44 protein-coding genes, 2 tRNA genes, 2 rRNA genes, 3 pseudogenes and 1 riboswitch (2 of these 52 running past the window's edge) are annotated in these 48,234 nt (G+C 56.5%); of the genes and pseudogenes, 24 read left to right on the top strand and 27 right to left on the bottom strand.

The annotated features are described in order from the left end of the window. The 8 genes from LKE65_RS01455 to LKE65_RS01420 all read left to right on the top strand — a co-directional run. Nucleotides 1–1,073: ribosomal RNA gene (locus LKE65_RS01455) — 23S ribosomal RNA — on the top strand (it extends 1,668 nt beyond the left edge of the window). 112 nt (nt 1,074–1,185) lie between these two features. Next, nucleotides 1,186–1,301, top strand: a 5S ribosomal RNA gene (gene rrf / locus LKE65_RS01450). A gap of 54 nt (nt 1,302–1,355) precedes the next feature. Beyond that, nucleotides 1,356–1,432, top strand: a tRNA-Met gene (locus LKE65_RS01445). A 255-nt stretch (nt 1,433–1,687) separates the two neighbouring features. Continuing rightward, entirely contained in the window at nt 1,688–2,824 is a 1,137-nt protein-coding gene (locus LKE65_RS01440) for a DUF1176 domain-containing protein (protein ID WP_278740167.1), read from the top strand. 542 nt (nt 2,825–3,366) lie between these two features. Next, nucleotides 3,367–3,657: a hypothetical protein gene (locus LKE65_RS01435; protein ID WP_278740166.1), complete on the top strand. Its 291-nt coding sequence runs from the start codon at nt 3,367–3,369 to the stop codon at nt 3,655–3,657. Beyond that, nucleotides 3,654–4,400, top strand: a complete 747-nt coding sequence (gene exbB, locus LKE65_RS01430; protein ID WP_278740164.1) for a tonB-system energizer ExbB — start codon at nt 3,654–3,656, stop codon at nt 4,398–4,400. The genes LKE65_RS01435 and exbB overlap by 4 nt, the downstream gene beginning before the upstream one ends. A gap of 5 nt (nt 4,401–4,405) precedes the next feature. Next, the gene (gene exbD / locus LKE65_RS01425; protein ID WP_278740161.1) at nt 4,406–4,894 is read left to right on the top strand and encodes a TonB system transport protein ExbD; all 489 of its coding nucleotides are present in this window, start codon (nt 4,406–4,408) and stop codon (nt 4,892–4,894) included. Between the two features lie 392 nt (nt 4,895–5,286). Beyond that, complete coding sequence (locus LKE65_RS01420) at nt 5,287–6,900, top strand: ISL3 family transposase (protein ID WP_278739923.1); 1,614 nt, start codon at nt 5,287–5,289, stop codon at nt 6,898–6,900. Between the two features lie 277 nt (nt 6,901–7,177). Here the strand turns inward: LKE65_RS01420 and LKE65_RS01415 are convergent, their stop codons facing one another. The 7 genes from LKE65_RS01415 to LKE65_RS01385 all read right to left on the bottom strand — a co-directional run bounded on the left by LKE65_RS01415 (nt 7,178) and on the right by LKE65_RS01385 (nt 12,662). After that, nucleotides 7,178–8,923 (bottom strand): DUF2326 domain-containing protein, encoded by a 1,746-nt coding sequence (locus tag LKE65_RS01415; RefSeq protein WP_278740160.1) that lies wholly within the window; start codon nt 8,921–8,923, stop codon nt 7,178–7,180. Beyond that, nucleotides 8,920–9,147 carry an ABC-three component system middle component 6 gene (locus tag LKE65_RS01410; RefSeq protein ID WP_278740158.1) on the bottom strand — a complete coding sequence of 76 codons (228 nt, stop codon included), beginning with the start codon at nt 9,145–9,147 and terminating at the stop codon, nt 8,920–8,922. The genes LKE65_RS01415 and LKE65_RS01410 overlap by 4 nt, the downstream gene beginning before the upstream one ends. After that, nucleotides 9,144–9,857, bottom strand: coding sequence for an HNH endonuclease (locus tag LKE65_RS01405; protein WP_278740157.1), 714 nt, complete (start codon nt 9,855–9,857; stop codon nt 9,144–9,146). Before LKE65_RS01405 ends, LKE65_RS01410 begins: the two co-directional genes overlap by 4 nt. Nucleotides 9,858–9,876: 19 nt before the next feature. Beyond that, complete coding sequence (locus LKE65_RS01400) at nt 9,877–10,260, bottom strand: XRE family transcriptional regulator (RefSeq protein ID WP_278740156.1); 384 nt, start codon at nt 10,258–10,260, stop codon at nt 9,877–9,879. A gap of 928 nt (nt 10,261–11,188) precedes the next feature. Then, on the bottom strand, nt 11,189–11,593 hold the full coding sequence (gene vapC, locus LKE65_RS01395) for a type II toxin-antitoxin system tRNA(fMet)-specific endonuclease VapC (RefSeq protein ID WP_278740155.1): 405 nt from the start codon (nt 11,591–11,593) through the stop codon (nt 11,189–11,191). Next, the gene (vapB, locus tag LKE65_RS01390; protein ID WP_278740154.1) at nt 11,593–11,817 is read right to left on the bottom strand and encodes a type II toxin-antitoxin system VapB family antitoxin; all 225 of its coding nucleotides are present in this window, start codon (nt 11,815–11,817) and stop codon (nt 11,593–11,595) included. Before vapB ends, vapC begins: the two co-directional genes overlap by 1 nt. A gap of 131 nt (nt 11,818–11,948) precedes the next feature. Next, on the bottom strand, nt 11,949–12,662 hold the full coding sequence (locus LKE65_RS01385; protein ID WP_278740153.1) for a hypothetical protein: 714 nt from the start codon (nt 12,660–12,662) through the stop codon (nt 11,949–11,951). Between the two features lie 161 nt (nt 12,663–12,823). On the opposite strand from LKE65_RS01385, the gene LKE65_RS01380 reads away from it, so the two are divergent. Further along, nucleotides 12,824–13,528, top strand: a complete 705-nt coding sequence (locus LKE65_RS01380; protein WP_278740152.1) for a hypothetical protein — start codon at nt 12,824–12,826, stop codon at nt 13,526–13,528. A 56-nt stretch (nt 13,529–13,584) separates the two neighbouring features. Here LKE65_RS01380 and LKE65_RS01375 read toward each other — a convergent pair whose 3' ends face one another. Continuing rightward, nucleotides 13,585–14,946, bottom strand: coding sequence for an MFS transporter (locus LKE65_RS01375; RefSeq protein ID WP_278740150.1), 1,362 nt, complete (start codon nt 14,944–14,946; stop codon nt 13,585–13,587). A 190-nt stretch (nt 14,947–15,136) separates the two neighbouring features. Here LKE65_RS01375 and LKE65_RS01370 point away from each other — a divergent pair, with 190 nt between their 5' ends. Then, the gene (locus LKE65_RS01370; RefSeq protein WP_278740149.1) at nt 15,137–15,424 is read left to right on the top strand and encodes a hypothetical protein; all 288 of its coding nucleotides are present in this window, start codon (nt 15,137–15,139) and stop codon (nt 15,422–15,424) included. A gap of 330 nt (nt 15,425–15,754) precedes the next feature. Here the strand turns inward: LKE65_RS01370 and LKE65_RS01365 are convergent, their stop codons facing one another. Then, nucleotides 15,755–15,988: a hypothetical protein gene (locus LKE65_RS01365; RefSeq protein ID WP_086646279.1), complete on the bottom strand. Its 234-nt coding sequence runs from the start codon at nt 15,986–15,988 to the stop codon at nt 15,755–15,757. A gap of 353 nt (nt 15,989–16,341) precedes the next feature. On the opposite strand from LKE65_RS01365, the gene LKE65_RS01360 reads away from it, so the two are divergent. Further along, nucleotides 16,342–16,713 (top strand): acyl-CoA thioesterase, encoded by a 372-nt coding sequence (locus LKE65_RS01360; protein ID WP_278741725.1) that lies wholly within the window; start codon nt 16,342–16,344, stop codon nt 16,711–16,713. Nucleotides 16,714–16,740: 27 nt separating this feature from the next. Here the strand turns inward: LKE65_RS01360 and LKE65_RS01355 are convergent, their stop codons facing one another. Together LKE65_RS01355 and LKE65_RS01350 are read right to left on the bottom strand one after the other, a co-directional pair. After that, a complete protein-coding gene (locus LKE65_RS01355) occupies nt 16,741–18,378 on the bottom strand; it encodes a carbohydrate porin (protein ID WP_278740147.1) in 1,638 nt (545 codons plus the stop codon). Between the two features lie 290 nt (nt 18,379–18,668). After that, on the bottom strand, nt 18,669–20,345 hold the full coding sequence (locus LKE65_RS01350; protein WP_278740144.1) for an alpha-keto acid decarboxylase family protein: 1,677 nt from the start codon (nt 20,343–20,345) through the stop codon (nt 18,669–18,671). A gap of 509 nt (nt 20,346–20,854) precedes the next feature. Between LKE65_RS01350 and LKE65_RS01345 the strand changes: the two genes are divergently transcribed. Beyond that, entirely contained in the window at nt 20,855–23,299 is a 2,445-nt protein-coding gene (locus LKE65_RS01345) for a membrane-bound PQQ-dependent dehydrogenase, glucose/quinate/shikimate family (protein ID WP_278740143.1), read from the top strand. A 96-nt stretch (nt 23,300–23,395) separates the two neighbouring features. Here LKE65_RS01345 and arsC read toward each other — a convergent pair whose 3' ends face one another. Next, nucleotides 23,396–23,746, bottom strand: a complete 351-nt coding sequence (arsC, locus tag LKE65_RS01340; RefSeq protein ID WP_086646276.1) for an arsenate reductase (glutaredoxin) — start codon at nt 23,744–23,746, stop codon at nt 23,396–23,398. A 191-nt stretch (nt 23,747–23,937) separates the two neighbouring features. On the opposite strand from arsC, the gene LKE65_RS01335 reads away from it, so the two are divergent. Beyond that, a complete protein-coding gene (locus LKE65_RS01335) occupies nt 23,938–25,542 on the top strand; it encodes a SulP family inorganic anion transporter (RefSeq protein ID WP_278741724.1) in 1,605 nt (534 codons plus the stop codon). 87 nt (nt 25,543–25,629) lie between these two features. Here the strand turns inward: LKE65_RS01335 and LKE65_RS01330 are convergent, their stop codons facing one another. Beyond that, nucleotides 25,630–26,415: a sulfite exporter TauE/SafE family protein gene (locus LKE65_RS01330; protein ID WP_086646274.1), complete on the bottom strand. Its 786-nt coding sequence runs from the start codon at nt 26,413–26,415 to the stop codon at nt 25,630–25,632. Between the two features lie 39 nt (nt 26,416–26,454). Beyond that, nucleotides 26,455–27,381, bottom strand: coding sequence for an MBL fold metallo-hydrolase (locus tag LKE65_RS01325; RefSeq protein ID WP_086646273.1), 927 nt, complete (start codon nt 27,379–27,381; stop codon nt 26,455–26,457). 106 nt (nt 27,382–27,487) lie between these two features. On the opposite strand from LKE65_RS01325, the pseudogene LKE65_RS01320 reads away from it, so the two are divergent. From LKE65_RS01320 to LKE65_RS01310, 3 genes and pseudogenes are all read left to right on the top strand, one after another. After that, nucleotides 27,488–28,148: pseudogene (locus LKE65_RS01320) on the top strand (peroxiredoxin). Next, complete coding sequence (locus LKE65_RS01315; protein WP_086646271.1) at nt 28,145–28,570, top strand: ArsR/SmtB family transcription factor; 426 nt, start codon at nt 28,145–28,147, stop codon at nt 28,568–28,570. The pseudogene LKE65_RS01320 and the gene LKE65_RS01315 overlap by 4 nt, the downstream one beginning before the upstream one ends. Nucleotides 28,571–28,582: 12 nt before the next feature. After that, nucleotides 28,583–29,161 carry a DNA-3-methyladenine glycosylase I gene (locus tag LKE65_RS01310; RefSeq protein WP_278740141.1) on the top strand — a complete coding sequence of 193 codons (579 nt, stop codon included), beginning with the start codon at nt 28,583–28,585 and terminating at the stop codon, nt 29,159–29,161. Here the strand turns inward: LKE65_RS01310 and LKE65_RS01305 are convergent. The 4 genes and pseudogenes from LKE65_RS01305 to LKE65_RS01290 form a co-directional block, all read right to left on the bottom strand. Next, nucleotides 29,134–30,744: a TolC family protein gene (locus LKE65_RS01305; RefSeq protein WP_278740140.1), complete on the bottom strand. Its 1,611-nt coding sequence runs from the start codon at nt 30,742–30,744 to the stop codon at nt 29,134–29,136. The genes LKE65_RS01310 and LKE65_RS01305 overlap by 28 nt on opposite strands. After that, on the bottom strand, nt 30,741–32,537 hold the full coding sequence (locus tag LKE65_RS01300) for an FUSC family protein (RefSeq protein WP_278740139.1): 1,797 nt from the start codon (nt 32,535–32,537) through the stop codon (nt 30,741–30,743). Before LKE65_RS01300 ends, LKE65_RS01305 begins: the two co-directional genes overlap by 4 nt. Next, a pseudogene (mdtN, locus tag LKE65_RS01295) lies at nt 32,518–33,567 on the bottom strand (multidrug transporter subunit MdtN). The gene LKE65_RS01300 and the pseudogene mdtN overlap by 20 nt, the downstream one beginning before the upstream one ends. A gap of 3 nt (nt 33,568–33,570) precedes the next feature. Then, on the bottom strand, nt 33,571–33,843 hold the full coding sequence (locus LKE65_RS01290; RefSeq protein ID WP_086646266.1) for a YtcA family lipoprotein: 273 nt from the start codon (nt 33,841–33,843) through the stop codon (nt 33,571–33,573). Between the two features lie 137 nt (nt 33,844–33,980). On the opposite strand from LKE65_RS01290, the pseudogene LKE65_RS13480 reads away from it, so the two are divergent. Then, nucleotides 33,981–34,424: pseudogene (locus LKE65_RS13480) on the top strand (HIT family protein); the annotation flags it as partial. A gap of 15 nt (nt 34,425–34,439) precedes the next feature. After that, nucleotides 34,440–34,799, top strand: coding sequence for an ArsC family reductase (locus tag LKE65_RS01285; protein ID WP_278741723.1), 360 nt, complete (start codon nt 34,440–34,442; stop codon nt 34,797–34,799). A 56-nt stretch (nt 34,800–34,855) separates the two neighbouring features. Here LKE65_RS01285 and bfr read toward each other — a convergent pair whose 3' ends face one another. The 3 genes from bfr to LKE65_RS01270 form a co-directional block, all read right to left on the bottom strand. Next, nucleotides 34,856–35,341, bottom strand: a complete 486-nt coding sequence (gene bfr, locus LKE65_RS01280; protein ID WP_025826363.1) for a bacterioferritin — start codon at nt 35,339–35,341, stop codon at nt 34,856–34,858. 166 nt (nt 35,342–35,507) lie between these two features. Then, nucleotides 35,508–36,506: an Lnb N-terminal periplasmic domain-containing protein gene (locus LKE65_RS01275; RefSeq protein WP_278740135.1), complete on the bottom strand. Its 999-nt coding sequence runs from the start codon at nt 36,504–36,506 to the stop codon at nt 35,508–35,510. 2 nt (nt 36,507–36,508) lie between these two features. After that, entirely contained in the window at nt 36,509–38,464 is a 1,956-nt protein-coding gene (locus LKE65_RS01270; RefSeq protein WP_278740134.1) for an esterase/lipase family protein, read from the bottom strand. 110 nt (nt 38,465–38,574) lie between these two features. Between LKE65_RS01270 and LKE65_RS01265 the strand changes: the two genes are divergently transcribed. The 6 genes from LKE65_RS01265 (at nt 38,575) to LKE65_RS01240 (ending at nt 43,258) form a co-directional block, all read left to right on the top strand. Continuing rightward, the gene (locus LKE65_RS01265; protein ID WP_278740132.1) at nt 38,575–39,144 is read left to right on the top strand and encodes a histidine phosphatase family protein; all 570 of its coding nucleotides are present in this window, start codon (nt 38,575–38,577) and stop codon (nt 39,142–39,144) included. 43 nt (nt 39,145–39,187) lie between these two features. Next, nucleotides 39,188–39,396, top strand: a riboswitch (cobalamin riboswitch). A gap of 37 nt (nt 39,397–39,433) precedes the next feature. After that, nucleotides 39,434–39,880, top strand: a complete 447-nt coding sequence (locus LKE65_RS01260) for a hypothetical protein (RefSeq protein WP_278740130.1) — start codon at nt 39,434–39,436, stop codon at nt 39,878–39,880. Between the two features lie 149 nt (nt 39,881–40,029). Then, nucleotides 40,030–40,674 (top strand): LysE family translocator, encoded by a 645-nt coding sequence (locus LKE65_RS01255; protein ID WP_095349592.1) that lies wholly within the window; start codon nt 40,030–40,032, stop codon nt 40,672–40,674. Nucleotides 40,675–40,778: 104 nt separating this feature from the next. After that, entirely contained in the window at nt 40,779–41,510 is a 732-nt protein-coding gene (locus LKE65_RS01250) for an IclR family transcriptional regulator (protein WP_278740128.1), read from the top strand. A gap of 88 nt (nt 41,511–41,598) precedes the next feature. Continuing rightward, nucleotides 41,599–41,997, top strand: a complete 399-nt coding sequence (locus tag LKE65_RS01245; protein ID WP_165925509.1) for a GlcG/HbpS family heme-binding protein — start codon at nt 41,599–41,601, stop codon at nt 41,995–41,997. A gap of 25 nt (nt 41,998–42,022) precedes the next feature. Continuing rightward, complete coding sequence (locus tag LKE65_RS01240) at nt 42,023–43,258, top strand: MFS transporter (RefSeq protein ID WP_278740126.1); 1,236 nt, start codon at nt 42,023–42,025, stop codon at nt 43,256–43,258. A gap of 153 nt (nt 43,259–43,411) precedes the next feature. Here LKE65_RS01240 and LKE65_RS01235 read toward each other — a convergent pair. The 6 genes from LKE65_RS01235 to LKE65_RS01210 all read right to left on the bottom strand — a co-directional run. After that, nucleotides 43,412–43,487: transfer RNA gene (locus LKE65_RS01235), tRNA-Glu, on the bottom strand. A 147-nt stretch (nt 43,488–43,634) separates the two neighbouring features. Continuing rightward, nucleotides 43,635–44,066 carry a DUF1489 family protein gene (locus LKE65_RS01230; RefSeq protein WP_086646246.1) on the bottom strand — a complete coding sequence of 144 codons (432 nt, stop codon included), beginning with the start codon at nt 44,064–44,066 and terminating at the stop codon, nt 43,635–43,637. Between the two features lie 44 nt (nt 44,067–44,110). Beyond that, the gene (hemW, locus tag LKE65_RS01225; protein WP_166113178.1) at nt 44,111–45,265 is read right to left on the bottom strand and encodes a radical SAM family heme chaperone HemW; all 1,155 of its coding nucleotides are present in this window, start codon (nt 45,263–45,265) and stop codon (nt 44,111–44,113) included. A gap of 4 nt (nt 45,266–45,269) precedes the next feature. Then, nucleotides 45,270–47,261, bottom strand: a complete 1,992-nt coding sequence (locus tag LKE65_RS01220; protein ID WP_278740122.1) for a potassium transporter Kup — start codon at nt 47,259–47,261, stop codon at nt 45,270–45,272. Nucleotides 47,262–47,382: 121 nt separating this feature from the next. Then, the gene (locus tag LKE65_RS01215) at nt 47,383–48,081 is read right to left on the bottom strand and encodes a YggS family pyridoxal phosphate-dependent enzyme (RefSeq protein ID WP_165925506.1); all 699 of its coding nucleotides are present in this window, start codon (nt 48,079–48,081) and stop codon (nt 47,383–47,385) included. Nucleotides 48,082–48,144: 63 nt separating this feature from the next. Continuing rightward, nucleotides 48,145–48,234: the end of an NAD(P)H-quinone oxidoreductase gene (locus LKE65_RS01210; RefSeq protein ID WP_278740119.1), read on the bottom strand. Its footprint extends 936 nt past the window's final position; only the last 90 of its 1,026 coding nucleotides appear in the window; the start codon falls outside the window, past its right edge — the gene reads right to left on this strand; the stop codon is at nt 48,145–48,147.

Raw genomic sequence — 48,234 nt, 5'->3', positions numbered from 1 at the left:
TCGAAAGACGACGTATAGGGTCTGACGCCTGCCCGGTGCCGGAAGGTTAAGAGGAGGTGTGAGAGCACTGAATTGAAGCCCCGGTAAACGGCGGCCGTAACTATAACGGTCCTAAGGTAGCGAAATTCCTTGTCGGGTAAGTTCCGACCTGCACGAATGGCGTAACGACTTCCCCGCTGTCTCCAGCATCGGCTCAGCGAAATTGAATTCCCCGTGAAGATGCGGGGTATCCGCGGTCAGACGGAAAGACCCTATGAACCTTTACTGTAGCTTTACAGTGGCATCAGAGACATTCTGTGTAGGATAGGTGGGAGGCTTTGAAGCAGGGGCGCCAGTTCTTGTGGAGCCATCCTTGAAATACCACCCTGAATTTTTCTGATGTCTAACCGCGGCCAGTAAGCCTGGTCCGGGACCCTGTATGGTGGGCAGTTTGACTGGGGCGGTCGCCTCCCAAAGTGTAACGGAGGCGCGCGATGGTGGGCTCAGGCCGGTCGGAAACCGGCTGTTGAGTGCAATGGCATAAGCCCGCCTGACTGCGAGAGTGACAGCTCGAGCAGAGACGAAAGTCGGCCATAGTGATCCGGTGGTCCCGCGTGGAAGGGCCATCGCTCAACGGATAAAAGGTACTCTAGGGATAACAGGCTGATCTCCCCCAAGAGTCCACATCGACGGGGAGGTTTGGCACCTCGATGTCGGCTCATCACATCCTGGGGCTGGAGCAGGTCCCAAGGGTTCGGCTGTTCGCCGATTAAAGTGGTACGTGAGCTGGGTTTAGAACGTCGTGAGACAGTTCGGTCCCTATCTGCCGTGGATGTTGGAGATTTGAGAGGATTTGTCCCTAGTACGAGAGGACCGGGATGAACATACCTCTGGTGCACCGGTTGTCGCGCCAGCGGCACAGCCGGGTAGCTAAGTATGGACGGGATAACCGCTGAAAGCATCTAAGCGGGAAACCCACCTCAAAACTAGATCTCCCTGAGGGTCGTGGTAGACCACCACGTTAATAGGCCAGATGTGAAAGCGTGGTAACACGTGCAGCTAACTGGTCCTAATCACCCAATAGGCTCACTCTCACACTATCCTTACGGATAGCCCGTGCACAGAAATCATCCATAACCACGTCACACACAAAACACCAAAACGCACCAACCGCATCCACACACCCTTACAGGGTAGTCTGGATGACCTGGTGGCCATGGCGGGGAGAGTTCCACCCGATCCCATCCCGAACTCGGCCGTGAAAACCCCCAGCGCCTATGATACTGCGGCTTAAGCCGCGGGAAAGTCGGTCGCCGCCAGGTCTTCCAGTCTACCCTCACAAAACTAAGCCAAAACAAAATCAGCACTCTCTCAACCGCGGGGTGGAGCAGCCCGGTAGCTCGTCAGGCTCATAACCTGAAGGCCGCAGGTTCAAATCCTGCCCCCGCAACCACGCATAAACGTCTGAAAAGACACGACGAACCCGCCCACTTGAGGCGGGTTTTTTTGTGGCCGGAAAAGGGCGGGAAAAACGGAAAATCATCACAGCCTCAGCAGCTAGATCACCGTGAAAAAATCTAGACGGGGGGGGGGTAGACACCATCGTCTATTGCTTGCTGGAGCAGGGACAAAGTGACTGGAATATGTATCTGTCGCAGCCAAGATTGTCTCGGCTATGGTAGTCCCCTAGCGACATGACGGGTTTTGTATGGCTAACAACATTGGGCGTCTGAAAAAGGGAATGATAGGCCAATGTATGCCTCTATTCTTGCTTTTTCTGATTATGACCGGGACAGCTCACGCCGCCACGCCATCTTATGATGAATACGGATCCTGGTTGGTTGCATGCGATAATATTTTAACCTGCGAAGCTAAGGGCTTTGTGCAGGGTGATGACGATGTTACTTCGACCATGCCGGATAACAGGCCAATCAACGGATCGGTTGATCTACGTTTTCTTCGTGATGCCGGACCGGATGGTGTGATTGAAGCGCGGCTGATCGCCGGGTTTCCCTTTGAGCTGGCGGATCTGCGTGTGGACGGCAGGTCGTTGTTGCTGGATCGTTCGGCATGGTCACTCAACACGCAGGACGGAATCACGACCTTGTCTGGAAAACGGCCTGAAGTCGTTGCGGCGTTTGTCGCGCAGTTGCGGAACGGAACAATGCTGCAGGTACGTGATGGGATTGTGCCATTGAGCGGGTTAAGTGCTGCACTGTTGCATATGGATGATCGACAGGGAAGATTGGGCGGTGTAACGGCATTGATTCGCACGGGGACAAAACCAGCCAGCGCCGTCCCTCCCGCGCCATTACTGCCGCCTGCTCCATCCGCTCATCGTTCCATCGTTCTTACCCGCAAAGAGCGGGCCCACTTGCTGGCATGGACAGAAAGAACGCAGGCTAAGCTCATAAAAAAGCAGAGTTGTGATAGCCTGGATAAAGGAACTGATAGCTTTCTGGAAACAGGAATTTACGGGCTGGACAAGAACAATGCACTTATCTTGTTCGGGTGTTTGATGGCGGTATATCAGGGGACGTCGTTGGTTTTTGTCGTCCCGCGCACCGGTAATGGCCAACCTGAGCCCGCCGACTTGCCAAGTCCCGTTCTGATCAAAGGGGATACAGGCGACGAAGGAAGTATTGTGACAAACCCTGATTTTGACGTGGCGACTGGAACTTTTACGGACTTTTACAAAGGCATGGGGCTGGCTTATTGCGGTGCTTCTCATGAATGGCGGTGGGATGGCCACCATTTCGTTCTGACAAGGATGACCTTTCAGCTTGGCTGTGGTGGCAGCATGTCGGGTGACTGGCCTGTTCTGTATCGATCGAAGGTCCGGTAAAGGGAACAGAAGGCGGAGTAGGCCGGTTCTGTCTGGACGCTGCCGCTTGCCCGGCATTGTTGCCATGTCATGCAGCAAGCAGGGGAAGACAACCAATTGCAAGCATCGTTGGTTGCCTTCCCCGGCAATCATCTGAAATTGTGCATAAGTCCTTGGTAGGATACATCACCCCGTCCACTCAAGGCGGGTTTTTTGTGGTCAGGACACGGCGGCTGAAGAATCCGGTTTTGTAAACAACTGTATTGTCTACTTCCGCGGTCAAATTTTTGGCCGCCATGACGTCCCTTGCTTTTTCGGCATAGTGCTTTCAGCCGAGCATAATACATGCGCTGATCCAGAGCAGGGGCATACTGGTGTTTGAACGTGTGATCTGGAAAAAATAAAGTTCCGGGGAAAAAAGCGGGGTTCTGATCGTCTTTGTAGGTAAGGGAGTCGTTGTGTGCCGTTTGTAAGCAAGCGGTGAACCATGAACCTCCTTGATTTCCGACCTGTTCGAAGGCGTGCAGATACATGAACCGGGCACAATTTTACGCACAATGGAGTTGCGACTTACTCTTACGCGCATTTGTGTGCGTGCCGTGTTCATGACTATCCGCCCATTATGCCCCTGCCTTGCGGCCCATAAATGGACGAGCCTGACCAGCACGCCGTTCCGGCTGATCGTGTGCGTGGTCGGTCTGTTTATTGCATTCGGCCTGCTATCCGCCCCGTTGGGCCGTTACGGCAGTTGGCTGGTCTTTTTCTGGGTTGCCCTGTTCATTCCCTCTATCGTTACGGTTATCTGCCTGACCCCGGATTGGCGCAGACCGTCTTCCAAAGGAGGTCTGTCATGACCGATCTTGCCCCTATTGCTTTTTCCCCGTGGGAGATGTTCCTCAACGCGGGGCCGGTGGTCCGTTGTGTGATGATCCTGCTGGTTGTGGCCAGCGTGCTGACCTGGACTATTCTCATTGCCAAATCGGTAGAGCTGCAACGGGTGCGGGTGAGGTTGACCAAGGCCGAGCAGGCGCTGGAGCAGGCCAGTACGCTGGAGCTTGGTGCGGCAGGCACGCGCCAGAGCAGCATAGCCCATACACTGGTTATGGCTGCTGAAACCGAACGCAAGCGCTCTGCTGATATTCCCGATGACCGCGAGGGCCTGAAGGAACGGATTGTTCTGCATCTTGAACGGCTGGAAGCAGCTGAAGGCCGCAGGCTTATGCGCGGCACAGGTGTGCTGGCCACAATTGGTGCAACGTCGCCCTTTATCGGCCTGTTTGGCACGGTCTGGGGTATTATGACCTCCTTTACCGGTATTGCTGCCAGCAAGGCCACCAGCCTTGCCGTTGTAGCTCCCGGTATTGCCGAGGCGTTGCTGGCGACAGCCCTTGGGTTGGTCGCGGCTATTCCTGCTGTGGTGATTTACAACCATCTTGCCCGCCAAACGGCTACGTGCCGTGCACAGGTCGCGGATATTACAGCGCTGGTGATGCGCCTTGTCTCGCGCGATCTGGGGCGCATGCAGGCGCTGAGTGCTAGCGGGCAGGTGGTGCGGCTTGGTGCTACGCAGAATGCCCACACGGTTGCCGGGGAGTAAGCGGCATGGTCCGTATCCGCCATACCGATGAAAACCCGCATGAAGCCAGCGAGATCAATGTGACTCCGTTTATTGATGTCATGCTGGTTCTGCTGGTGATTTTTATGGTCACGGCTCCGCTGACCACGGTGAACGTGCCAGTGGACCTGCCCTCCTCGGCCGAGAAGCCGACACCGCGACCGGATGATCCAGTGTTCCTGACCGTCAAGGCCGACCATGGTCTGGCGCTGGGGGAGGATGACATCACCACGGATGGTCTGGCGGGTGCATTGGACGGTGCGACCAAGGGCAACAAGGACGAGCGTATTTTTCTGCGGGCCGACAAGACGGTTGATTACGGCACATTGATGGGCGTGATGGATAAGCTGCGCGCTGCCGGTTACCTCAAGGTTGCCCTCGTGACCCTTCAGGGGCAGGAGGAAGGGAGCGTGGCAGGCACAACGCCTATGCTGCCGCCCGGTAATGCGTCCCCCACATCTGGGGCCGCACCGTGAGCAGCACGGTCGAGAGGGAAGGCAAGGGGACTGCTAAAGGTGCTGAGACAACAGTCTTTGCGTCTTTTGCCGACTGGCAGCGTGCGCAGATGCGTCTGGCCCAGCGAGAGGACGCATTGCGTTGGGGCTTGTCCTTTCTGGCCGTGCTCGCCGTCAGTGGTGGGGTGGTCTGGTGGATTACGCGTTTGCCGCCACCAGTTGTGGCTGTGCCAGAGCCGCCACCAGCCGCGATTGCTATTGATATGGCACCAGAGCCGGTCTCGACACCAACGCCGCCGACCGACCTGCCACCGGGGCCACGGTTCTTCCGCACTTTTCGTGATGGGTATCTTGTACTTAGGTTCCGGAACTGGGAAATCCAGAAAGTCGTTCACTTTCATGGATATTCCCCAGTGTCACGCCTTCGGTCTCTTGATCTTCCCCGTTCCCTCGTCGTTCGTCGTGTTGTTGCACTGGACAACAGAGTGGAGATCGAAGTCGGTCTGCGAAAGCGGAGTGCAGTGTGTCCGGACTGTCAGTGCCCGACACGACGCATTCACAGTTTCTATCAGAGAAAACTCGCGGATCTTCCATGGCAGGGCCGTCCAGCCACGCTGATCGTTTCTGTGCCGCGCTTTTTCTGCCAGACGATGCTTTGTCCACGTCGGACGTTTGTCATGCCCCTTGAGGGGATAACCGTGCGTCATGGCAGACAGACCACACGTCTTGCCGATCTTCATTATTATATCGCCCATACCCTGGGCGGTTCCGCTGGAGCACGAATGACCGTGCGCCTGTGTTGCCCCATCAGCGCCGATACTCTTGTCCGCCGTCTTCTCTCACGTGCGCAGAACACCACAAAAGGCATGGCCCGTACACGTGTGGTGGGGGTGGATGACTGGGCATGGCGGCGGGGACATCACTATGGAACGATTGTGGTTGATCTTGAGAAAAATGATGTCATTGACCTCCTGCCAGATCGGGACGCTGATACCCTTGCCCGATGGCTGCAGGTCCATCCCGGTATTGAAATCATTGCCAGAGACCGTGCCGGTGCTTATGCAGACGGATGCCGCAGAGGCGCACCATCCGCTCTTCAGGTGACAGACCGCTGGCATCTGCTGAAGAACCTGTCAGACGCTTTTGTCAGCATTCTGGACCGTTTTACGACAACAGTGAGGACCCTGACACGACAGCTGAACGTATCAACGGCAGTAAGCAAAATATCTGAAACAATCAGAGCGCATCCAGAAGAGGCGCAGGCGGTCGTCAGGTCAGCCTCTGGGGAACGACGTGATATTCTTTTCAAGGAAGCTCTTGCCCTGAAAGCAGAGGGACACAGCATTCAGGCTATCGCCACAACGATCGGGGTAGAGAGAAAAACCGTGCGGCGCTGGTTTCAGCGGGGCCATGCACCACCATGGAAAAGGACGGTTCCGCTACGCAGCATACTCGTGCCTTACGCAGCCCACCTGGAAAAGAGATGGTCCGAAGGATGTCGCAATAGTCGTCAGCTATGGCGGGAACTCCTGGAGCAGGGCTTTGCAGGACAATATGGCACCGTCTGGAAATGGGTGGCGACGCGACAGGGATGTTCCGCGAAACCCGTTCCTTCCGCGCATGTCGTTGCACCTCGGGGACGCAGACTTGCGCGGCTTCTCCTCGCAGAGGATCCGTTATCTGCCGGACAGGAGGGACTGCTGGTTCCTGCCCTTCTGGAAGCTGAACCGCACCTTGCCGTCACACTCTGCTGGCTCAGGAAAATGCAGACCCTGCTCTGTAAAAGGGGTGACACCTGCACGGGAGGCGATCTGAAGGCTCTGCTGGAAGAAGGAAAGACGACGCTGCTGTCACGTCTGATTCCCGCGCTTGAACGGGATGCGGCTGCCATTGAAGCGTCTCTTGTCACACCTTGGACAACCAGCCCGGTTGAAGGACAGATCAGCCGACTGAAAATGATCAAGCGAACCATGTTCGGAAGAGCAGGCTTCGAACTCCTCAGGGCGCGTGTCCTTCAGCCCGCATAATCAAAAAACATCATCACGAAAAGTGCGGAAGAACCCAGTTCTCAGTGAAAATCAACATTGGAAGGGCATAGAACGGCAGGTGTTCGGCGATATACCGTCCTTCCTCCGCTGCATCGCAACGACGTATGTTGGTCGAAAGCTGACATCGCTACCCATCGTCCCTTTCCCGGTGCTGTAATCAACGTAAGGGCTCGGTCTCAACACCCTTGACCTCGGGTGAGTAATTTGCGGCGCAAATATCGCTGAGAAATTTTTGCAGCAAACAGGCGGGTTGCGCTCAATAACGAAACCCAAGGAGGCTTCCTGTCGGATCAGTATCGGTGAGCCGGAGGCGCACGAGATTCTCGTAATCAAAACCTGACGTAAAATCACCCACGGGAACCATATCGGTATTGAGCGTGCAGATGTACTGGAAGCCATGTTTTGCAGCCATCGCGGCGGCAAGTTCCAAAGCATGGGCGCGCTGCCGCGGGTCAACACCGTCGAAAATCGTGCTATCGTGGATCAAGAAATCGATTCCGAGACCACGCTGGCGCGCGAACGAGATCAGCATGAGATCGTAGCAGAAGATTTTCATCTTGCTGATGCCCTCACTTGGACTTCCCGCGATCTCGACGTCGAATTTGTAGCCGGTGTCGTCGATATCAATGACTAGACGGCCGGGCGACTTGTAAAGGTTCTCAGAGAATTTTGAAAAGAGGCCGAGCGCCTGTGTCCACAGCGCACGCCGCTCTTCGTAGTCAAGGATTGTCGAGCGCTTCAGCTCAACAGTCTCCACCTTGATCGTGTCGGCCTTCCTTGTCATCTGACGAAGCTGTGCGATTCTGTTGGTCAGTTCGTCAACCTTCAGCCGAGTGACCGCATGCAGCTCCTGCAATTGAGTGAGTTCTTCCAGCGCGCCCTGTCCTGCAAGCGCGCTGAGGTAGCTGGCACGGCGATCCGTGAGGGTCGCGATGTCGGTATTGCGCTTACTAACGGCGGCTTCGAGAGTGGCAATCTCGCCGGCGATGAACTGGCGGCGATTGGCGATGATCTGGGCATTGAATGCCCGCGCATCCTCCAGCGTCTTCTTGACGGCGCCAGGTAGCGCGATGCCCGCCTCGCCGTAAAGGGCTTCGAGACGGTCTTGCGTCGGAGCGTCTTCGTTCACCAACGAGTCGCGATAGCGATCGAGCCGCCGTTTATCCACGATATTGGCATTGACCAATCCATGGATTTCGCTGGTCAAGAGGTTCGCTTGGCTCTCGATTTCACGGTATTGAGGAAGAACGCGAAAATCGGACAGAGCCTCGCGTTCACGCTCAAGCTGGGTTGTAAGGCTCAGGCGCTCGGCTTCGAGCTCACCGAGCGAGGCCAGTTCGCCGTCGACGGCTCCGGTTTTAATTGCCTGTTTGAGCGCATCAAGTGCCTTCTTTTGATCTTTGAGCTGTTGCCAAGCCGCAGCCTTCTCCCAGTTCAACCCCAGAAGGAAGGCATTGTGGACCTGAATGTCCCAGGTCTTCTGATTGTCAAAGTACTTGAAGGGGATGTTGTACGCGGGTGTCTGGTTACGCACGAAATAGGAGAGCAGCGACCGCGCTGAGGGCTTGTACCCAGATTCTGCTGACAGCTCGCTGATACCGAATAGCGCCCATGCGAGAACGGCTCTCCATCTTTTGGCGTCGAGAATCCGGATGCCTTCTTTGTTCGGCGTCGGCTGGACAGGCCAATCGTCGGTGCCTCCGTCGATCGCGAAAAAACCGGGTGCATCGGTCGCGCGCGTCACAGCAACGTCGTGGCCTCGCAGGGAAAGTTCGAGCGTGAACACCCAACCTTGCAAAGCCTCAGTGCGAAGCCCTTTTCCGGGTGAGGTGTTACTGGCGAGGCAAAAATCGATGATCTCGATGAGCGTCGATTTGCCTAGGGCGTTTGTAGTGTCCTTGTCACCGGCCGAGGTGGATCGGTCGGCTAGTATAAGATTAACTCCCGGCGTTAGCAGCGTGGTGTGGAAGCCCCTTCGGTTGGCTCGAACAGCTCTGATCATGAGGAGGTCCTGACGATAAGGCCATCTCGGATATCGATGGCGCCGATCAGATAGAGGAGGTTTGAGGCCAGTACGAACCGCTCGAAGGTCCCGACGTTGGGTTCCGTCCGCAAACGCTCCCAAAAGCCTGAAACGGTCATGGGCGTGCTAAGATGAGCAAGCAGCGTGGCGCCCACACCGATCAACGCCTCGTTTTGCGGGATATGTTTGGTCGGAAGAATCATTTCTCAAACACGTCGCAGATTTCGAAGAGATAGATGAGAACAGCGATGCCCGCGGTCTTATCGGCTTGTCGCCGCAAACCGCGCTGGGCAAAGGCGCACATCAACTCGAAAAGCTCGTCGCCCTTATGGCCCTCCTTCCGGCGAGCATAATATTCTTCAAGAAATCCGGCCTTCAGCCGCTCGGGAAAGTCAGGATCGAGTTGCGCTTCCGCTTCGACATAATCGCCAACGGTGGCGCGCGAGGTCAGTCCCGCAGCGATGATGTGACGAGATCCGTTCGAGAGCGCGTTCTTTTTGATCTTCTTGTCCGGCGCGAGGAGATCAAAAGAGCCATTTGGGGCTGGCGCTTGGTTCGCAACCCAAGAGACGGCGTTCTGCAATTCGGGAAAGGCGACGTCAGCAAAGGCCTCTTCCATAGTTTGGCGGACCTGCTTTTCGTGACTTTCCTTCAGTTGCAGAAGGGTCGCGGTCGGCCAATCGGCCTCGACCTTGTCGATGATCGTGTGGTGATCGGTGCAGAGATAGAGGAGGTTTCGGACGTTATCGCGCTCAGCATCGGTCATCGAGGCGTCATAGCGGGCCGCTGTCGACTTCTCGCCACGAATGTGAGCTGCCTCGCCAACATAGGTGTCGTCTCCCACCTGGGCGTCGTAGGTGAGATGTTTGCCGCACTTCGGGAAAGCACAGACGCCGCCACTTCGAAACGCCAAGATGATCCTCGTTGGATAACTAGCGCCCACGGCGGCCACCGATCTGCGCGTGCATGTGACGGCTTTGGGCCGCCGCCTGCGGAGAAAAACTGGCATCTCCGAGTTGGTGAATCCGCAAGGCGGCCCTTTGTGGCAACTTGACCGTCAGTTGAAGTTCTCCTCCCACTGCCTCAACATATCTACGAAGTGTGGAGAGATACATGTCAGTCTGTTGCTCAAGTTGAGAAACCGAAGGTTGCTTGATATTGAGAGCGGAAGCGATCTCCGCTTGTGCCTTGCCAGCGATCTGCCGCAACTCGCGCAGGCCTTCCACTGTTTGGTTCATATCCTGAGAGCAGGCGTCGATGACTGTCTGTTCTTTGAGAGGACGTGCAGTGATAATGTTGTTTAGACTACGGTCCATCTCATCTGCCTTTTTTGCGGGAATTAGACTTTCATGCCGCCCATTCCATATAGGTTAGAACCTATACTCAGGCAATGGTGAGAGTGCGCGGGGCGATGGACGACGCTGTGATCGCGCGCCGACAGATCTCGGCATACGCGTCAAGGTCATCGACCACATGGCGTACAGATCTCCCAAATTTTTGGAAGAACAAACTGCCACCCAGCGTGCAATAACATTCGTGGGGGAAAGCCCGATGATGGTCATCATGGGCTGAAAGTTAGGCAAACTCGATTCTGCGCTTGCGATTGTTTAGCGGTCTGACTGTCCGGTTTCTCAAGTTTCCATCCGAAACCGGACAGTCCGCTTCCCCCCCATTCCAGCCACACACCGCTCCTCTTCACGTCGGATAACACGGGATAAAGGCCAATACCGCAGTGTGCCATACGCCAGTTTGCCTATAGTTTGTGCATTGAAGGGCCAGATATCTGACCTCATCAGCCATCATCGGGGTGTCGTGCAATGACCCGAATGTAGGCTACAGCGAAGTCAGGGGCCATCGCCCGTGCCTGTTCCCAGTCTCGTAACATGTTGACAGGAACGCGGAGACAACTGGCTAATTCGACTTGAGACAGACCGAGATCGTTACGGTTTTTACGGATCAACCGCGCCCTTTGCCTTCGATGGATACCGCACGGTCTTCGGAATCCGCCGGGTCGGCAGGCAGAGTGATATAATCTTTCTTCACCGTTGTTGCTTCTTCTCACGGAAATAAAACGGGGAGATTATCATGCCAGATAATGACACTGATGTCCGCAATGATGGAGGCGTTTTATTCGCTGGTCATGACTGCGGTAGTCGTGGAATTTGGCACAAGTTTTTTGCTGTTTGCAAAGACAAGGTTGGCAGTGTGTATTGGCGGGCTGGATAGTCGATTTTTGTGCTTGGCTTAATCAGCCATCCAATCCTCGGAACGTAGACCATTTACCCGGGTAAACTCACGAAGGTTTCCGGTTACTATAACAAGACCTCTGCTTCGTGCATGTCCAGCAATCATCAGATCATAGGGGCCGATCACGCACCCACGATGCTCCAGATCAGCTCTAATTTCTGCTGTATGAGCTGCAGCATCGTCATCAAAAGGCAAAACTGAGAGACGGGCCGCAAAATGTTCCACCTCACGCCGGGTTTTTGCCGGATTCTGGGACTTTTCCGCACCATATAAAAGTTCGTAAAGCACAACATCTGAGATGCAGAGTGCTTCCGCAGTTTCGTTAAAACGTTCCCGTAAGCCTTGTGGACGATCACGCAGCACTCGGATGCAAAAATTCGTATCCAGAAGATAGCGAAGCATCAGAAGCTTTCTCGCATCTGCAGAGCGGGCTGGTTACGCTGAGGCAGATCGATACCCGGTGCAGCAAAAAAATCATCCCACGCAGCATCAGCGGGTGCAATGATACGGCGTGCACCGTCTGGAATAATCACAACTTCCTTAAGGTTGCCATCGAAGGCAACAGCTTTAGGCAGGCGGACGGCTTGAGAGCGGTTCGAAAGGAAGAGAGTTGTACGGGTGAACATCGTGCACTCCATGAGGGATATATCCATAGTATATACAAATCGATGCGATTCAGCCAACACAATTCATCTCATCTGAGGTTGGTAAGTCTTTCAAATCTATCTCAATGGCTAATTAACCCGCATGGCTGTGCTTACTCGAGCTTCGTATTGAGGTTATAAATGGCTTTCTGTCGTCGGGTTTGTTGCCATTCGAGTGTAAACGCGTCTTGCAGTTCAGCAGCAGTTGGCACTTTCGGGCTGGAATTGCTCAAAGTGGGTTTGTCGCGTTCTGATTTGCGCCAGTTCTTTGGTAGTAAAATAGATAAATATCGTGGTTTTATATTAACCGTCTTACGGTGAGACTCTGTATCTGGCGCGCAGATTTCTGCGGGTTTAGCCAGTTCATAGACGTTAGACCCCTGCCTTGATGCTAGGCCGCCCCGCCACGGTAGGAGTAACCTGACCTTAATTTTTCGGAACAGGCCGAGCCGTTCAAGAACTGGTAGCAAGCGGGCTACACTTGCCCGCCCTACACCTGATTTTTCCGCCAACTTCGACAAGCTGACTTTGATATAGCGTGCCCCGTCACGTCGAAGTGTCCAGATCATGGCGTCTGCTAACGTTACCGCTTTTGCCGTGATTCTGCCTGCTTGATGCCAACGCGCAACCTGTCGGGCTAGGCGACCAGCATCAGCCGTAGATAATCTCCCACGGTTCATTTGTTTTGCGTGTTGAAGATCAGCTTCCGAACAACCGTCGATCAATTCACGTGCATCAGCTTGATCGTTATGCACTCGCGCATTGGTCTTAGATAAGAGATGATCCGTGACAACAAAGTCTGTTTCTGGTACGTTGCTCGCACGCATAGCACGATTTTTCCTTAATCGTGCGTGCCGTATTTGAGCGTGTTTGACTATCTAAGCCTTTGATTTCTTTGGAGTCCGTCAGTCTTGACATGGTAGGGGTCACAGGTTCAATCCCTGTTGCGCCCACCATTCCTGAGCCGCAGTATTCTGCGGTTTAAACCATGTCTCCCGCTGAAATTTTCTTTTCGTTTAAATCTGTTTTGAACCACCATTGCCGATGGTTCCAGACTAGAATTTGTGGAAAATCCGTGGAGCATTTCAGGTTTCATTTTCAACCCTGTGACAGAGTTCCATTTTCGGAAATAGAATGTTCACGGTACGAACTTAATGCGAGAATTGTTTATCCTCCTTCCTATGGAGATAAAAGAACGGAAATACAGAAGGTTATAGAATGCCGTTCTGGGGTCGGGGAAATATTCCCAACAGTAAATATTGGACCGCTTCAATTTGTTCTGGGTAGAGGGAATATAGTTCGCTCGATATTCCTTTATTTTTCCGGGTTGAAAAAAGAGGATTTTGTCTATCAGGCGGATTGTGGGGATGCTCTTCTGGTATCACTCGCATTGCAGGATGCAGAGATACTTCAGGAGGATTTGTATTTTAACGAGCAGGTTGCGGTTAAGATTGATAGAGATGATTGTGTTGTCTTTGTCGAGTTCGAAGACAATTTAAATATCTATCAAACATTTTCTTTGTCAGATAATTTGATAGTGCATGCAGATAAAGACAATAAGCTGGTATCTATGGTTTTTCGTAATGTCCGTTGGGTCGATATGGAAACTGAACCGGCAGTACCGCAGCAGAGCTGCGGCATTATCCGGCGTTTTTTATCTGTCCTAACCCGGTATGTGCGAAAGTTATTTTGAACCTCTGTTCTGTAGAATTAAATTTGTCAAAACAGGCATTTTGTCGTTTCAGTCTTTTACGGTTTTTCTTCCCGGCGAATAATCCGGCGTGAGACACTCAATGCAGCACCCAGAAGGGCAAACCCTGCGGCCAGTTCAAGGCAATGTACCGCGCCACTACTGCTTTGGGAAAAACCGAAGATCAGGGCGACCAGAGCAGAGCCCAGTGCCCAGCCCAGTGTGCGGGCAACGGCCATCATCCCGCTGGCTGCACCACTGCGGGTTGCCGGGCCCGAGGTCATGACTGTCAGATTATTGGGTGTCTGGTAAAAGCCAAACCCAATGCCACAAAGCGCCATTCGCCAGCATATGTCCCAAAAGGCAGGTTGCGCTGGCATCAGGCTCAGGGTTACCAGCCCTGCTGCCAGAAGTGCCAGCCCCATACTGCTTAAAACCGAAGCTGGATGCCGGGTGGCCAGTCGGCCTGCAAAAGGGGCGGCAATGGCAACAAGCACAGGCCAGGGCGTGACAAGCAGACCAGTGGTTACGGCGGAAAGGTGCATAACTGTCTGGAACAGGAATGGCAGTGCAACATACGCCAGAATCTGCGCGGCATAAGCGCAGATAGATGTCAGGATTGAAAGCGAGAACAGCGGAATAGCCAGCAGGTCCAGTGGCAGCATAGGCGTTTGCAGCTTTTTCTGCTGGCTATACAGTGTAATGGCGCAAAGCAAACCGGTCCCGATCTCAAGCGCTGCCAGCCCGGTTTCCTTCTGCCCCAGCGCATCAACGCCAAGAATACCTAACCCCAGAGCACCTATGTTGAGCAGTGTGCCCACCCAGTCGAACGAGAACGGGGTGCGGGGGCTGGCTGGGGCTGCCCGTAAAAAAAGAGCGACTGCCATTATGCCAATCGGCACGTTGATCAGGAACAGCCACGGCCAGGGAGCAACAGCCAGCACCATTGCGGCCAGCGTAGGCCCAACAGCGGCAGAAATGGCAACGGCTAACGCAATAATGGCAAAAGCCTGATGCAGCATGGCTCTGGGGTACACACTGCGCACAAGTGCGCCGCTTAGTGCGGCCATACAGGCTGTTCCTAATCCCTGCACGACACGCGCTGTAATAAGTGCGCCCAGCGAACCCGCAAGGGCGCAGGCAAGGGATGCCGCTGTAAACAGAGCGATCCCGAACCCGTAAACCCGCTTCAGGCCCAGTGAGTCCGCCAGAGCGGCAACGGGCAACAGGCTGACTGCAACTGCCAGATGATAGACATTGACGACCCAGACCGTCTGCGCCTCGCTACAATGCAGGTCATGGGCGATGGTGGGGAGTGCGATATTGGCAATCGCTCCATCCAGCCCGCCCAGAACAATGCCAAGCACGACGCAAAGCATGACCAGACGGCGCTGTGTGTCGGAAACGGGCTGTGAGGTCATAAAAAATTCGGTGTCCTGATCCGGGGTGGGAATATACCTTGGTCTGGTGCTTTATTGATTTTAGGTGAAATGGAAAAGCTATTTAAAATCCATGCGCTATCGTTGGTATAGTGTGTGCTGCATAATTGCGGGGTATTCTTGCCATCACATTTAAGCCTGACAATAAACCAGAATGAGGTGATGGATGATCATGAGAAGACTGTTGCTTATACTCTTATATGGCATGTTTTTTTTACCCGTCATTGCAAAAGCTGAAGACCATTTTCCAGATGATGTTGCCGGGTTTTTCCATGATGCAGATCTTTGTCAGTATCTGGCAGGGGAGTGGGATAATACTCTGCCTCGGACAAGAAAAAACGAATTATCGTATGCAGTGGAAAAGAACTGTTCAGATATATATAAAAGACAGAAGTATTTTGAGGAAAAATACGCACAGAATAAACTGGTTATGCAAAAGTTAAAATCTTATGAATTTTAACGTTGTGGTGGGTCTTTATATGGGAGTATTCATAGTGCTTTTGAGCACTCTTCCTTTGATTGTCTGCCCTAAGTGGCCATGATGGTTTTTCAGCATGCTCAAGGGGAAGAGATAATAGGGCGTTCAAGCCTGCGGTGTGCTGGTGGCTTAGCGGTATGACTCTGGGCGCTGGTAGAGTGGAGAGAAGGGGGGATGCCGGGGTGCACAAAGGCAATTATGACCGCTGTATGCGGCATAGCGCCATAATGTCCTGATCAAGTAATGATAATTTTTAGGAAAGTATGATAAAAAATCGTAAATCTGAGTTTCCGGTAAGTTCTGCTATACAGATTATGCGTAAAAAGCCCCCGAGTTTTTCTCTTTCAGGACAGATTCAACGGTTTTATCCACGAATTTTTCGTTGGCGTTAACACGGGCCTCTTTCAGGTCGCTTGCGTAAACTTCGCCGGAACCATTCGTTGCGACTTGAATATTGCTGCTAGCATTGTTGCTCTTTGCTTGCAGTATGGTGTCCCGGATATTGGTATGTGTTTGGTCCGTAAAGGAAACTGCATATCTGTACATTGTATAGGCCTCCCTCTCTCGACTTAATTATGAACGAATCTGTAGATTCGTGTAAAATAATTTTCCTTCTGTGAGCATGATATTGCGGGGGTCAATATAACAAATGCGTGAGCGGTGTGTGTTTTTAAGCACCTGCGCCCCCTAGGTTCTCGCCTGCGTTGCTGTCCGTGTTTTCACGTTTGCTACAGGCATGGGTGGCGCGCACAGATTCCGCTGTATGTTTTGCCCGGAATGGAGAAACATGATGCCAGCATTCAAACAGGGACCATGCGCAGGCAAAAGGGGCGATCGTGGGGAATACCGAACCAAGTGACTGGGCAACAGATGCCCATCTGGCTGTGCGGGTTGTGGCCATGCGCAGGGATACAAATGCCGCGGGTGATATTTTTGGTGGCTGGGTTGCCGCACAGATGGACCTTGCCGCCAGCACTGCGGCGGAAGGGTTTGCGGGCTGCAAATGCGTAACCGTGGCTATTAATGGTATGGTTTTTCATCATCCCATGGCCGTGGGGGATGAGCTGAATGTGTACACGCGCATCGTCAAGGTGGGGCGTACATCCATTACCATCTGCGCAGAATCCGTGCGGCGCATCCGGCGGACCAATATCCGGCAGAAGGTCACATCCGGGAACTTTGTGTTTGTTGCCGTGGATGATGCCGGGCGACCGCAGACCCTGGATAAGGAATGGCCTATGGCGGAGCAGAAGGCGCAGGCAGAAAACTGACGGCTCTTTTTCACCACAGATTCGGACTTACAGGTTGGCAATAACCTTAAGGCCCACCAGAGCCGCATCGGGAATGTGTGATGTTTCCCCCGGCCGGATCATGTATTCAAATTCTGGCTGGACGGTCACGCCGGGCATGGCGTCAATGGCGTAATACGCCTCAATCACATGGGAGTCCGTCTGCGGCCCCCGGACCTGCGCACCAAGCGACATGCCTGCATCCAGTGCGTACATCTGCCCAAGCCGCTTGCGGTCGCTCACATGGTACCATGAATACAGGATACCCAGCCTGTCCGTCAGGCGGGTGGGAATAAGTCCGTTAAAGGAGAGGCCGCCATAGGCCTCGTCCGAAATGGTTGAAACATGGGGGGTGTTATGGATGTACCCCGCCATCAGGTAGCCGCCTGCCATCTGGTTGCGGCCCCCCATCCGGTAGATCATCTGGTCGCCTTCAAACCAGAAAATATCCATGGGTGCACTGCGTTCGCGGCCGGGCTGGCTTAACAGGCTGGCAGGTTTGTTGCCCAGTTGGTCAGCGTAGCGCGATGTATCGTGGGCATAACCAAAAACATAGTGGCCGGGCAGGCGGTTGCGGGTCAGGAAGGGCTGCCAGGTAAATTCTATGGGCAGCATCATGCCTGTTGTCTCCTCACTCCCCCAGGACCACCCGCTGGGATTTCCGTTGAGGGGGGAGACCTGATACGCCCCGAGTTGCACCATGGTGTCCCGCGTGGGGCGGAAGCGCACACGCGCCCCCCATGTGGCCTTGGGGTAAACGGAAAAACCGGGGTCCAGCTTTAGCGCCACGGGAGCCGAACAGGTGACCATGAAGGAACAGATCAGTGGAGATGTCGCAAAAACATGGGTGAGCGACATGCGGCCAAAGGTTATGTCCATACGGTTGTTGAGAAACTGCTTTTCGGCGTACAAATCAACCAGATGCGCCACCACATGCCCGGAAAGGCCATAAACCTCCATGAGGTTAACATAATATTCGCCCGCCATATCGTGCGAGACTTCGCGGCCTGCGCGGTTCATGAGCAGCGTATGCACTGACCAGCCTTCCAGCCCGGCCATTTTGCCCAGATCAAAATTCATCTGCAATGTCAGCTCATGCACGTAGTCCATGCCCCGTTTGATGCCGCCATTGATATTGCCCATGGCCTCCCCTTTGTAGGTAAAGGAAAAAGCAAACCCCTTCTGCTGCAAGCGGGTCCGGAAAGGCATGATCTGGGGTACAAGGTGGCTGCTGCCAGCTGTGGGCACGTAGTAGGGGTCCTCCATGTCCGTGCGGCGCTGGGCGTCCACCTCGGAGGGTAAGAGCCATGATGGCCCTTCATGCAGGCTCAGGGGCTCAAGGGTCATGATATAGTGCGGCTTTTTGGCGCCGTAATCATTCACGCTGGGAATGTTCATGGTTGCAAGGCCCGGCCAGGGGGCCACAGGCACACCGCTGGGGGGCAGGGGGGAGTTGAGCGGGCGTTGCAGCACATGGGGGTCGGGCAGGAGGGATTGCTCATCGCTCTGGCGCATGGCGTGCTCAACCAGTTCCGCGGAGTTGGCAGGGGCGGGGGGAGGTGTTTGCGCCTGTGCGGACGTGGCGTGGCAAAAGGTCGCAAAGCCCCATGTGGCCAGAGCCAGCAGTCCTGATGGTTTTATGGTCATATGGTGTTTTTCTAATGTATTTTCATGCAAAGATTTTTTGGAAAAACACATTCAAAAAAATATGTTTTCCAATTTACTCTTGCCAGTTGCGTGGTGCGGAGCATACCGCGGCCAGTAATCCTTTTAAGGTTCTGGTGAAACTGGGCTTTGCGTAACATTATTTTTTTGAAAACTTATTATAAGATAACGTGATTTAAATAACGTCTCGGTGAGCGCTGCGGGTGTGGGCATAAAAAACGCCCCGGACCTGCATCCGGGGCGTTTCCTGAATGGAAAAATCAGGCTGTCTGTTATGAAACGTGCGGCTTGCGGGCATTGGCGGACGCAACGCGCTTGCCCCACTGGACCAGCATATCCGTGCAGTCCGTGCGTTCGATCTGGCATTCAATAATGGTTGGGCCACGGTGGTTGGCCTGTGCCTTTTTAATGGCTTCTGCCAGTTCTGCGCCGGTTGTAACCGTCATGCCAAGGCCATGGCCTTCGCCAGCGTTGAACACGTTCATCAGACCGGCGTAATCCCAGTTCTTGATGTAGTTGTAAGGGCCGTCGTGAATGGCAATTTCAATGACGTAGCCACGGTTGTTCACAAGGAAGATAATAACCGGCAGTTCGTAGCGCACCATCTGGGCGACTTCCTGCGCAGTGAGCTGGAAGGAGCCATCCCCCACCATAACAATGTGTTCGCGTTCCTGCGATCCCATGGCGTTGCCAAATGAGGAGGGCACGGACCAGCCAATATGGCCCCACTGCATTTCTGTTTCCACGCGGGCATGGCGTGGCAGATGCATGCGCATGGCGTTGAACCAGGAATCCCCCGTTTCCGCCACCAGCGTGGTTTTGGATGTGAGCATGCCGTTGATCTGACGGGTCATTTCGTCATTTGTCAGGCGTGCATCCGGGGCGGCGGGCGCAATTTTGGTGGGCGTGTATTGGGTGTCACGCGCGCTGGCGGGGCGATGGGGAGCTTTTTTGGCCAGAGCGGTCAGGAATTCACGCAGGGTAAAGCCTTCAAAGGTCTGCCCGCCAACGGTTACGCGGTTGGGGTCGGCCACCAGCACGTTCTCACCCTTGGGCCATGCGGTCCAGCCAACGGTGGAGTAGTCATTGAACACGGGGGCAATGCACAGCACGGCATCGGCTTTTTCCACCAGTTCCTGCGCACCGGGGGCAGAGACTTCGCCCCAGTACAGGCCACGGAAGCTGGCGTGATCTTCGGGGAACAGCCCTTTGGCTGCGGCCATAATGGTTACGGCGCAGCCAATGCGGTCTGCCAGTGCTTCTGTTTCGCTCAGTGCATGGGCAGAGCGGGCCTTGGTGCCAACGAGCATGACGGCCCGTTCGGATTTTTCCAGCAGGGCAACTGCGGCATCCACGGCGGCGTTCAGGCTTGTGGTGTCGGGGGTCAGTTCTGCCAGCAGGGACGTAACCGGGCCGGGGCGCGCACATTCCGCGGAGGAGACGTTGCAGGCGATCTCCAGATACGCCGGTTTACGCTCACGCAGCGCGGTGCGGATGACATGGTCGATCTTGGCCGGAGCGGAGGCAGCGTCTGTAATGCTTTCGGCCGCGCAGGTTACGTGGCGCACCATTTCAAGCTGGTAGCCGTAATCCGTATTGCCCAGCGTGTGGTGCAGCACGTGGCCACTGCCGTAGTCATTGCTGTTGGGGGAGCCGGAGATCAGGATAACGGGCAGGTTTTCCGCATAGGCACCGCCAATGGCGTTCATGGCGGAAATGGCACCAACGCTAAAGGTTACCACGGCTGCGGCAGCCCCGTGCGCGCGGGCGTAGCCTTCTGCGCTAAAGCCACAGTTCAGTTCGTTACAGCAGTAGATCTGCTGCATGTCCTTGTTGAGCAGGAGCTGGTCGAGCAGGACCAGATTGTAATCCCCGGCGACCGCAAAATGATGTTTCAGGCCAATCTGAGCCAGACGGTCGGCCAGATACATTCCAACTGTATAGGTCATGGTAGATGCAAATTCCTTAAAAAATGGTCCTGCGCGCAGGGGTGTTGCATCATTTAAACGCGCGATGCCGTGGGAATGTCCAATATATGAAGCTGTTATAACCCATATGTTTCCAGTATGGCTTGGGGGCAATATGGAGGCATTTTAACGTGGGAGTATGCAAGTAAGTCTGATAATTCAAAGGTTTGCAAAACATGTAAGGACCACAGCAGGGCAGAGCATGGGAATGAGCGGGCTTTACGCACCGCGCGAGGTGCTCTGTGTCTCACCTCAACGTGATACAGGGTGGATTTATACAGTATAATTCGTATGAAAAACCGGGTCATATTCTTGTGCGTGGCAAGTCGTGATTTGTAAAATACGGAATTATTATTGACAGCATCCAAGGTCATGGAACACAGACCACCGTCTTTGCTCAGGAACGGCAGGGTGTGGGCAGCTCAAGGCGGCGCTAGCTGGCCTGCAGCCATGTGGTTCTTTGGGAACTTAGGGAATTGGGAGAATAAGGAATGGATGAACCATTCAAAACTGAGCGCCGGATAACAGGGGCCGATATATACCGGGTTCTCTTTGCATTGCTGAGTGCAGGGGTGGGGCTTGTTCTGGCTTATGGTGGCGGGCAATTGCTGGTCCTTGGTGGCTCGGCGTACTACCTGCTGGCGGGGCTGGCTTATGTGGGGCTGGCGGCCCTGTTTTTCCTGCGTAAGGGCAGTGCGCTGCCGGCCTCCATTGCCGTGTTTGCGGCAACCTGCCTGTGGGCTTTTTACGATGCCCCGCAGATTGGCTACTGGGAGCTGCTGCCCCGTCTGGTTGTGCCCGCCATACTGCTGACCCTTGGCCTGTGGCTTGCAGCCCTTTTCCCCACCGTTCGGGCGGATGCGCGGCGGTGGAGTGCATGGGGCGGTCTGGCCGTTATGGCGGGTTTGGTGGGTACGCTGGTTCTGGCGTTTTTCCCGCATGGAACACTGAGCAACCCTGATGCTCTGAGTGATGCCGCCAAGGTGGTGCAGGCTGGTGCGCCAGATGCCCCGCAGGACTGGGAGTTCTATGGCCGGAGCGCTGGCGGCACACGCTTTGCGCCGTATAGCCAGATTACCCCCGCCAATGTGAACCAGCTTAAGGTTGCGTGGGTGTACCGCACCGGCCGTCGCATAAGCGGGGGGGCTTTTGGCACGGATGAGAACACGCCCCAGCAGATCGGGAACGTGCTGTATTCCTGCACGCCAGAAAACCTGATTACCGCCATAGATGCCGATACAGGGCAGAAAATCTGGAAGTTTAACCCCAATGCCGTCACGGCCGAGCATGTAAGCTGCCGCGGCGTTGGGTATTATGACATGGATGCAGATACCAGCCTGACGCAGGAGCAGAAGGCCAGCTACACCGCACCAGACTGCCGCCAGCGTATTCTGGTATCCTCCATTGATGCACGCCTGTTTGCGCTGGATGCCCATAGCGGTGCAGTGTGTGCGGGCTTTGGCAATGCAGGGTTTGTGGACCTTAAAAAACAGATGGGTCCAACCGAAAACAGCAAACGCTATCACCCTACAGCCGCCCCCGTGGTTATGGGGCATCTGGCGGTTGTTGGCGGCTGGGTGCGTGACATCATGCCCGGCGAACCCTCAGGCGTTGTGCGGGCGTTTGATGTGCGTGATGGCTCCCTTGCCTGGGCGTGGGATGTGGGGAACCCCGATAACACGCAGGCTCCCGCCCCCGATCAGACCTACACGCTATCCACCCCCAATGTCTGGACGGTGCCGACATACGACAAGGAACTCAACCTTGTTTACCTGCCAACCGGCAACGGCCCCCCTGATTACTGGGGTGGGGACCGGAATGCTGCTAATGGCCGCTTCGGGGCTGCGGTTGTGGCCGTGGATGCCGCTACAGGGAAAACCCGCTGGGTCTCGCAACTGATACACCATGATGTGTGGGATTATGACCTGCCCTCACAGCCGGTGCTGTATGATGTGACCAATGCACAGGGGGAGAAAATCCCCTCCCTGATCCAGACGACCAAGACCGGGCATATTTTTGTGCTCGACCGGCGCACAGGCAAGCCTGTGACCGAAGTGGTGGAAACACCGGTTGCCACAGCTCCCGCGGCGCAGGGCGAACACCTTTCCCCCACCCAGCCGTTTTCTGTTGGCATGCCCACCATTGGTGCGGACCCGCTGAGCGAGAGCGCTATGTGGGGGGTGAGCACGTTTGACCAGCTTTATTGCCGGATCATGTTCAAAAGTTCGGTTTATACCGGGCCGTTTACCCCACCGGGCGAAAAACCGTACATCGAATGGCCCAGCCTGCTGGGTGGCATGAACTGGGGCGGTATCTCGGTGGATGAAAACAGCGGGCTCATGTTTGTGAATGACATGCGCATGCCGCTGCGGATGTCCTTGGTTACGCGGGAAAATGCCCGCAAGTTCAAGGTCTCCACAGACGAGGTGCCGGGGTTCATGGGCACTATCCGCCCTCAACTGGCCGGACCGTATGGCGGGGTTAAAATTGACGTTCTGCAGTCCCCGCTGGCTGTGCCGTGCAACACGCCGCCTTTTGGCACCATGACAGCCATAGACCTGCACACCAAAAAAATTGTCTGGCAGGTGCCTATGGGTACGGTGGAAGACCTTGGGCCGCTGGGCATTAAAACCCATCTGCCGGTGCCAATTGGCATGCCTACGCTGGGTGGGCCTACCTCTACTGCCTCTGGTCTGGTCTTTTTTGCCGGAACACAGGACTACTACCTGCGTGCCCTGAACTCCCGGACCGGGCAGGAAGTGTGGAAGCAGCGCCTGCCGGTAGGGGCTGTGGCCGCCCCCCTTATTTACCGCTCCCCTAAAACCGGGCGGGAATATGTGGTTATTTCCGCAGGTGGGGCCAGTCACTCACCAGATGTAGGGGATTATATTATCGCCTACGCCCTGCCAGAAGGTGCAGGTGCCGCAACGCACTAACAACTGTATGTGTTAGGCAGTAAGGGGCCTGTCCGGTTTATCATAAGCCGGACAGGCCCCTTTTTTTATGCTCTCCACGCCGGGGCAGGCGCGTGGTTATGGCAGCAGTTCTTCCACCACACTGGCCGGGCGGCAGGCTTTTGCCCCTTTGGGTGTTACCACAACAGGGCGGTTGAGCAGGGTGGGGTGCTGGGCAATGGCATCCAGAATCTGGGCGTCTGTGACTTCGGGTTTGTCCAGACCAAGCTCTGCACAGAGTTTTTCTTTTGTACGCAAAAGGTCGCGCGCTCCAAGTGTATCCTGGCGTGCAATCTCTTCAAGCTGGTCACGGCTCAGGGGTGTTTTAAGGTAAAGCACCACCTCGGGTTCTATGCCCGCATTGCGCACAAGTTCCAGCACGGAGCGGGACGTGCCGCAGGACGGATTGTGGTAAACTGTTACAGTCATGTTACATGCCTCTTTTACAAAGGCGTGATTGTTGCATGTTCTGCAAGGCTGGCAAGGGCCGACCCAGCCCGGAGCAGGCCAGCAGGGAACGCAGGGTAGGGCAGGGGGACTGCGTGCGTACATTAACCGGCTGGTGGCAAAAACCGTTCTCTGTCAGCAAAAATGTGTGGGCAGGGGTGTCTTTGGCATCCATGAACATTCCGCAGGTGCTGGGCTATGCGCGTATTGCGGGCATGCCTACGGTTACCGGGTTGTACACGGTGCTGTTCCCGCTGGTGGCGTTTGCGCTTTTTGGCTCATCCCGCCATCTGGTAGTTGCCGCAGATTCCGCCACAGCAGCCATTTTTTCCAGCGCCCTGTCGGAAATGGAGCCGGTGGGTAGTGCTGCCTATATCCATCTGGTCAGCGCTGTTGCCTTGCTTAATGCAGGGTTTTTGCTGGCGGCCCGCCTGTGCAGGCTAGGGTTTTTAGCAGATTTTCTGTCCCGCACCGTTTTGGTGGGGTTTCTGGCCGGCGTAGGTGTGCAGGTCAGCATGAGCATGCTGTATGACATGGTGGGGCTGGATGTCAGCTCGCATAATACCGTGGCCCAGTTTGTGGGGCTTGTGCAGGCGAGTGCGCACATGCACCTGCTCTCGGTCGGTATTTCCTGCGTGGCCTGTGTGATCTTGCTGTGTGGTACACGCTTTTTGCCCGGTCGGCCTGTGGCATTGGTGGTGGTGCTGGGGGCGCTGGGCTTAAGCTGGCTGTTGGGGCTGGCGCAGTATGGCGTAACGGTTCTGGGGCCTATGCAGGGTGGCTTGCCGCACTTTGCGGTTCCTGTGGTGTCCTGGCATCAGTTTTTGGCACTTCTGCCGGTTTCTGCATCATGCGTTTTTGTCATTATCGCGCAAAGTGCGGCAACATCGCACGCCTTTGCTTACAGGTTGCATGAAACTGTTGATGCCAATGCAGATATTGTTGGCCTGTGTGCCGCCAATGCAGCAGCCGGGCTAAGTGGCACCTTTACGGTTAATGGCAGCCCAACCCAGACCGCCATGGCCGTGCAGGCCGGGGGCACCAGCCAGAAGGCCCAACTTGTTTTTGCTGTCGTTACGTTATGTGTGCTGCTGTTTTTTACCGGACCACTCCAGTATCTGCCCCGCTGTATTCTGGGTTCGGTTGTGTTCTGTGTTGCCGTGGGCATGATTGATACCGTAGCCCTGAACCATATCCGGCAGGAAAGCCCCGGGGAGTTCCGGCTTGCGCTGGTGACCATGGCGACAGTGGTGAGCATTGGCGTGGAGCAGGGCATTTTTATTGCGATTGCCCTCTCCTTGTTCCGGCATGTGCGGCACAGCTACCGGCCCCATACCATGGTGCTCAAGCCGGACCCGGCAACACAGGCACTTGAGGCCGTTCCCGTAAGTGCAGGGGAGCAGACGGCGCCGGGGCTTGTGGTTTACCGGTTCTGTGCAGATCTGTTTTACGCAAACTGCTCGCTTTTTGCGGAAGATATTGACCTGCTCCTGGCCAGTGCGCCTGCGCCGGTGCGCTGCCTTGTTGTGGATTGCAGCGCGATTACAGATATTGATTATTCTGCCGCCAGTGTTGTGCGCGATGTGCTGTTCCGGCTGCACATGCAAGGTGTGCGGGTTATTTTTGGCCGGGTCGCTTCCTATGCACTGGCGGACATGGAGCGGCACCATATTGTCAGTGCTCTGGGGGAGGGGAATGTTTATGCCCAGCTTCATCAGGCCATGGCCAGTGCGGAGCAAACAGTGGCGGAGCAACCCCGGCCACAGGCCCAGCTCTAAGGCCGGTAGGTTGCGCTTTGCATCAGCTGCGGGTGCAGGCAGGCCGGTGCCGTCAGAATGGCTGGAAAGGAAGGGGCGATTCCACCCCTAGAACTGGCGGATGCTCTGCCAGATCATATAGGCGGCAACAACAAAGATCAGGCTGGCAAAAACTGTGGTCAGCCTGCCGGTAGAGCCTGCCAGCGCGCGTGATGCCTTGGTGCCAATGCTGCACCCAATGGCTCCACCCAGAATAAACAGCCCTGCCAGTTGCCAGTCCACATAACCGGAGAGCATGTAACTGATGGTGGTGCTAAACCCGAATGCCGCCACAGCCACCAGCGATGTGCCAACAGCATTAAGAATAGGCATGCTGGTGGAAGCCATAAGGCCCGGCACAATCAGAAAGCCGCCGCCAATACCAAAAAAGCCTGAAAGCAGGCCCGTGCCAAACCCGCAGCCCATGACCTTGGGCGCATTCTCCCTGTTACAGCTGGCACCCGGGCAGCCGGTATTATGGCGACCACGGATCATGAGCACGCCAACCCCGATCATGAGCAGGGCGAACAGGAGCAGCAGGTGCTTGCCATCCACAGCCTTGCCGAGGGACGCCCCCAAAAAGGCCCCGCCCACGCCGCAGAGGGCAAAAATACCTGCACACCGCCATTTTACGGTTTTGTTGCGCGCATGCTGGGCCAGTCCAACCAGCGCATTGATGGAAACAGACAGGGCACTGGTGCCAATGGCGACATGCGCGTTGGGCACCCCAACCAGATAGACCATAAGCGGCACGGCCAGAATGGACCCGCCCCCCCCGACCAGCCCAAGGGTGAACCCCACGGTTGCGCCAGAAGCAATTTCCAGCGCGATGTGTAGAAGGTGGGGTGTTAACATGGGTGCTCCGGGGTGTGCGTGGTCAGGGTGCTGGGGTGCTTACAGGCGGTTTACAGGGATTTTGATATAGCTAACCCCGTTATCTTCCGGCTCGGGCATGTGCCCCCCCCGAATATTGACCTGCACGGAGGGCATGATCAGGTTTGGCAGGTCCAGAGTGGCATCCCGCGTGGTGCGCATGGCCACAAAAGCTTCCTCGTCCACGCCATCATGCACATGAATGTTGTGTTCGCGTTCGGCCCCTACGGTTGTCTCCCACGCAAAGGTATCGCGTCCGGGGGCTTTGTAGTCATGGCACAAAAACAGGCGTGTCTGGGGGGGGAGGGTTAGCAGGCGGCGGATGGAGCGGTAGAGCATGCGGGCATCCCCACCGGGGAAGTCCGCCCGGGCGGTGCCGTAATCGGGCATGAACAGTGTGTCCCCGATAAAGGCGGCATCCCCGATAACAAAGGCCATGTCCGCCGGGGTGTGGCCGGGAACATGCAGGGCAATACAGTCCAGATTCCCCAGCTTGAACTGCTCTCCATCCTTGAACAGGTGGTTGAACTGGGAGCCATCGCGCGCAAATTCCGTGCCGGCGTTGAATATTTTCCCAAATACCTCCTGCACCCGCACAATATCCGCCCCGATGCCCAACTTGCCGCCAAGCTGCTCCTGCAACCACGGCGCGGCAGAAAGGTGGTCGGCGTGGGCGTGTGTTTCAAGCTGCCAGACCACGTTCAGGCCCTGCGCTTTAACATAATCCACAATCTGCTGGGCAGAGGTGTAATTGGTCCGGCCAGATGCGGCGTCATAATCCAGAACGCTGTCAATGACCGCAGCCTCCTTTGTTGCCGGGTCATGCACAACATGGCTTGCGGTAAAGGTGGCCGGGTCAAAAAAACTCTGCACCACAGGGCGTGTCTGTGGATGGCGGAGCATCATCAGAATCTGGGCCGTTGCTGTTGTGATGGCGGTGTCCGACATGGGAGACTCCAACTGTTTATAATTTACTGTAACAGTGTATATTTGGTTTCACTAAATATGAAACCATCTTGCGTCAAGATCAGGATTTCGCGTAAAGGAAACTGCCATGAACGATCGCATAGCAGATGCCCGCCCTTTGGTGCCCCTCTCCTCGTCCCTGAAGATCGGGGATGCCGCACCTGATTTTACGGCCCGCACCACGCAGGGGGATTTTACGCTCAGCAGTTTGCGTGGGCGGTGGGTTATTCTGTTTTCGCACCCAGCGGATTTTACGCCGGTCTGCACCAGCGAATTTATTGCCATGGCGCGGGCTGTTCCCCAGTTTGAGGCCATGGACTGCGCATTGGTCGGCCTGTCGGTGGATAGCCTGCCTGCCCATCTGGCATGGCTGGAAGCCATACGGGTGCGTTTTGGCGTCACTGTTTCCTTCCCTGTTATTGAAGACCCTTCGCTGGCCATTGCCCGTGCCTACGGTATGCTTGATCTGGATGCGCGCAATAGTGCGACCGTGCGCGCCGCGTATTTTATAGACCCCAACGGTATTGTGCGCGTGATCACATGGTACCCCCGCAACCGTTGGCCGCTCTGTGGCGGAAATGCTGCGGGTGCTGCGTGCCCTGCAACGGGTTGAGCGGGGGGATGTCATGACCCCCGAAGGCTGGACGCCGGGGGCGGATGTGGTGCTCCCCACAGGCCAGACACACGAAGATGTCATAGCTGCGGGGCCAGACTGGTTCATGAACATGAGCAAGGATACCGAGGCATGAGTGCTCTGGGGGTGGAAGAAGCCCGGCAGCTTGTGGAACGGATGAAGCTGTTTGCCCAGCCACAGCGGTTGATGATTCTGGATGCACTGCTGGAGCAGGGCTCCCTTGCCGTGGGGGAGCTGGAATCCTGCACCGGCATTGGTCAGCCTACGCTCAGCCAGCAACTCGGGGCTTTGCGGCGGGCAGAAATTGTGGTGCCAAGGCGCGAATCCCGCACAATCCATTACAGCCTTGCCAGTGAGGAGGAATCCCTGCGTGTGCGTGCCCTTATCGGGCTGCTTCGTGGGGACCGTGCTGCTCTACCTGCCCTGCGGGCCGTATCCGAACGGTATGCCGCGTCCCGCCGCACCACAGCCCAGCGGGAAGCGGAGGGAGGAGCACAGTTCGCCTTTATCCGCACACCAGATGCGCCGCGTTCGTAATACGGGCAGGGGATGAGCAGTTCTGGTGCGCTGGTGCGCTGTGGGTGGGCCGAATCCAATGCTCTGCTCCGCGCATATCATGACCAGGAATGGGGCCAACCCGTTACCGACAGCCGCGCTTTATGGGAGGCGCTGGTGCTGGAAACTTTTCAGGCCGGGTTGTCATGGAATACTGTTTTACAAAAGCGTGAGAATTTTCGGCGCACTTTTTGTGGGTTTGACCCGCACAGGGTTGCCGCGTTTACACAGGATGATCAGGCACGGCTTATGGGGGATGCAGGCATTATCCGCTCCCGCGCCAAAATTGCCGCGACTGTAGCCAATGCGCAGGCATGGCTTGCCATGCACGAACGGGGGGAGGATTTTGCCGCGTTTGCGTGGGGCATGGTGCGCGCGGCACAGGCCCATGAGCGCGGGAGCGGGCTGGAGCCACATTCCCCTTTATCCGTAACCGTTGCAAAAGCCCTTAAGCATAAAGGGTTCCGCTTTGTTGGCCCTACAACCGCGCAGGCATGGATGCAGGCGGTTGGTATGCTGGATGGGCACGAGGTCACGTGTTTTTGTTACCGGGCAGGTTCATCCACCCCCTGATCTGGCACATTGCCAATGGCGCCGGTTGCAAAGCCAAGGCTGGCAGCTGCAATAAGGGCGGCATAATACGCATCCGACTGGGCGAGCTGGGCATCCAGCAGCCCGCTTTGGGCGAGTGTTGCGGGTGTTATGGATCCAACTCCACTGCGGTAGGCTGTAAAGGCGGCGTCAAAACTGGTCTGGGCTGCGGCTTCCAGCTTGGTGGCGGCCCGGTAAGCGCTCAGCCCTGTGTGCAGGCCGTTTTCTGCCGCGACAATCTGCTTGGCGGAGTCGTCCAGCGTTTGCTCCAGAGTAACCTGTGTGCTGTCTGCCCGGTTCTGAACCTGCTTCAGCACGGCAGCACGCATCCCGCCATCAAAAATCGGGACCGAAATACCCCCCAGCACAAGGCTGCTGAAGTTGTTGGAGGACAGGTTAAGGGTTGGTGATGAATCCGACCCCGCACCGGGCACGGAGGAAAGTGCCAGATGCCCGGTTGTATAGGCCACGTTGCCGGTAACAAAAACTTTTGGCAAAAACTCGGCTTTTGCTGCCGTTACATTGCTGCGTGCCGCCTTGGCCGCGGCATAGGCGGCCAGTACATCCGGCCGTTGGGAAACGGCCGTGCGGATCATGTCATCCGTCATGCGCATGTCGTTAATGTTAAGTGGCCGCCCTGCCACGTCCTGCGTGCGTAGCTGGGTGGAGGGGGAAATACCCATGGAGGTCATGAGTTCCAGATACGTGTTTTCAATCCCGTTCTGGGCCTGAACCAGACGGAGTTCGGCCTGTGCGGTCATCTGCTGGGTCTGGGCGACATCCACAATCGTCCCTTGGCCCTGATGCAGGCGCGCCTCGGCTGCGGCCTGCACATTGCGGGCATTGCGCAGTGCCTGCTCTACCAACCCTGCACGGGCTACGGCTGCGGCATGCGTATAAAAGGCCAGTGTAACACCGTAAATGACCTTCTGGTGGGCAGCGGTAAACAGCACGTTGCTGGCGAGTTGTAATTGGGATGCGGCATCAATCATGGCTTCGCGCTTGCCAAAGTCAAACAGCAGCCATTCCATGTTCAGCGTTTGCACTTCACCATGCCCGTTATTCTGGGTGCGTGGAGTGTTGGTGTTGTTGATAATGTTGCCAGCCAGTCCGCCGTTTTCAACACTAAAGGAGTTATTGTTGTGCCGGGTACCATACCCCCCAACAATGGAGGCCGTAAGGTGGGGCACGTAGGTGGTGCGGGCAATGCCCACGGCCAATGCGGCATCGCGCGCGGCATTCCAGGCCCGGCGTGTGCTGGGGTTGTTGGACTGGGCAATATCAATGAGTTCGGGCAGCGTATAGATGTGCGAGGTGTTGATGTTGCTATCTGCCGGGCGGGGGGTAAGGGCATGGTTTGCGGGCAGTACGTAGCCGGGGGGGAGCATAAGCCCCCGGCGTCCAGCCTTGCCGGGCAGAAGCTCCCCATTGGCGGCAATGTTGGGCTGCCAGGGCATGTCTGGCCGGGCAGGAGCGCTCTCAAGCGCCTGTGTGGCACAGCCTGAAAGGCCAAGCAGAAGGCAGGGAAGGCCAAGCAGGACCGGGGGCGGGGCGCGGTGTGTCATGTCAGGGCCTGTTCCATGTCCTGTATGTGTTGCTGAACGGCCTGTTGCCGGGAGGGCAGTAGCCCATCCTCGGCTGCAATGGCGGCCTGCCGTGTTAACGTGGCGTAAATGGGCAAAAGCGGCATGCGTGCACGCATGTGTTGGGGCTCGGCTTCGGCCAGTTCCAGAGCACGCTCCGCGCTGGACAGGTCTTCCTGAACAGTGGCAGCCAGCCGGGTATGTTCGGCGGGATCGGGGGTGGTGATCTGTTTTTTCAAGGCATCAAGCAAACTGCTAAAGCGCTGGGCAATGGGGCCGTATGCGCTGGAGGGCCAGAAAGTGACAAAAACGGCGTAGGTTATAAAATTGCCAAGCAGAATACCGATAATACGGTCGCGGGCCGTGGTCATATCTGTTGTGGGGCCGTAGCCTTTAAGGTCGCTCAGAAAAAAGGCAAGGCCAATCTGGAAGCCTGCATAGGCTATGCGCTCATCCCCATTTTTGACCCATGAGGCAAAAAGGGACACAACAAAAATCAACAGTAGAAAAGCCGCAATATTATAAAGATGGGGCATGACAAAAATAATGGAGGCAATGCCAATGGCTCCTCCAACCAGTGCCCCGCTAATACGCAGCCGCAGCTTTGTTGTCATTTCCCCCACGGTTGGCAGGGCAACAATAAAACAGGTGATGATACAGGTGTGGATGCCCGGCCAGCTGAGGATGATAAAGATAAAATAGCTGATCAGCACAGCCACCGTGCCTTTGACGGCAAAGCGCACGTGTTCGGGGTTGCTGAAGGCATCTGGGGTAAAAAAGCCCGATTTTGGCTCAGGCACGGGTGTGTTCTGTGCCGCGGGAAGGACCGGCTCAGTAAAACCATGCAGCACATTGGCCAGTTGGGCCAGTGCGGGCGCATGGTCTGGTGCGTTGAGGCGAGGAATATCCTGCGGGTAGCCATTATGCGAAAAAATTTCCGCCATATCGCGCAGGGTTTGTGAAAATTCCAGAGTGTCTGGCTGTTCTTCCCCATCCCGGAAGGCCGTGTGGGCCAACGCAAGGGCCGCAACACTGGAGTAGGCGGACTGCTCCAGATGGGCAAGCGGGTCCTTGTGCAGAATCTTCTCCAGCTTTGCCATTTTTAGCAGTTTGAGCATGCCGCTGGCTCCCTGGCGCAATGTGGCGCGGGCGTAGTCCAGCTGGTAGCTGTCTGGCTGTTCGAGCAAAGTGGCGCATAGGCGCAGGCGTGCGGCAATTTCACGCATCATCAGCGTTGCGGGGGAGGGGCATATGAGCGGGCCGCACACAATCATCACCGCGCCGGGAACCAGAATGAACAGGTCGGCATAAAGCAGGGCGCGGGTTGCAATTTCCCCAATCGGGACCTGGTCGGCAACAACCAGGGCAAAGACAACAATCAGACCCAGAAGATAGGCAACAGGCTTGAGCTTGCTGGCTGATCCCAGAAAAAAGAAGCAGAAGGACAGCAGCATGATCGCCACGACCTGACCAAACGGATGGTCCAGTGTCAGGTGGATCAGCACAAAAAGCAGTGCCAGAATGGCCACGATCAGAAGGTTGACCGCAACACCTGCCAGCATGTTGGTCGTGCGGTCTTTTTGCCAGATAGCCATGGTGCACAGGGCAGGCACGGCCACATCGGGGATCTGCCAGATCTCACCAATCAGCACGACCATGGTGCAGGCGGCGGCCATGCGCAGGCTGTGGCCGCCACGGCCCGGCAGGGGCGCGCGGATCAGCCACCATATCCGGGCCAGAGTGCTTTTGCCTGTGTCAGTCGCAGGCGGCGCCATGGCGTATTTCCACTGTGGCTGTGGCTCCAAGCCGCAGCTGTTGCGGGTTGGCCTGTTCCAGCCTGATCCGAACAGGAAAACGCTGGGCCACATGCACCCAGTCCATCTCCCGCGGGACAAAAGGCAAAGTGCGGCTCAAACCTGCGGAATCAGCGGAAAATACTCCCCAGCCAATGCTTTCCACATGGCCGCGTATGGGGGTGTTCCTGTTAATCATGGAGTAAACCGTGGCGCAGTCGCCCGGGTGAATGGCATGGAGCGTGCCTTCGCGCATGTTGGCGGTAACAAACCAACCGTCATTGGCGATGAGCGTAAACAGAACCTGCGAGGGAATAAGCACTTACCCCGGAATAACCCGCAGGCTGGTCACATAACCATCTGCAGGGGCCGTAACGGTGGTCTGGCGCAGGGCGTACCGGGCTTGGGCCAGAGTAGCCTCGGCTACTTGCCGGGCAGCAATGGAGCTGTTCAGGTCCCCAACAGCAACCTGTGCTGCTGTGGCCTGCAGGTGGCTCTGGTCCAGAGTAATGCCCGAATCATGCAGGGCAACCTGAGCCTGATCATATTGCTGCCACGGAATATAGGATTTGCTGGCCAGTGGGCGCAGGCGCTCCACGGTGCGGGCGGCAAGGTCATGGTTGGTTTTGGCCCGCGCGGCCTGATTTTTGGCAATGTCGGCATTGGCAGCTTCCACGGCAACCAGACGCTGCTGCTGCTCTACCCCTGCCTGTGTTAGCGCCAGCCCGGCTGTGGCCTGCTGCACCGCCAGATTATAGGGTTCGGGGTCCAGCTGATAAAGCACATCCCCTTTCTTGACCGACTGGTTGACATGCACATTCAAAGCCTGCAACCGCCCACCAACAGTGGAGGCAATATGCACCAGCTCGGCATCTACCGTTCCGCTATCGGTGGAAGGGTAGGATTCATCCTGCCCCAGAACGTAGTAGCCAAGCGCAGAGGCCGCCGCAATGCAGAGCACAGCTACAGCAAGGCCAATAGGGTTGCGGTTGGAAAGGGATATTTTTTTCATGCGTTACGGCCCAAATGCCAAAAGCCAGAACAGCAGGCCCGTTATGGTGCCAAGCGAGACATAGGTGAACAGCCGCAGGCGGAGCAGGGCGTCAATATCCGTGGCAAGGAACAGCACGCGCAAACCCACTGCCACCAGAATGCCCAGCAGGCCGCAGAGCATCCAGCTGGGGAAGTAGGCCCCAGCCAGTGGAAAAGACGGGGCGCCCGCAACCTTACAGCCCGCCAGAGGCAGAAGCAGAACAGGTATGGCGCGCTGGAGGGGACGGTAGCGCATGGTTGTGGCATTAGGACGTGAACATGCTTTTACTGTCAAGAAAATGCAGTCATTATTGGTATTTATGTGCCATTTTTCGGATAAGATATAATTGTTAACATTACACTAACCCACACCAACACCGTAGAGGCAAAGTAATGACTCAGAATGTCATACAGCAGCGCGTGGAGCTTGCACGCAAGGGGGCCTACCCCAAGGTTATCGGCCGTATGGCATCCGGCTGGCTGGTGGTGGCCGATACGCAGCCGGTGGAAGGATACTGCATTTTGCTGGCAGACCCTGCCGTGCCCAGTGTGAATGACCTGCAAGGCCAGCAACGGCTGGACTACCTGCAGGATGTTGTGCGGGTGGGGGATGCGTTGCTTGAGGTGACAGGGGCTGCGCGCATTAATTACGAAACATGGTGTAATCAGGCGCCATCGCTGCATACCCATATTGTGCCGCGCTATGTAACGGAACCGCAGGCCCAGCGATTACTGCCTTTATGCGTGGCGTATAATATTGCGCAGGCGCGGGAGTTCAATCTGGCAGAAGATGCAGCATTCATGCAAAAAATGCGCAATGTTTTGGGGATTGGTCCCGTAAAGGAGAACACCGTGTCTGGCGGATTGACATTATATGGCATTAAAAACTGCGATACCGTGCGCAAAGCCCGCAACTGGCTGGAAGAGCATGACGTTGCGTATATCTTCCATGACTACAAACTGGCCGGTGTTACCGCGCAACAGCTGGAAGCATGGGCCGCACAGGTAGGGTGGGAAAAACTGCTGAACAAAGCCGGCACAACGTTCAGAAAACTGCCTGATGCCGATAAAGCTGATTTGACCGAAAAGCGGGCCATAGCCTTTATGGTCGCCCATCCAACACTGATCAAACGCCCGGTGCTTGAAACGCCGCAGGGTTTGCAGGTGGGCTTTAAGCCGGAGCTTTACGCTGCGGCGTTGGGTAAAAACTAAACAGGTAAAAGCAGGCTGTTGCCCGGCTCGTTATAAGCCGGGCAGCAGGGCAATTTTTATTCCTGCTCAGGAGCAGAGGCGGAGTTGAGCTGGATGTAACGCTCAACGCCAATCTGCTTGATCAGGTCGAACTGGCGATCAATGAAGTCTTCATGTTCTTCTTCATTGGACAGGATCTTCAGCAGCAGGTCGCGCGATACGAAGTCACGCACGCTTTCGCAGTACGCAATGCCTTCGCGCAGGTCGCTCATGGCTTTTTCTTCCAGCTTCATGTCGCATTCAAGGATTTCCTTGACGTCCTGACCGATCAGAATCGTGTTCAGGCGCTGCACGTTGGGCAGGCCGCCCAGGTACAGAATGCGTTCGATCAGCCAGTCAGCGTGACGCATTTCCTCAATGGATTCTTCGTATTCTTTTTTGCCCAGCAGGGTCACGCCCCAGTGGCGCAGGGTGCGGGCATGCAGAAAATACTGGTTGATGGCGGTCAGCTCGTTGGTGAGCTGGATGTTCAGGTGTTCAATAACTTTAGGGTCTTTGACCATGGTGGCTTACTCTCGATTACAAAAGGAACTGAAGCGGACCATAATATAAAACGCAACCACTCGCAAACAAAAAAATGTTCAAAATCAAGTGCTTTTGGAAAAATAATTATCACTTGCAACAAACTTACTTCTAAATGCGAGCGATATGCATGTATTGCTGTTGTTTTTATTTATTCGCAAGTGCGAGCGGGAGAGATTCCCGTATTTCATTAGAGTAATTCGCATCTGGCGCAGCATTTGCAGGGCGCTTTATTCGGCTGAGTTCGTGGAGTGTTGCAAAATCATAGTGTGTGTTCAGCAGCCCCAGATCATAGGCAAGGGAGGCTGTGTACCCGCTCAGCAGTACCCGCCAGTCCAGCCGGTAACGGGTGCGGGCATTGGCACGGGCCAGAATTTCGGTCGTGCAGTTGTCCATAAGCGTATTGTACCACCGTGGGGTGGTGGTCAGTTTGTGTATTTCCGTCAGGTAGTTTTTAAAAACGGCTTCTCGGGTCTGGGCAGAAAGTTCCAGCCGGTAAAGATACACACGTTCCTTGCGTATATCCGTGCGTACACCAATCAGGTCGCGTTCATCGGCGGTAACGTAGGTCAGTTCATAATGATGGAAAAAACCGGCGATGGTGGAATAGGAAAACTTTTTCTGGCGGCGTGTTTCAATGGAAACGGCAAGGTGCCGGCCATCATCAAACCCGAAGGACAGGAACACATGGGCAATGCTGTCCCCCGCCCAGTAAGACGTTATCAGGTCTATGGTGGCAAGGTGGTCCAGATCAAAGTCCGCGTTGTAATAGTGTGGGGTATAATCGGTTTCGGTTTTATAGGTAAAATCACGGATATTGCGCACATGGACTGTGCGACCATCCTGTATGGCATCGGCCAGCACGGCATATTCCCCAGCCCATTCGCGGTTATTGCTGGGGAGGTTGGTGCAGAACCATATGGCAAAGCACGCACAAAGCCCGCACAGGGCTGCAATGCGGCGTATGGGCTGGCGGATACAGGATGTTGCCACAAACAGCAGCCCGCACAGGCCGGTTGCCCCAAGGCGCAGCAGGTCGGGCTCAAGCGTGGAATAGTAAAGGGCCGCACAGGCATAGACTGCAAAAAGCAGGGTTATTGCAGTCAGTTTCCAGTGTCTTGTGTGGCGGCTGCGGTGTTTGCGCATGATCACGGCTTTGCCCATGTAGTGGGGATGACGTAATCCCCACCAATACGCATGATGTTGGTGTGGTTCATATCCCCCTTAACGTGCAGGTCGGGTATGGTGGCTGCTAACTGTTGCAGCAGAATACGGCGTACTTCGGCAATGGTGATCGGGTTGGCCTGTGTGGAGTGGCCCGAGTTGCGCACAACCAGTTCGCTCTGCACCCGTGGGTCATGCGCACTGGCATAAGCCACCACACCATCATCCGCATTTTCCAGAGCCCCGTTGCCCAGCACGGGAATAATGGAGTGGCTCTGCACATCCGGCACAACAGGAACAGTCGCCAGCGCCTGTATGAACGCACTGCGGGGAGACATGCCATAAACACTGCCAAAACGGCTGGGGCTCATATCCACCTTGAGCGCACCGGTGTTGCCCTCAAGGACCTGCTGGGTCACTTCCGTAATGGCTGCGGGAAAAGTGACCATCCGTCCTATAAGGTGCGCAATGGAAAAGTCGGCCAGATAACTGCCATGTTGTGGCGTGGAGATAAACACAACACTTTTGACTTCAGGCATGGGGGTAGGGAAAAGGGCCTGTTCCAGAAACTGCCGTACATTGGGTGAAAGGTGGAGGCTGGAGAGCGCGCGGTGGGTCAGCCCGTTCCACAGGGCATCATGCGGGTCAATTGCCAGCATTTTTGCCAAAAGCCCGCCCTGGCTGTGCCCGATCAGAGTAATCTGCCCTAGTGCCGGGTCTGCCTGCGTACCACCAAGGTCATGGATGGTGCGGTTCAGGGCATCGCGGAGTTGCAGGGCGGAGTAGGGGATAGGGTTGCCCGTGGCGTAGGAGAAAAACCAGAACTCATAATGTGCGCGTATCTGCGGGTCTTCCAGCAGGTCATTGACCATATCCGCCCAGCGTCCGGGGCTGGAGGCCGTGCCATGCACCAGCACAACGGGCATATGGCCATACTGGTGCGGTTCTATGGCAATAAGCTGGGCACGTTTGTTAAAGAGATTGCCATCCAGAAAACCCTTGTATTCCACGGACCAGTCAACCGCGTTGCTCAGGCTGATCGCGCGGGAGGCGGTCTGGTCATATTGTAGGGGAATAACACCGTCTGTGGTTGGCAGGCTGCTTGTTGTGTCAATGGTTGCCAGTGTCAGGCGCGCATCAATATGGTTTGTAAAAATCTGCTCGCGTGGGTTGGGGATTTCCAGCAGCAGGTTAACGGGAATACGCAGCTTGTCGGTAATGGAGAAGGAAATCTGGCTGTTTGCTGGTGGGTGGGGTACTGCTGCCAGAGGCACCCCCAGCCCCGCCCTGCGATAGATGTTTTTTATCCCCCGCACCGAAAGGCGCGCTGTGGGGCGGAAGTCGGTCAGCGTATAGCCGTACCATTCCTTCTGCGCGGGGGTGGTGGACAGGTCCAGCGTGCCAAAGGGGAGCGTCCAGCGTTGTGGTGCCACCTCCACAGGGTTACCCAGAGCTTCGGTCAGGCCAAACATGTAAAGATCACACGCCTGGCGGAAATGTACGTCATATGGGTTGGGTTTTGCGTTATCCGGCCCGTTGGGGTTCAGGTAGGCATAGGCGTACAGGGCTGCCGCCATAAAGGCCGCACGGTCCGTGTTCTGGCGACCCAGCAGGTAGTTCAGCTCCGCAAGGGCAAAAAGCTGGTCCTGCAGGTCGGGGGTGTAAAACTGCGCCTGTGTGCTGGCGCGCAGGATGGCCAGTGCCTGTTCGGGATTTTTCTTCCATATGGCCAACAGGTTCTGGCGCTCAAGCACAATACGGGTGGTGTTGCTCAGCTGCTGCCCGCTCAGTGTGCTCTGGCTGCGTTCCTTGTAGCTGTCTGTCAGGCTCAGGCGCTGCACGGTAATGGGGGCCGCACAGCCTGAAACGGCCAGACAGACCGCGACCCACGAAAAACGGGAACACAGAGCGCTGGATAAAGTGCTGGAAAAAGCGGGCATCCGATTCTCGGTTTTAAATCGCGGTAAAATAATGCCTGATGGTGTAGGGTGTCTGCGGCATGCTGGCAAATCCTGAACAGTCATGGCCCAGTGCGGGAAAGGTTTGTGGGTTGAAGCTGCTTTGCTGTGCGTCTGCACTACCCGGTGTTGTGCGCAAGGGTGTGCTGCCTGATGGGGCTGAACAGGTTGCGCATGGCTATACCCCCCAGACAGCCGCAGCTTATCTACCGTCCGTGAGCCAGTTAACGGTATTTTATGCCCCGGATGTGGCCGTGCCGGATGGGCAAGGGCAGATCCTGCGGCCACAGGATGCCCTGCGGGACCGGGATTACGGAACATGGGCGGGCACAGGCCTTCAGGCTCTGGACCCTGTGCAGCAGCATGCCTTTTTAACCGATGCGACTTTTGCCCCACCAGCAGGGGAAAGCTTTGCCGCGTTTTACCACAGAACGGCCCTTTGGCTGGATGATATAAGCCAGACCCTGCCCGCAGCCGTTGTGCTGGCGCGGCCTGCTGTGGTGCGCAACCTGCTGTTGCGGGTTTTGTATCAGGGGGAAGGGGCTGTGGGTCTGGCCCATGCTGCACGGGTTGATGTACCGCCCCTGAGTTACAGCCTGATCAGCTGCCATGCGGGTCAGTGGCGTTTGGGTCTGCTGGGAGTGCCGGCGGAAGGGGCGTGAGCCTGTTTTTTTGCTCGCGGCAAAGCGCGCATGCCGCTATAGCCTGCCCCTGTTAGTCGAAGGTTCCGCGCGAGCGGATGAAAAGGGAACACCGTAAGCTTCGCCAGAAGTCAGTCGGAGACTGTACCCGCAACTGTAGGCAGTAGCTTACATCCGTTGCCCCGGAGGGGGCGGCCACTGGTGCATAACCGGGAAGGCAGGGTGTGTCGCGTATCTGCAAGTCAGGAGACCTGCCTTCGTCTTGCAAACCATGTCACCGGGCGGGACTGACCGGGGGCTGAGATGTCTGATGTCATGCTATTTACTGCCGGGTTCTTATCCGCCTGCTTCCTCCTGCTCCGCGCATATTGCGGGTGGAGTGGGGTTGCTGCACCCTTTGCTGCGGCATCTGCTGCGCGTTGCGCCGAACAGGGCGGAGGTTCTGGCCCTGTTCAGAGAGTCCCCTCAGCTGGCCGAAGAGGCCGCCTTGCAACAGGCCGGAGGGCAGATGCTGGGGATGTTTATGCCAGAACAGCCTTTACCTTACCGTGCCAGAGCCTTGCAGCTTGAGACCCTCTTCCGCGGCATGCTGGAGCACGCACTAAGTCTGGCCATAAAGGCCCGTTGTGCCCCCGAGCAGGAGCGAGAGGAAAAGGCCGAAAACCCCTCAGCTCATGCCATGCTCATGGCCTATGTTGCGGCCCAGCACGTTGTGGGCGCGCGCCACATGGCTATGGAGTTATATAACCGCAGATAGCGTTAGAGTGATCACAGGTATTTTTTTGCCTGTTGGCTTGGACTTTTTGTGGCTTTTGTTCTTTTTTAGCACCCAGCACGCACCACCCTATGGGCTGAACCGGCCATAGGGTGGTGCGTGTTGCTCAATGCACTGTGCAGGACCTGGCCATGCCCCATGCTTTTTTGCCTTTACTGACCTTTGCCGCCGCGTGGGGTGTTCTGGTGCTCACACCGGGGACAGAAACGGCCCTTGTTATCCGTCTGGGCATGAATGTGAGCCGCAAGGCGGCCCTTGGGGCAGCGCTGGGCACCGGCACAGGGCTTGCCATATGGGGAGCAGGCACAGCGTTTGGGGTAAGCGCTTTGGTTGCGGCCTCTCCCACACTGTATCTGGCGCTGGAATGGGCCGGGGCGCTTTATCTGGCTTATCTGGGGGTGCGCCTGCTTATGCCTTCTGCCGGGGCGCATGATCAGGCGCGGGCAGATGCTCAGGCACGGTCTGTTGGCGGTATGGGGGCTGGCTACCAGCGTGGGCTGTTGACCACATGCCTTAACCCACTTGTTGGTGTGTTCGACCTGACCGCCTTTGCCCAGTTTATTCCCGCAGGTGTACACCGGGTCAGCTATTCCCTTCTGCTGGCGGGGGTGCAGGTGGTTATGGCTGTGGCATGGTATGCGGTTCTGGCCTGTCTGGCGTTTTCGCTCGGTCGTGTTCTGTCCAGCCCCAGAGTGGTGCGTGCGCTGGATGTGCTTACGGGGGTGGTGTTCCTCTTTTTTGCATTCAGGCTGGTCATGAGCGGTATTCCATCCTGAAGCATGATGGCCAGAAAAGTCAGGCGTTCTGCCAAGGTGCTGTTATGCTGCGTACCATAAGGCGGGCGGAGTATGGTCAGCCCCTTGGGTAGTGGGAATGCGGCATGAGCAAAACGCCAAGGCTTATCCAGTCCATAGAGCGGTCCGCAGCTATTCTGGAAATTATAGCCCAGCAGGGTGGTGGTGCACGTTTGCAGCAGATTGCCAGTATTTCAGGCATAGGCAAAACAACGGTGCACAATATTCTGCAAACGCTGGACCATTTGGGATACGTCCAGCGCAGGGCAGGGGATATGCGTTACCATCTGGGCGGGCGCATACTCAACCTCGCCCGTATTGCGGGGGATGATAACAGCGTGCGGGCCCGTCTGCGCCCGGTGCTGGAAGCCGTTGCCCATAAAAGTGGTGGCACGGCATGGCTGGCCGTGCCTAGCGGGGACCAGGCCGCGTATCTGGATATTGTCGATCCCAATGGGCTTTGTGCCGGTTGGCCCAGGGTGCCAGTGCGGGAAAACCTGGAAGGTTCAGCCGTTGGGTGGGTATTCTTGGCCTGTGTGCCCGGTCTGGGCAAGCGGGTGCTGGCAACTCGTGCCAATGCGCTGGATGCAGATGTACTGAGCCGTATAGAAGATGTGCGGATCAAAGGATATGCGCTGGACTTGGAGGCCTACAGGCCGGGGCTGAACGGTGTTGCCATTCCATGGCGGATAAATGGGGAGGTCAGGGCAAGCCTGTGCCTGACCGGCCCTCCTGCGCAGTTTCCGCAGCACCGCCTGATCAGGCTTGCGTGGATGATGATGCGCTCACTTGAGCAGCTTGATGTTCAACAATATTGAATAAATAAACTTTTCCCTGTTTTTCCGGTTCCCTTATCTGCCCGTGTGGCTAACGTACCTGCCTTTGCACAAAAGGAATGTACGAGTCATGAACGCAACACTTGCAACCGCCATGCTGGATGCCGCCCATGCCGAGGCACGGCGGATGGGTGTAACTGTCTGCATTTCCATTCTGGACGCGGCAGCATGGCCTGTTGCCTTCCTGCGTATGGAAGGCGTTATTCTGGGGGCGGTTGATGTGGCCAGCAAAAAGGCCCGCACGGCGGTTCTGTTCCAGATGGACAGCGCAGATTTTGCAAAAATTGGTCATCCCGACGGTCGTGCCTATACGCTGGAAAACACCAATGGCGGTATGACCAGCTTTGGCGGCGGTCTGGTGCTGAAGGCTGCAGATGGCAAGGTGCTGGGCGCCATTGGTGTTTCAGGCGCAAGCACGGAAGAAGATATTGCCATTGCCCGTGTGGCTGCAAAAACCCTTTCGGCCTGATGGGTTTCTGGCACAGAGCAAAACCATGACAGAACAGACCACTCCCCCAGTAGGCAGCATGGCCCCAATGGCCCCACCAGCGGGTAGAGCTGCGGCACTCCTTGTCCTGACCTTTGGCGCATTTGTCGTTGGCACTGGTGAATTTGCCATTATGGGAATGCTGCCCGAATTTGCAGCATCCCTGCACCTGTCCACGGCTGATGCGGGCTACGCCATTACAGCCTACGCGCTTGGGGTTGTTATTGGTGCGCCGCTCATTACCATTCTGGGTGCGCGCCTGTCGCGGCGGGAACTGCTGCTTGTGCTGCTGTTACTGTTTGTTTTTGGTAATCTGCTTAGTGTTGCCATGCCCACGCCGGGGCTGGTCGAGGTGGCGCGGTTTATTACCGGATTGCCTCATGGTGCCATTTTTGGCGTATCGGCTCTGGTTGCGGCATCCATGGTGGAGCGTGCACGCCGGGGTTGGGCGGTTGGGCGTGTTTTGTCCGGCATTGCAATTTCTACTCTGGTCGGGGCACCGTTTTCCACTTTTGCAGCCAATCATTTTGGCTGGCGCATTGCGTACCTGATTATTGGCCTGTTCGGGCTTTTAACCTTTGCCGGGGTGTGGCGTTTTATTCCGGCGGATACACCAAACCGTGCCAATTCTCCGCTCAGGGAGGTTACGGCACTGGGTAATACACAGGTGCTGCTTACATTGCTGACCGCAGCAATTGGCTTTGGTGGCATGTTTGCAATTTACACGTACCTGACAAGTGTTTTGCAAAATGTTACGCACGTGCCCGAATGGCAGGTCATGCTGTATATGGTGGTCTGGGGTGTGGGTATGCTGGCAGGTGCCAATATCGGGGCGTGGCTGGTGGACCGTAACATCAATCTGGCAGCTATTTTTGCGCTGGCCGGCAGTGCGGTCGCCATGCTGGTTTTTTCAGTACTTTTACACAGCAATCTTGCGTTGATGCTTGATGTATTTCTGATCCCGGCCTGCGTAAACGCGCTCGGCCCCGCCTTGCAGACACGGTTGATGGATTTTGCAGGCGATGCGCAAACTCTGGCTGCCTCCCTTAATCATTCTGCATTTAACATTGCCAATGCGCTGGGGGCGTCGCTGGGGAGCGTCTTGCTGGGGCAGCAGTTTGGGTATGCTGCACTGGGTGTGGGTGGGGCGCTGCTTTCTGCTGGTGGGCTGCTGGTTTATCTGCTGGCTCTTTTCATTCTCAAAAAAAGCGGGGTGCCGGAAGAACGCCAGCCCATAACATAATGAGTTCATAGCCTTAAAAAGCCCCTTGCCCGGCAAGGGGTTTTTTATTGCCTGCCAATAGGGCCATAGCAGACGCTACCCAGCACTTGTATGGTGCTATGTGCAGCATAATTCAGCAATGTGTGGGAAAATAACAACGCGCTTGATACCAGATGGTATCCCGTACGGGATTCGAACCCGTGTTGCCGCCGTGAAAGGGCAGTGTCCTAGGCCTCTAGACGAACGGGACAGAGGCGTTGTTGAGCCGCTGTTTAGAGTGGAATGTACGGAGCGTCAAGCAACTAAATGACATTTGTGCATTTTTTTTTGAACGAGAGGCCAATGCTCTGGCATTCTCCCATGTGGGGGCGCTGTTCCATACCGGGTTGGGGCTGCCTTATAACCCAAGTAGGGTCAGTTCCTTTTGCAGTGCGGGGGGGAGGTCGTCATGCCGCGCGCTGCTGCTCAGGTCGGGCGGTGCGTCAGCCGGGTTCAGGTACCGCCAGCCCTGAAAAGGGCGCAGGGCGCGGGCTTCCACCCGGATGATGGTGGGGTCGATAAAAAGCAATGTGCCATTTGTGCCATCGGCCCGTGTTTCGGGCTGAATGTCCACAAGGCGCTGGCGGCACAGGATAAGCCCCGCAATAACCCGGTAAAGTGACCCACCCTGGAGCAGTGCTGCCGCCTGCTTGGGAAAAGTCCGTGTGTGCACAACAGGCAGCATTGTGCCGCTGCCGGGGTGGCGGCGCTGGTTGGCGGGTAAACGCTGGCGCTCCGCCAGCTCATCCAGCGAGGAAACACCAACAACAAGTTTGATCAGGTTTATCATGTCCCTCACATGGTGGTGGTCAGGTATGGAACACCCTGCCGGAGTTAGAGCACAAGAGCTGCCAGAAGGGCCTCAAGCCGCAGCCTGCCTTCTGCTGTGGCGCGGAGTGTCTGGTCGTCGCGTATCAGGTAGCCTTCGTGCAGTGCCTGCGCCAGAATGGTCTGATCCACGGCGTTGTCCAGCGTCATGCCAGTGCGGGCTGCAAAACGGGCCAGATGAATACCCTCATGCACACGCAGGCCCATCAGCAGCATTTCCTGCGCACGGTCATGGGGTGTGAGGTCTTCTTCCGATGTCTGGCCGGTGCCTGTGTGTTCCACCCGTTCGGCCCAAGGTTCGGGCGCGCGGTGGCGGCGTGTGGCCTTGAGCGCACTGCCAAAGCTCAGGCGGCCATGTGCTCCCGGCCCAATGCCCAGATAATCCCCATACCGCCAGTAGGTCAGGTTGTGCTGGCTCTCGCTGCCGGGGCGCGCGTAGTTGGACACTTCATACGCCGCCATGCCGTGGGCCTGTGTGAGTTCGGCCGTGGTTTCGTACAGGGCGGCGGCTGTATCACTGTCGGGCAGGGTGAACGCGCCTTGGCGGTAGAGGGCTTCAAATCGCGTGCCCGGCTCGATTGTGAGCTGGTAGAGGGAGAGGTGGTCATCCGCCAGTTGCAGGGCTGTGGCCAGTTCCTGCCGCCATGCGGCAATGCTCTGTTCTGGCCGGGCGTAGATCAGGTCAAATGTCAGGCGGGGGAACAGGCTGCGTGCTGTCTCCAGCGCCGCGCGGGCCTGTGCCGCGGAATGTTCCCGGCCCAGAAAGGCAAGAGCCCGGTCCTCCAGCGCCTGAATACCAAGGGAGACGCGGTTGACACCTGCCTGACGGAACTGGTGTAGCCGCCCGGCTTCCACGCTGGTCGGGTTGGCTTCCAGCGTGATCTCCATGTCCGGAGCCGCGTCAAACAGGGTGCGGGCATCTTCTATCAGGGCTGCCACGGTTTCTGGCGCCATGAGCGAGGGTGTGCCGCCGCCAAAGAAGATGGATGTCAGCTTCCGGCGGCCCAGCCGTGCGGCGTCGTGTGCCAGTTCGGCCCGGAGTGCCTTGGCAAACCGGGCCTGCGGAATATGCTCGCGTACATGGGAGTTGAAGTCACAGTACGGGCATTTGGCCAGACAGAACGGCCAGTGGATGTAAAGGGCGAGTGGTTCGTGCTGCACGCGCTCAGATGGCTACCTTTACGCCCAGTTCCACCACGCGGTCGGGCGGAATACGGAAGAACTCCATGCTCGAAGTCGAGTTACGCAGCATGAACAGGAAGATGGACATCCGCCACCGCGACATGCGCGGCACCGAGGAACGTGTGACCAGTTCGCGCGATGTGAAGTACGAGGCCTGAAGGGCATCAAAGTCCACATCATTGGCTTTGAGTTCTTCCAGCGCGCGGGGGATGTTGGGCATTTCCATAAAGCCGTAGCGCAGGATGACCCGGTACACATCCGGTGCCAGTTCTTCCACCGTTACGCGGTGGCCACGTTCGGCTTCCGGCTGGTCAAGGTTCTGCACGGTTACAAACAGCACGTGGTCATGCAGGATCTTGTTGTGGCGCAGGTTATGCAGCAGGCAGGGGGGCACAAAGTCGGGCGTGCTGGTCATGAATACGGCCATGCCCGGTACGCGGATAATGGTGCGCGACTGGGGCAGACGGGCAATAAAGGAGCCCATGGGCAGGCTGTCCTGCCGCTGGCGGGCAATAATAAGGCCGCGGCCCTTTTTCCATGTCGTCATCATCAGTGTCAGCACGCAGCCGAGCATTACGGGTACCCACCCGCCATCAGGGATTTTGAGCGCATTGGCGGTAAAGAACGTGCCATCGAGCAGCAAAAAGCCACCAAACACCATGCCAACCTGCCATGCGGGCCAGTTGAAGTGCTTGCGAAAGACCGCAATGGCCAGAATGGAGGTGCATATAAACGTGCCCGTAACCGCAATGCCGTAAGCCGAGGCCAGAGCATCCGAACTGCGGAAGGCCAGCACCAGCAGCACGGCACCCACAGCAAGGAAGCGGTTGAAGTCGGGCAGGTAGATCTGGCCTTCTTCTTCCGCATTGGTGTGGGTAATGCGCAGACGCGGCATGTAACCGAGCTGAATAAGCTGGCGGCAGAGCGAGAACCCGCCCGAAATCCCGGCCTGGCTTGCAATAACCGTTGCCAGTGTGGACAGCACCACCATTGGCCCCTGCATCCAGTGCGGGCATAGCAGGAAGAACGGGTTAGCCAGCGCCTTGGGGTCTGCAATAACCAGTGCGGCCTGCCCAAAATAGTTCAGCACCAGCATGGGCAGCACAAAAAACAGCCATGCGTAGCGGATGGGAGCGCGGCCAAAATGCCCCATATCCGCATACAGCGCCTCTGCCCCGGTTACGCACAGCACAACCGCCCCAAGGGCCAGAAAGGAGAGTTTGCCGTGGTAAAACACGAACTCCAGCGCATAGGTGGGGGAGAGGGAGAGCAGAATATGCGGGTGGTGCATGATCTCGATAACGCCGAGCGTACCCAGCGTACCAAACCAGAGCAGCATGACCGGGCCAAATATGGTGCCCACCCGGCCTGTACCCACCCATTGCACGCTAAACAGGCTGATAATGACCAGTATGGCAACCGGGATAACCACCTCGTGTGCTGCGGGAATACTGACTTCCACCCCTTCGATGGCTGAAAGCACGGAAATGGCGGGGGTAATAATGCCATCCCCAAAAAACAGACAGGTGCCAATAATCCCGACCATGCCAAGCACCAGCCGCGTTCGCGTGCTGGTGGTCACGCGTTGGGCCAGGGACATGATCGCCAGAATACCGCCCTCGCCATTATGGTCTGCCCGCATGATGAGCAGCACATATTTAACGGTCACGATCAGGATCAGGGTCCAGAAGATAAGGCTGGCAACCCCCATGATTTCCCACGGTTCCACCTTGTGGTGGTCAGAAATGACCTCCACCGTGGACCGAAAGGCGTAAAGCGGGCTTGTGCCGATATCACCATAAACAACACCCAGCACGCTCAGCAGGGCAGCAAAGCCTACGGGTGCCATGGCATGTTGTGGTTGATCCGCGTCGAACTCGGCAATCCGCCGTGGTTCTGGTGCTCCGGTGGTCTGGGGCGTCTCGCCCGGAGCCGGGGCGGAACCTTTGGGCGTTGTACTGTCGGCGTCGGTCATGGCATTTCTGGCTCCGCGTCAGGGGCTGAAGAAGAAAAAAGAAATTCTAGGATGCCCTGCATAAAGTGCGCAGAGTGCCAGAGGCAAGGCATACCGGCTACCATTATTGAGAATGGGCCGTTCAGGCTAGTGCCGGGCGTGGGCCAAATATGGCGCTGCCAACCCGTACAAGGGTGGCACCGTGCGCAATGGCCTGCTCAAAATCGGCCGACATGCCCATGGACAGCACAGGCAGGCCATGGGTCTGGGCCATACTGCGCAGGAGCTGAAAATGCGGGACCGGATTCTGCTCTGCGGGGGGGATGCACATTAGCCCCCGTAGGGATGGGCCAAATCGCTTCTGGCACAGGCGTATAAACGCATCGGCCTCTTCTTTTGGCACACCAAACTTCTGGGGTTCATCACCTGTGTTGACCTCCACCAGCAGGTCGGGCAGCCGACCCTGCGCATCTGCCGCGCGGGCAATGGCATCCACCAGTGCGGGGCGGTCGAGGCTTTCAATCATATCGGCAATGCGGACTGCATCGCGCGCCTTGTTGGTCTGTAGGCCCCCAATCAGGTGCAGCCGCAGGTCGGGGTTGGCGGCCCGCAGGGGTGGGAACTTGGCTGTGGCCTCCTGCACCCGGTTTTCACCAAACACACACTGCCCCGCGGCAAGAGCCTCCTGCACGCTTTGCAGGGGGTGGAATTTGGAGACGGCCACCAGAGTCACCTCAGCCGGGTCGCGCCCGGCGGCAAGGGCTGCGGCGTGCATGCTGCGGCGCACGGCGCAAAGCCGATCGGCAATGCTGGACGTGGCGGAAGGGAGAGACGTATCCATGGGGCCCCGGAAGTGCTTGCAAAACGGAAAGGCAGGGTTGCCCCTGCTCTTGTATCTTTCCTTTTAGGCGGGGGAGACCGTTAAGACAATTTTGCCAATGTGGTTACCTTCCTCCAGCGCCTTGTGCGCCTGATTGGCCTGTGCGAGCGGGAA

The sequence above is a fragment of the Acetobacter fabarum genome (genome assembly GCF_022483405.1).
GTDB classification, from domain to species: Bacteria; Pseudomonadota; Alphaproteobacteria; order Acetobacterales; family Acetobacteraceae; genus Acetobacter; species Acetobacter fabarum.
Note: the sequence above shows the minus strand (reverse complement) of the source record. Positions and strands in the feature narration are given on the sequence as shown.

Coding starts and splice junctions, on each gene's coding strand:
- LKE65_RS01330 (WP_086646274.1), bottom strand. CDS start 26,415: ATGTTAACACCCCACCTTCTACACATCGCGCTGGAAATTGCTTCTGGC.
- LKE65_RS01375 (WP_278740150.1), bottom strand. CDS start 14,946: ATGACCTCACAGCCCGTTTCCGACACACAGCGCCGTCTGGTCATGCTT.
- bfr (WP_025826363.1), bottom strand. CDS start 35,341: ATGGTCAAAGACCCTAAAGTTATTGAACACCTGAACATCCAGCTCACC.
- LKE65_RS01400 (WP_278740156.1), bottom strand. CDS start 10,260: ATGGACCGTAGTCTAAACAACATTATCACTGCACGTCCTCTCAAAGAA.
- vapC (WP_278740155.1), bottom strand. CDS start 11,593: ATGCTTCGCTATCTTCTGGATACGAATTTTTGCATCCGAGTGCTGCGT.
- LKE65_RS01305 (WP_278740140.1), bottom strand. CDS start 30,744: ATGACACACCGCGCCCCGCCCCCGGTCCTGCTTGGCCTTCCCTGCCTT.
- LKE65_RS01255 (WP_095349592.1), top strand. CDS start 40,030: ATGCCCCATGCTTTTTTGCCTTTACTGACCTTTGCCGCCGCGTGGGGT.
- LKE65_RS01385 (WP_278740153.1), bottom strand. CDS start 12,662: ATGCGTGCGAGCAACGTACCAGAAACAGACTTTGTTGTCACGGATCAT.
- LKE65_RS01250 (WP_278740128.1), top strand. CDS start 40,779: ATGAGCAAAACGCCAAGGCTTATCCAGTCCATAGAGCGGTCCGCAGCT.
- LKE65_RS01335 (WP_278741724.1), top strand. CDS start 23,938: ATGAACATTCCGCAGGTGCTGGGCTATGCGCGTATTGCGGGCATGCCT.
- LKE65_RS01415 (WP_278740160.1), bottom strand. CDS start 8,923: ATGATCAGAGCTGTTCGAGCCAACCGAAGGGGCTTCCACACCACGCTG.
- arsC (WP_086646276.1), bottom strand. CDS start 23,746: ATGACTGTAACAGTTTACCACAATCCGTCCTGCGGCACGTCCCGCTCC.
- exbB (WP_278740164.1), top strand. CDS start 3,654: ATGACCGATCTTGCCCCTATTGCTTTTTCCCCGTGGGAGATGTTCCTC.
- LKE65_RS01355 (WP_278740147.1), bottom strand. CDS start 18,378: ATGACCATAAAACCATCAGGACTGCTGGCTCTGGCCACATGGGGCTTT.
- exbD (WP_278740161.1), top strand. CDS start 4,406: ATGGTCCGTATCCGCCATACCGATGAAAACCCGCATGAAGCCAGCGAG.
- LKE65_RS01220 (WP_278740122.1), bottom strand. CDS start 47,261: ATGACCGACGCCGACAGTACAACGCCCAAAGGTTCCGCCCCGGCTCCG.
- LKE65_RS01275 (WP_278740135.1), bottom strand. CDS start 36,506: ATGCGCAAACACCGCAGCCGCCACACAAGACACTGGAAACTGACTGCA.
- LKE65_RS01380 (WP_278740152.1), top strand. CDS start 12,824: ATGTCTCCCGCTGAAATTTTCTTTTCGTTTAAATCTGTTTTGAACCAC.
- LKE65_RS01290 (WP_086646266.1), bottom strand. CDS start 33,843: ATGCGCTACCGTCCCCTCCAGCGCGCCATACCTGTTCTGCTTCTGCCT.
- LKE65_RS01260 (WP_278740130.1), top strand. CDS start 39,434: ATGTCATGCTATTTACTGCCGGGTTCTTATCCGCCTGCTTCCTCCTGC.
- LKE65_RS01325 (WP_086646273.1), bottom strand. CDS start 27,381: ATGTCGGACACCGCCATCACAACAGCAACGGCCCAGATTCTGATGATG.
- LKE65_RS01240 (WP_278740126.1), top strand. CDS start 42,023: ATGACAGAACAGACCACTCCCCCAGTAGGCAGCATGGCCCCAATGGCC.
- LKE65_RS01360 (WP_278741725.1), top strand. CDS start 16,342: ATGCGCAGGGATACAAATGCCGCGGGTGATATTTTTGGTGGCTGGGTT.
- LKE65_RS01310 (WP_278740141.1), top strand. CDS start 28,583: ATGAGCAGTTCTGGTGCGCTGGTGCGCTGTGGGTGGGCCGAATCCAAT.
- LKE65_RS01365 (WP_086646279.1), bottom strand. CDS start 15,988: ATGTACAGATATGCAGTTTCCTTTACGGACCAAACACATACCAATATC.
- LKE65_RS01215 (WP_165925506.1), bottom strand. CDS start 48,081: ATGGATACGTCTCTCCCTTCCGCCACGTCCAGCATTGCCGATCGGCTT.
- LKE65_RS01245 (WP_165925509.1), top strand. CDS start 41,599: ATGAACGCAACACTTGCAACCGCCATGCTGGATGCCGCCCATGCCGAG.
- LKE65_RS01350 (WP_278740144.1), bottom strand. CDS start 20,345: ATGACCTATACAGTTGGAATGTATCTGGCCGACCGTCTGGCTCAGATT.
- LKE65_RS01345 (WP_278740143.1), top strand. CDS start 20,855: ATGGATGAACCATTCAAAACTGAGCGCCGGATAACAGGGGCCGATATA.
- LKE65_RS01230 (WP_086646246.1), bottom strand. CDS start 44,066: ATGATAAACCTGATCAAACTTGTTGTTGGTGTTTCCTCGCTGGATGAG.
- LKE65_RS01440 (WP_278740167.1), top strand. CDS start 1,688: ATGGCTAACAACATTGGGCGTCTGAAAAAGGGAATGATAGGCCAATGT.
- vapB (WP_278740154.1), bottom strand. CDS start 11,817: ATGTTCACCCGTACAACTCTCTTCCTTTCGAACCGCTCTCAAGCCGTC.
- LKE65_RS01410 (WP_278740158.1), bottom strand. CDS start 9,147: ATGATTCTTCCGACCAAACATATCCCGCAAAACGAGGCGTTGATCGGT.
- LKE65_RS01270 (WP_278740134.1), bottom strand. CDS start 38,464: ATGCCCGCTTTTTCCAGCACTTTATCCAGCGCTCTGTGTTCCCGTTTT.
- LKE65_RS01300 (WP_278740139.1), bottom strand. CDS start 32,537: ATGGCGCCGCCTGCGACTGACACAGGCAAAAGCACTCTGGCCCGGATA.
- LKE65_RS01315 (WP_086646271.1), top strand. CDS start 28,145: ATGAGTGCTCTGGGGGTGGAAGAAGCCCGGCAGCTTGTGGAACGGATG.
- LKE65_RS01370 (WP_278740149.1), top strand. CDS start 15,137: ATGAGAAGACTGTTGCTTATACTCTTATATGGCATGTTTTTTTTACCC.